This window comes from Lysinibacillus sp. RC79 (assembly GCF_041262405.1).
Classification (GTDB): domain Bacteria; phylum Bacillota; class Bacilli; order Bacillales_A; family Planococcaceae; genus Lysinibacillus.
The window spans coordinates 57672-115342 of sequence record NZ_JBGCCD010000014.1 but is presented as its reverse complement, the minus strand read 5'-3'; the positions used below and the strand labels follow the sequence as shown (position 1 = coordinate 115342).

Annotated in this window: 43 protein-coding genes and 1 other annotated feature (2 of these 44 cut by a window edge); of the genes, 13 read left to right on the top strand and 30 right to left on the bottom strand. The window is 37.7% G+C overall.

What is annotated here, in order from left to right; translation table 11 throughout:
- The 3 genes from ABH968_RS14970 to ABH968_RS14960 all read left to right on the top strand — a co-directional run.
- On the top strand, positions 1-32 hold the end of the coding sequence (locus ABH968_RS14970) for a hypothetical protein (protein WP_370045121.1). The gene continues 346 nt to the left of window position 1, outside the view; only the last 32 of its 378 coding nucleotides appear in the window; its start codon lies off the left edge, out of view; the stop codon is at positions 30-32.
- Between the two features lie 390 nt (positions 33-422).
- Positions 423-1628, top strand: coding sequence for an iron-containing alcohol dehydrogenase (locus ABH968_RS14965; RefSeq protein WP_370045119.1), 1206 nt, complete (start codon positions 423-425; stop codon positions 1626-1628).
- A 116-nt stretch (positions 1629-1744) separates the two neighbouring features.
- A complete protein-coding gene (locus ABH968_RS14960; protein WP_370045117.1) occupies positions 1745-2554 on the top strand; it encodes a cobalamin-binding protein in 810 nt (269 codons plus the stop codon).
- A 445-nt stretch (positions 2555-2999) separates the two neighbouring features.
- Here the strand turns inward: ABH968_RS14960 and tyrS are convergent, their stop codons facing one another.
- Positions 3000-4268 carry a tyrosine--tRNA ligase gene (tyrS, locus tag ABH968_RS14955; RefSeq protein ID WP_370045116.1) on the bottom strand — a complete coding sequence of 423 codons (1269 nt, stop codon included), beginning with the start codon at positions 4266-4268 and terminating at the stop codon, positions 3000-3002.
- Positions 4269-4352: 84 nt separating this feature from the next.
- Positions 4353-4557: a binding site (T-box leader), on the bottom strand.
- 102 nt (positions 4558-4659) lie between these two features.
- On the opposite strand from tyrS, the gene ABH968_RS14950 reads away from it, so the two are divergent.
- Both ABH968_RS14950 and ABH968_RS14945 read left to right on the top strand, forming a co-directional pair.
- Positions 4660-7746 carry a transglycosylase domain-containing protein gene (locus ABH968_RS14950; RefSeq protein WP_370045114.1) on the top strand — a complete coding sequence of 1029 codons (3087 nt, stop codon included), beginning with the start codon at positions 4660-4662 and terminating at the stop codon, positions 7744-7746.
- 91 nt (positions 7747-7837) lie between these two features.
- Positions 7838-8719: an NAD-dependent epimerase/dehydratase family protein gene (locus ABH968_RS14945; protein WP_370045112.1), complete on the top strand. Its 882-nt coding sequence runs from the start codon at positions 7838-7840 to the stop codon at positions 8717-8719.
- A 392-nt stretch (positions 8720-9111) separates the two neighbouring features.
- Here the strand turns inward: ABH968_RS14945 and ABH968_RS14940 are convergent, their stop codons facing one another.
- The 5 genes from ABH968_RS14940 to acsA form a co-directional block, all read right to left on the bottom strand.
- On the bottom strand, positions 9112-10242 hold the full coding sequence (locus tag ABH968_RS14940) for an acetylornithine transaminase (RefSeq protein ID WP_370045110.1): 1131 nt from the start codon (positions 10240-10242) through the stop codon (positions 9112-9114).
- A 120-nt stretch (positions 10243-10362) separates the two neighbouring features.
- On the bottom strand, positions 10363-11151 hold the full coding sequence (gene argB / locus ABH968_RS14935; protein WP_370045108.1) for an acetylglutamate kinase: 789 nt from the start codon (positions 11149-11151) through the stop codon (positions 10363-10365).
- On the bottom strand, positions 11114-12346 hold the full coding sequence (gene argJ, locus ABH968_RS14930; protein ID WP_370045106.1) for a bifunctional glutamate N-acetyltransferase/amino-acid acetyltransferase ArgJ: 1233 nt from the start codon (positions 12344-12346) through the stop codon (positions 11114-11116). Before argJ ends, argB begins: the two co-directional genes overlap by 38 nt.
- Before the next feature lie 57 nt (positions 12347-12403).
- Positions 12404-13438, bottom strand: coding sequence for an N-acetyl-gamma-glutamyl-phosphate reductase (gene argC, locus ABH968_RS14925; RefSeq protein ID WP_370045104.1), 1035 nt, complete (start codon positions 13436-13438; stop codon positions 12404-12406).
- A 249-nt stretch (positions 13439-13687) separates the two neighbouring features.
- Entirely contained in the window at positions 13688-15415 is a 1728-nt protein-coding gene (gene acsA / locus ABH968_RS14920; RefSeq protein WP_370045102.1) for an acetate--CoA ligase, read from the bottom strand.
- Between the two features lie 342 nt (positions 15416-15757).
- Here acsA and ABH968_RS14915 point away from each other — a divergent pair, with 342 nt between their 5' ends.
- From ABH968_RS14915 to ABH968_RS14905, 3 genes are read left to right on the top strand one after another with little or no spacing between them, the layout of a single operon-like run.
- Complete coding sequence (locus tag ABH968_RS14915; protein ID WP_053485122.1) at positions 15758-16390, top strand: GNAT family N-acetyltransferase; 633 nt, start codon at positions 15758-15760, stop codon at positions 16388-16390.
- A gap of 24 nt (positions 16391-16414) precedes the next feature.
- Positions 16415-17065, top strand: coding sequence for an acetoin utilization AcuB family protein (locus ABH968_RS14910; RefSeq protein WP_370045100.1), 651 nt, complete (start codon positions 16415-16417; stop codon positions 17063-17065).
- The gene (locus ABH968_RS14905) at positions 17062-18222 is read left to right on the top strand and encodes an acetoin utilization protein AcuC (RefSeq protein WP_370045098.1); all 1161 of its coding nucleotides are present in this window, start codon (positions 17062-17064) and stop codon (positions 18220-18222) included. Before ABH968_RS14910 ends, ABH968_RS14905 begins: the two co-directional genes overlap by 4 nt.
- A gap of 147 nt (positions 18223-18369) precedes the next feature.
- Here the strand turns inward: ABH968_RS14905 and ccpA are convergent, their stop codons facing one another.
- Positions 18370-19374: a catabolite control protein A gene (ccpA, locus tag ABH968_RS14900; RefSeq protein ID WP_100542405.1), complete on the bottom strand. Its 1005-nt coding sequence runs from the start codon at positions 19372-19374 to the stop codon at positions 18370-18372.
- Between the two features lie 181 nt (positions 19375-19555).
- Positions 19556-20641, bottom strand: coding sequence for a bifunctional 3-deoxy-7-phosphoheptulonate synthase/chorismate mutase (locus ABH968_RS14895; RefSeq protein ID WP_370045097.1), 1086 nt, complete (start codon positions 20639-20641; stop codon positions 19556-19558).
- Positions 20642-20814: 173 nt separating this feature from the next.
- On the opposite strand from ABH968_RS14895, the gene ABH968_RS14890 reads away from it, so the two are divergent.
- Complete coding sequence (locus ABH968_RS14890) at positions 20815-22980, top strand: cell division FtsA domain-containing protein (protein ID WP_370045095.1); 2166 nt, start codon at positions 20815-20817, stop codon at positions 22978-22980.
- A 222-nt stretch (positions 22981-23202) separates the two neighbouring features.
- Here the strand turns inward: ABH968_RS14890 and ABH968_RS14885 are convergent, their stop codons facing one another.
- The 8 genes from ABH968_RS14885 to ABH968_RS14850 form a co-directional block, all read right to left on the bottom strand.
- The gene (locus ABH968_RS14885) at positions 23203-23703 is read right to left on the bottom strand and encodes a YtxH domain-containing protein (RefSeq protein ID WP_370045094.1); all 501 of its coding nucleotides are present in this window, start codon (positions 23701-23703) and stop codon (positions 23203-23205) included.
- Positions 23704-23837: 134 nt separating this feature from the next.
- A complete protein-coding gene (locus ABH968_RS14880; RefSeq protein ID WP_370045092.1) occupies positions 23838-24344 on the bottom strand; it encodes a DUF948 domain-containing protein in 507 nt (168 codons plus the stop codon).
- Positions 24345-24454: 110 nt separating this feature from the next.
- Positions 24455-25768, bottom strand: coding sequence for a UDP-N-acetylmuramate--L-alanine ligase (gene murC / locus ABH968_RS14875; protein WP_370045090.1), 1314 nt, complete (start codon positions 25766-25768; stop codon positions 24455-24457).
- 220 nt (positions 25769-25988) lie between these two features.
- The gene (locus ABH968_RS14870) at positions 25989-29165 is read right to left on the bottom strand and encodes a DNA translocase FtsK (RefSeq protein ID WP_370045088.1); all 3177 of its coding nucleotides are present in this window, start codon (positions 29163-29165) and stop codon (positions 25989-25991) included.
- A 311-nt stretch (positions 29166-29476) separates the two neighbouring features.
- Positions 29477-30091 (bottom strand): YtpR family tRNA-binding protein, encoded by a 615-nt coding sequence (ytpR, locus tag ABH968_RS14865; protein WP_370045086.1) that lies wholly within the window; start codon positions 30089-30091, stop codon positions 29477-29479.
- A complete protein-coding gene (locus ABH968_RS14860) occupies positions 30088-30912 on the bottom strand; it encodes a DUF1444 domain-containing protein (RefSeq protein WP_370045085.1) in 825 nt (274 codons plus the stop codon). Before ABH968_RS14860 ends, ytpR begins: the two co-directional genes overlap by 4 nt.
- Positions 30913-31271: 359 nt before the next feature.
- Positions 31272-31793: a DUF84 family protein gene (locus ABH968_RS14855; protein ID WP_370045083.1), complete on the bottom strand. Its 522-nt coding sequence runs from the start codon at positions 31791-31793 to the stop codon at positions 31272-31274.
- A 72-nt stretch (positions 31794-31865) separates the two neighbouring features.
- Entirely contained in the window at positions 31866-32942 is a 1077-nt protein-coding gene (locus tag ABH968_RS14850; protein ID WP_370045081.1) for a M42 family metallopeptidase, read from the bottom strand.
- 282 nt (positions 32943-33224) lie between these two features.
- On the opposite strand from ABH968_RS14850, the gene ABH968_RS14845 reads away from it, so the two are divergent.
- On the top strand, positions 33225-33539 hold the full coding sequence (locus ABH968_RS14845; protein ID WP_370045079.1) for a hypothetical protein: 315 nt from the start codon (positions 33225-33227) through the stop codon (positions 33537-33539).
- Between the two features lie 81 nt (positions 33540-33620).
- On the opposite strand, the gene ABH968_RS14840 is transcribed toward ABH968_RS14845, so the two are convergent.
- The 7 genes from ABH968_RS14840 to pepV form a co-directional block, all read right to left on the bottom strand.
- Complete coding sequence (locus ABH968_RS14840; RefSeq protein ID WP_370045077.1) at positions 33621-34847, bottom strand: carboxylate--amine ligase; 1227 nt, start codon at positions 34845-34847, stop codon at positions 33621-33623.
- A gap of 502 nt (positions 34848-35349) precedes the next feature.
- On the bottom strand, positions 35350-36213 hold the full coding sequence (locus tag ABH968_RS14835) for a YtnP family quorum-quenching lactonase (protein ID WP_370045075.1): 864 nt from the start codon (positions 36211-36213) through the stop codon (positions 35350-35352).
- Positions 36214-36224: 11 nt separating this feature from the next.
- Positions 36225-36872: a tRNA (guanosine(46)-N7)-methyltransferase TrmB gene (trmB, locus tag ABH968_RS14830; RefSeq protein ID WP_370045073.1), complete on the bottom strand. Its 648-nt coding sequence runs from the start codon at positions 36870-36872 to the stop codon at positions 36225-36227.
- Between the two features lie 94 nt (positions 36873-36966).
- On the bottom strand, positions 36967-37917 hold the full coding sequence (locus tag ABH968_RS14825; RefSeq protein WP_370045071.1) for a diacylglycerol/lipid kinase family protein: 951 nt from the start codon (positions 37915-37917) through the stop codon (positions 36967-36969).
- A gap of 3 nt (positions 37918-37920) precedes the next feature.
- Positions 37921-38925: a nuclease-related domain-containing protein gene (locus ABH968_RS14820; RefSeq protein ID WP_370045070.1), complete on the bottom strand. Its 1005-nt coding sequence runs from the start codon at positions 38923-38925 to the stop codon at positions 37921-37923.
- 300 nt (positions 38926-39225) lie between these two features.
- A complete protein-coding gene (gene dat, locus ABH968_RS14815; protein WP_370045068.1) occupies positions 39226-40080 on the bottom strand; it encodes a D-amino-acid transaminase in 855 nt (284 codons plus the stop codon).
- 27 nt (positions 40081-40107) lie between these two features.
- Complete coding sequence (gene pepV / locus ABH968_RS14810) at positions 40108-41514, bottom strand: dipeptidase PepV (RefSeq protein ID WP_370045066.1); 1407 nt, start codon at positions 41512-41514, stop codon at positions 40108-40110.
- A gap of 353 nt (positions 41515-41867) precedes the next feature.
- Between pepV and ABH968_RS14805 the strand changes: the two genes are divergently transcribed.
- Both ABH968_RS14805 and ABH968_RS14800 read left to right on the top strand, forming a co-directional pair.
- Positions 41868-42089 carry a DeoR family transcriptional regulator gene (locus ABH968_RS14805; protein WP_036118795.1) on the top strand — a complete coding sequence of 74 codons (222 nt, stop codon included), beginning with the start codon at positions 41868-41870 and terminating at the stop codon, positions 42087-42089.
- 707 nt (positions 42090-42796) lie between these two features.
- Positions 42797-43972 (top strand): MDR family MFS transporter, encoded by a 1176-nt coding sequence (locus tag ABH968_RS14800; RefSeq protein WP_370045064.1) that lies wholly within the window; start codon positions 42797-42799, stop codon positions 43970-43972.
- 102 nt (positions 43973-44074) lie between these two features.
- Here ABH968_RS14800 and ABH968_RS14795 read toward each other — a convergent pair whose 3' ends face one another.
- From ABH968_RS14795 to asnB, 4 genes are all read right to left on the bottom strand, one after another.
- On the bottom strand, positions 44075-45604 hold the full coding sequence (locus tag ABH968_RS14795) for a GGDEF domain-containing protein (RefSeq protein WP_370045062.1): 1530 nt from the start codon (positions 45602-45604) through the stop codon (positions 44075-44077).
- Positions 45605-45778: 174 nt separating this feature from the next.
- Positions 45779-46492 carry a pseudouridine synthase gene (locus ABH968_RS14790; protein ID WP_370045061.1) on the bottom strand — a complete coding sequence of 238 codons (714 nt, stop codon included), beginning with the start codon at positions 46490-46492 and terminating at the stop codon, positions 45779-45781.
- Positions 46493-46501: 9 nt separating this feature from the next.
- On the bottom strand, positions 46502-48115 hold the full coding sequence (locus ABH968_RS14785) for a putative polysaccharide biosynthesis protein (RefSeq protein ID WP_370045059.1): 1614 nt from the start codon (positions 48113-48115) through the stop codon (positions 46502-46504).
- 502 nt (positions 48116-48617) lie between these two features.
- Complete coding sequence (asnB, locus tag ABH968_RS14780; protein WP_370045058.1) at positions 48618-50465, bottom strand: asparagine synthase (glutamine-hydrolyzing); 1848 nt, start codon at positions 50463-50465, stop codon at positions 48618-48620.
- Between the two features lie 528 nt (positions 50466-50993).
- On the opposite strand from asnB, the gene ABH968_RS14775 reads away from it, so the two are divergent.
- Positions 50994-52244 carry a BaiN/RdsA family NAD(P)/FAD-dependent oxidoreductase gene (locus ABH968_RS14775; protein ID WP_370045056.1) on the top strand — a complete coding sequence of 417 codons (1251 nt, stop codon included), beginning with the start codon at positions 50994-50996 and terminating at the stop codon, positions 52242-52244.
- A 171-nt stretch (positions 52245-52415) separates the two neighbouring features.
- Here the strand turns inward: ABH968_RS14775 and ABH968_RS14770 are convergent, their stop codons facing one another.
- From ABH968_RS14770 to leuS, 3 genes are all read right to left on the bottom strand, one after another.
- Positions 52416-53108 carry an AIM24 family protein gene (locus tag ABH968_RS14770; protein WP_053485054.1) on the bottom strand — a complete coding sequence of 231 codons (693 nt, stop codon included), beginning with the start codon at positions 53106-53108 and terminating at the stop codon, positions 52416-52418.
- 393 nt (positions 53109-53501) lie between these two features.
- The gene (locus ABH968_RS14765; RefSeq protein ID WP_370045054.1) at positions 53502-54773 is read right to left on the bottom strand and encodes an L-lactate MFS transporter; all 1272 of its coding nucleotides are present in this window, start codon (positions 54771-54773) and stop codon (positions 53502-53504) included.
- A gap of 1570 nt (positions 54774-56343) precedes the next feature.
- Positions 56344-57671, bottom strand: partial view of a leucine--tRNA ligase gene (gene leuS / locus ABH968_RS14760; protein ID WP_370045052.1) — the 3' portion only. The gene runs 1087 nt beyond the window's last position; only the last 1328 of its 2415 coding nucleotides appear in the window; its start codon lies beyond the right edge, outside the window — the gene reads right to left on this strand; it ends in the stop codon at positions 56344-56346.

Here is a 57671-nt window from a genome sequence, read left to right as displayed (position 1 = left end):
ACATTTCAAAAAGAAAGAGAGTTTATTTTTAAATATTCTGTAAATTATGACGATTTTATGTACTTTAAAATAGTAATTACACATTTAAAAAACAACATAATTACTACTATTATATTAAAAACAAATTATCAGTTATTTACTATTCAATACTTCTTTAAAATAGAACACATTTCCAAAAAATATATTTTATTTTCATAGGAAAACAATTTTCAAACCGTTTTAAAATCAATACTCCTAGACAATTCAAGCTTCCTTCAACCAAAAAACAAAGCTAACTTTTTTGTGAAATAATAACACGATTAAAATTAACAATTTTAATAAAAATACGAGTTGAACTTTCACAAAAAATAGAATACTATGAATTTCGAAAGGTGGTTCGCCATCATTCAAGCAATAACAATTATTTTAAAGGGGTTGGAAATATGTCAGACGTTCTAAAGCAATTTGTTATGCCGAAAACAAACTTATTTGGACCTGGAGCAATTCAAGAAGTTGGTAAACGCTTAAATGATTTAGAAGTGAAGAAGACATTAATCGTAACAGATGAGGGCTTACACAAACTAGGTCTCTCTGAACAAATTGCTAACATCATTATAGCTGCTGGAATTGATGTAGCAATTTTCCCGAAAGCAGAACCGAATCCAACAGATCAAAACATTGAAGACGGGATTGCAGTGTACCATGCTGAAAACTGTGATTCAATCGTTTCTCTTGGAGGAGGTAGCGCACACGATGCAGCAAAAGGTATCGGACTTATTGCTTCGAATGGTGGACGCATTCATGATTACGAGGGCGTTGACAAATCAGAAAACCCACTAGTTCCATTAATCGCTATCAATACAACTGCTGGTACAGCAAGTGAAATGACTCGCTTTACAATTATTACGGATACAACTCGTAAAGTGAAGATGGCTATCGTGGACAAACATGTTACTCCACTACTATCGATTAATGACCCAGAGCTAATGATTGGCTTACCTCCTGCTCTAACGGCGGCAACTGGTTTAGATGCATTAACACATGCAATCGAATCATTTGTGTCGACAAACGCAACTCCAATTACTGATGCATGCGCAGAAAAAGTACTTCAGCTAGTTCCTGAATATTTACCACGTGCCTATGCAAACGGTGCAGATTTAGAAGCACGCGAGCAAATGGTTTACGCACAATTTTTAGCAGGCATGGCGTTTAATAATGCATCACTTGGCTATGTACATGCAATTGCTCATCAATTAGGTGGCTTCTATAATCTACCACATGGTGTATGTAATGCTATTTTATTGCCACACGTTTGCCGCTTTAACTTAACAGCACGTACTGAGCGTTTTGCAAAAATCGCTGAATTGTTAGGCGAAAACGTTGAAGGATTAAGTAAACGTGATGCTGCTGAGAGAGCAATTGTAGCAATTGAAAATCTTTCTAGAGATTTGAACATTCCAAGTGGCTTCCGCGAATTAGGTGTGAAGGATGAGGATATTGAAATCTTAGCGAAAAATGCAATGTTAGATGTATGTGCTGCAACAAACCCACGTAAAGCAACTTTAGAAGACATTAAACAAATTATTACAAATGCGATGGGCCCTGTAGCGAAAAAAGAAGAATCACTCGAAGCTATCGCACTTTCTTAATAAGTAATCAAAAGGCATGTCTTTGCAGGCATGCCTTTTTTGTGGTCAGCATTCAGGCATTGTATATGACCTCAACACTCGCTATACTTTTCTTAAAAAGAATGGGAGATATGAAGATGCGTTTAATCTCAATTTGTCCAAGTAATACCGAGCTTGTTGCTTATTTAGGCCTGACTGATCAGCTTGTCGGTGTCGATGATTTTTCGGATTGGCCATTAGCAGTAAACGACTTACCTCAGCTTGGCCCAGATTTATCAATTAATATGGATGCATTAGAAGCATTACAGCCTGATCTTGTACTCGCATCCTTAAGTGTCCCCGGCATGGAAAAAAATATTGAAGCGTTACAAGCTAGAAATATTCCCCATATTGTTTTTAATGCTAATTCATTAGAGGAAATCGCACAGGATCTCCATACTTTGGGTAAAGCTTGTGGAGTTGAAGGGCGTGCCAAAAAAATTGCCGAGGAATATTTACAATGTATCGATCGTCTTCGCACAGTTGCTCAAACGATTCCTAAAAAACCTACTCTCTATTGGGAGTGGTGGCCAAATCCTATCTTTACGCCAGGTAAAATAAATTGGCTAACTGAAATTAGTGCCATTGCTGGTGGGGAAAATCTGTTTCAAGATGTAGAATTAGCAAGCGTGCAAACCGATTGGGCAGATGTAGTAAGGCGCGACCCAGACTATATTATGATGGCTTGGGTAGGAGTTGCCTTTGAGCGTATTCAACCGGCTAATTTATTAAAACGTTCACATGCGCAGGAGCTACAAGCCGTTAAAATGAATCAGCTTCACGTAATGGAGGAATGGCTTTATTGTCGCCCATCTCCACGCCTTATAGAGGGTGCATTAAAGCTTGCGAATATGCTTCACCCAAAAGAATATAAGCACGTAAAGCTTCCTAGTTTTTTAGATAGTTAAAAGAAATGTCAACGAAGTCTTTGTTAATATTGTGGCACTTTAAATGAGAGTGATTTCGGTTCAATGCTACTCGCTTTCGCACAGATAAAACATTGTTGCTGTCACTTCGCTTTCGCACAAAAAAAACATCTTGCTAGAGTTTCGTCTTATAACTATGACATGACAGAAGATACATGCTATGTGAAGTGGTTGATTGGAGTGGAGGCTGGGCGACTCCTCGGGGATCAGCGTCACAGATGAGACCCTGGAGCGAGCATCGCGAGTGAAGCGGCTCATCGGACGCCCCCAGGAAGCTTTGCTCTGTGCGAAAGCGAAGCGGCAGCGACAAAGCGCCCAGCCGGAACGGAAATCAACCCCTCGTTTTGCCGAGGTGCCATACTTTATTTTCAACAAAACGAAACATCCCCTCAAATATTGAGGGGATGTCTTGTTGTATAAGTCTGAATTAAACAAACTTCACCATATGGTATTTTTTCTTGCCGCGACGAACAATGCTAAATGCATCTTCTAAACGATCTTTGCCGTCGATTACATATTCTAATTCAGTGACCTTTTCACCATTCACGCTAATCGCACCATTCGTTACGTCTTCACGAGCTTGACGTTTTGAAGGTGAAATACCTGCTTCCACTAGTAAGTCCACGATGTTTTTATCTTCTTTCGCCATTTCAATAGAAGGAACATCTTTAAATGCATCCTTCATTTCATCAGCAGAAAGTGCTTTTAAGTCACCAGAGAATAAAGCAGCTGTAATGCGGATTGCTTGGTCTAATGCTTCTTGACCATGAATTAAGCGAGTCATTTCTTCAGCTAGTGCTTTTTGTGCCTTACGTAAATGTGGTTCCTCTTCTACAGATACTGCTAACGCTTCGATTTCTTCACGAGAAAGGAATGTGAAGATTTTTAAGTATTTTACAACATCAGCATCCGCAGCATTAATCCAGAATTGGTAGAACTCGTATGGAGATGTTTTCTTACTATCTAACCATACAGCACCACCTGCTGTTTTACCAAACTTCGTACCGTCTGCTTTCGTTACTAAAGGAATTGTTATGCCAAATGCTTTCGTCTCTTCCTCATGTGTTTTACGAATAACTTCTAAACCTGTTGTAATATTCCCCCACTGGTCAGAGCCACCTACTTGAATGCGACAGTTGTAATGGTTGTATAAATGATTGTAATCAATACCTTGAATTAAAGTATACGCAAACTCAGTAAATGAAATCCCTGTATCAAGGCGTGATGCAATCGTATCCTTTGCTAACATGTAGTTCACGTTAATTAATTTCCCATAATCACGTAAAAATTCGATCGTATTTATATTGCCAATCCAGTCACGGTTATTAACTAACTGAGCACCATTACCATTTTCTGCAAAATCAAAAATACGCTCTAATTGACTACGGATACCTTGAACATTTTTATCAATTTGCTCAACTGTTTGTAATTGGCGTTCTTCAGAGCGACCCGATGGATCTCCAATCATACCAGTTGCACCACCAACTAACAAAATTGGACGGTGGCCTGCTTTTTGGAATCGACGTAGCGTTAAAAGAGGCACAATATGCCCAATATGCATGGAATCCGCAGTTGGATCAACACCACAGTATAAAGATACGGATTGTTCATCTAATAATTTGGTCATACCTTCAGCATCAGTTTGTTGGTATAACAATCCGCGCCATTCTAAGTCTTGTAATAATTCGTTCGTCATTTTTATTCCTCCTAAGTGTTTAATATTTCGTGTAGGGAGAATTATTTTAAAAACAAAAAAGTCCCTACACGCAAAAACATTGCATGCAGGGACGTTAATAACTAACGCGGTACCACCCGGCTTGAAGATGTCATCCATCTTCCTCTTCATTCAATCGCCTTTATCGCAGGCGCGCACGTCTTAGCTCCAAGCACGTAATTCGTCTCTACATTATGACCAGCTTTCACCAACCGCTGGCTCTCTAAACAGGGAATGATAGACACTACTGCAAGCTCTTCATCACTAGAAAACTATAAGCATTATTCTATACGATTCTTTTTCATTGTCAATAACTATGTTCGACCTAAATCAATATGTGCTATAATAGACAAGATTTTAGGAGGTCGATACATTGAAAGATTGGATTGAGAAAATCAATGCAAAGATCGATGAATTAATTCAACAAAAATGGATGAAGAAATTACGTATTTCAGGAAGTGTTGCCTGGAACTTATTTTTACTATTTTTAGTCTTTGCATTGGTAGGTACTGTATTTGCTGGTTCAGTTGGCGCTGGCTATTTTGCGTCACTTGTAAAAGAAGAGCCACTACGCTCAAAGCAAGAATTACGAAATGAAATTTTTAACTACGATTCAACAAGTGAGATTTATTTTGCCAACGATATTTATATCGGAAAATTACGTACAGATTTGGACCGTCGAGCAACAACATTAAGCAATGTCGCACCTGATGTTCTTAATGCGGTATTAGCGACAGAGGACGAGTATTTCCGTGAACATAACGGAATAGTTCCGAAGGCCGTCATCCGAGGACTACTTCAAGACGTAACAAACTCTTCCACTCAAACTGGTGGTTCTACATTAACACAGCAGCTTATTAAAAACCAAGTATTAACAAACGAAGTATCTTATGAACGAAAAGCAAAAGAACTTTTACTTGCTATGCGTATAGAGCACTTTATGTCAAAGGAAGAAATTTTAGAGGCCTATTTAAACATAGTTCCTTATGGTCGTAACTCTTCCGGTCGAAACATTGCAGGAGTTGAAACAGCTGCTGAAGGTATTTTCAATGTAAAAGCAAAGGATTTAACGCTTCCTCAAGCAGCGTATATAGCTGGTATTCCTCAATCACCTTTTACTTACACACCTTTTACAAATACAGGTGTACTTAAAAGTAAAGAAGCACTTCAACTGGGTATTGATCGTATGAAAATTGTACTTTATCGTATGAAAGACGCAGGTTACATTAACGAAGCTCAATATAAAGAAGCACTCGCTTATGATATTACTGCTGACTTCCGTTCACCAGAGATGCGCACGGAGGATCGCTACCCATGGCTAACATATGAACTTGAAAGTCGCGCGACAGAAATTATCGCTGAAAAACTAGCAGTAGAAGATGGTATTGATCCAGAACGCTTAAAAAATGAAAAAAAATTAAAAGACAAGTATATGATCCTAGCAGATCGTGATGTCCGCTCAAAAGGTTATCGTATCTATTCAACAATTAATAAGGATATGTACGATTCGATGCAAAAAGCAGCGGAAAACTTCAAAAATTACGGTCATACTTACACCGTTAAAGACAAGGATCCTGCAACAGGTGCAGAAGTTGATGTTCAAATGCCTGTACAGGTTGGTAGTATTTTAATTGAAAATAATACTGGACGTATTTTAAGCTTTGTCGGTGGTCGTGATTTTGAACTTAAAAATTATAACTATGCAACACAAGCATATCGCTCAAATGGCTCAACAATGAAACCACTACTCGTATATGCACCTGCAATAGAATACGGTGTAATTGGTGCAGGTAGCCCGTTAGTTGACGTAAAATTCTCTGTGGGCGGATGGAGTCCGAACAACTATATTACTAGTGATGAACGAGGACTTATCCCTGCTCGTGAGGCATTAGCTGATTCACAAAACTTATCAGCTTTACGTTTATATAATGATATTCTTAACAGACGCCCTGCTGATCTTTTAGCAAAAATGGGGTTCTCAAAGTTACAGCCTGATGACTTCACAAACCTTGCAACTGGGATTGGAGCATTGAAGGAAGGAACTACTGTTGAAGAAAATACCAATGCCTTTGCAACTTTTGCAAATGGTGGACAATTCATTGACTCTTATATGATTGATAGAATTGAAGACCAAAATGGAAATATCATTTATAAACACGAAGTTAAACCTGAACAAGTATTTAGTCCTGAAACTTCTTATATCATTACTGATATGTTACGAGATGTGTTAACAAAAGGAACAGGTACAGTTGCAAAAAATTCACTTAAATTCTCTGCTGACTTTGCTGCTAAGACAGGTACTTCACAAAATTATAAAGACGTTTGGCTAGTTGGCTATAACCCGAATGTTTCTCTCGGTGTATGGATGGGTTATGATAACAATCAATCACTGTATACATTTAATAATACGTATCAGCAGCCTAGCGTGCGAATTAACAAGCTATGGGGAACATTAATGAATTCTGTGTATGATGTTGATCCACAATTAATTGCCCCTAAAACTAGATTTAAGCAACCGAAAAACGTTGTCACTGCATCATTCTGTGGTATTTCTGGTTTAGCGCCTTCTGCAGCATGTGCTAATGCTGGTCTCGTGCGCTCTGACTTGTTTAACGCGAAAGTATTTTTACCTTCACAGCCTGATGATAGCTTAGCTTCCTCAAGCGTTGTTACGATTAAAGGTAAAACCTATAATGCACTCCCTAACACACCGCCAGAATTTGTAAAACCAGGTGGTGCAGGTATTAATCAAGCATTTATTAAACGTATGCTAGGTAGACTTGGCGGTAACCCAGGCAGCCTATTACCAAAAAATTCGTCATTATCGAATTCATCGGTATCAGCTGTTGATTTCCCGGCAGATAACAATTCACCAGCAGCAGTAACTGCTTCAATTAATGGTAATACATTATCTTGGACAGGCTCTTCAAATGACGTAGTCGGTTATCGAATATATAAAGTAACAAACGGTGGTAGAACTCTTGTCGGATCCGTGCTTGAATCATCACAAAGTATGACGGTAGCAAGTGGTCAAGCCTACGTTGTTGTAGCTGTAGATATTACAGGTTTAACTTCATCGCAATCTAATGTCGTTTCTACTGGTGGTAGTGCGGATGAAAAACAACCTGAAAAAGACGATCAAGAAAAAGTTCCACCAACTACCCCACCTACTAACGGCAATGATTCGAACCATAATGGAAACGGTTCGGAAAATGGCAATGGGTCTACTGGTAGTAACGGGAACGGCTCAAACAACGGCAATGGTTCCGGAAATAACGGAAACGGCTCTAATAATGGCAATGGGTCTGGAAATAACGGAAACGGCTCTAATAACGGCAATGGTTCCGGAAATAACGGAAATGGCTCTAATAACGGCAACGGTTCCGGAAACACCGGGAATGGCTCTAATGGAGGAGACAACGGAAATACAACTCCACCGACTGATCCACCTACCCAATAATAAACAGGCAGGCATACTACAAAGTAATTGTAGTATGCCTGTTTTTTTGCCATTATAAAGGGGACTACTAATTTGAAGGGGTGGAAATAATATGAACATTTTAGTTTTAGGAGGCACTCGCTTTTTTGGTAAAAAGCTTGTTGAACTCTGTCTTCAAAATGGGCATGGCGTAACTATTTTAACACGTGGACAAAGCGGAAATCCTTTTGGTACAAAGGTGAAGCAGCTAATTGTTAATCGAGATGATGCCGATTCGTTGTCACAAGCACTATCAAGTTCAACATGGGATATTGTCTATGATAATATTTGCTACTCTCCCAATGAAGCTTATAAAATATGTGATATTTTAGAAGGTAAAACGAAAAAGCTCGTTTTTACATCTACTCTATCCACCTACGAAATAGACGGCATTGTCAAGACTGAGGAAGATTTTAATCCATATGATTATGAAGTTCGGATGGGGAACCGTGAAGATTTTTCATATGGTGAGGGGAAGCGTCAAGCAGAGGCAGTACTTTTCAAAGAGGCCACATTCCCTGTTGTCGCTGTACGTTTCCCAATTGTTATGGGTGAGAACGACTATACACGCCGTTTACATTTTCATGTTGAACGAGTTTTACAGGAACAGCCTATTTCATTACCAAATATTGAAGCAAAGATGAGCTTTATTACGGATGACGAAGCAGCTGCATTTTTATATTTTGCTGGCATTACACCAATTGAAGGACCTTATAATGCAACAGCTACAGGTGCAATTTCATTAAAAGATTTACTGGGGCTTATTGAAGAAACAACCGGAAAGCATGCAAAAATTTCTCTAGTAGGTGGCGATGAAATGTCGCAGTCACCGTATGGGGTTCCAGCAGATTGGTATATGTCAACTACAAAGGCAGAAGCTGCAGGTTTTACATTTAGTCAACTTCATGATTGGCTTCCTACTCTAGTGAAAACATTGGTAAAAGAGCTGCAATAAGATTTTACTAAATGTAAAACTTATCACCATAATGTGGGGTTGATTTCCGTTCCGGCTGGGCGCTTTGTCGCTTTCGCGCAGATAAAACATTTGTTGCTGACGCTTCGCTTTCGCACAGAGCAAAGCTTCCTGGGGGCGTCCGATGAGCCGCTTGGGCCAACACGATGTTGGTCACGAAGGCGTTATCACAGGACGTGATGGTTTTAGCCTTCGTTCCTCTATTGCTGACCCCGAGGAGTCGCCCAGCCTCCACTCCAATCAACTTATTCACATGGCATATATTTTAACAAAATGTCATCCCAAACTTCCGATGATAAGCCATTAAAAATCTGCTAGACTTCTCCAAAGAAAGTCTAGCAGATTCATTTTCATCGTATTTAATTGACCAGATACTATAACAGTATCGTTTTTAAAATCGCAACTGCTTCATCGATTTCTGCTTTTGACACGGTTAATGGTGGTAGTAGACGAATAACGTTTGGTCCTGCACCTACTAATAATAAGCCGTTTTCCTCCGCCGCAGCTATATACGAGGCTACCTCAGTATCGCCACAGCCAATGCCAAGAAGTAAGCCCTGGCCCTGTACCGTATACGTAGACGGTAGATTCGCTTTCAACTGCTTAACAAAATAAGTAGATAGCTCCTGTACATTTTGTAAAAATGCAGGTTCAAAGACATGATCAAGCACGGTTTCAGCAACACTCATCGCAAGCGGGTTCCCACCGAATGTTGTTCCATGTGTGCCAGGACTAAATGTATCATATAGTTCGGCTGTTCCAAGCATCCCACCGACTGGGAGACCACCTCCTAGCCCTTTTGCCAATGTCACGATATTTGGTTTTAAAATCGTTTGCTCATAAGCATATCTTGTTCCCGTTCGTCCAATCCCTGTTTGAACCTCATCGATAATTAGTAATATTCCTTTGTCGTCACAGGCTTTAGCTATTGCTGTTGCGAATTCTGGTGATACGCTGTTAACACCACCCTCACCTTGAATCATTTCCAGCATAATTGCTGCGACAGAATCATCAATCGTTGCTTCAAGTGCTGCCACATCATTAAAAGGAAGTATCGTAAATTTTTCAACAAGTGGTCCGAAGCCATTATGTATCTTGCCCTGACCTGTTGCAGACATCGCTCCAAAAGTTCGCCCATGAAAAGATTTCTCAAAAGTAATAATATGATTTTTCTCTGTATGCTTACGTGCAAGCTTAATGGCCGCTTCATTTGCTTCCGCACCACTATTACAGAAAAATGCATAAGAAAAATGTGTATCAGCTATTAATTTTTGTGCAACCTTCTCCTGACCAGGAATATCAAATAAATTAGAAATATGCCATAGCTTTTTACTTTGATCATGAATAGCCTCCACAATCGCAGGATGTGCATGACCAAGACTCACTACAGCAATCCCGCTTGTAAAATCTAAATATTTTTTCCCAGCAGAATCTTCTACAACAGTTCCTTGCCCTTTGACAATTTGGGCGCGGCGTTTGCCATAGTTTCCAAATAAAGCACTCATTTTATCAACTCCTACTAATTTTGACTATAACAATCATCTTCTCTAAACAACTATATTGCTTCCTCTATGCTATTAGAACGGTCACTCTTATCTATGAAGAAGTGAGGATGAAGGGAAACTTTATTCATTCGGGTTTTCTTCATCCCCGGATAAAATCGTCGTACCTACAAGCGATTCCCCAACAATTTGCACTGATGGAATACCCGCACTTAAACATTCAAGGGCTCCTTGAACTTTTGGTATCATCCCACCATAAATATGACCCTCCTCAATCCATTGATTGATGAAGGACGGTGTTACTTTCGATTGATATTCATCGTTAATGCGAATACCATTTACATCCGTTACAAGTAATAAGCTATCTGCATCTATAGCTAGTGCTATTTCACTTGCTACCGTATCCCCATTAATATTTAATGCCTGACCAAGTTCATTTGCTCCAACGCAAGCAATAACCGGTACAACCCCCACACTAATTAATGCTTCCAGCAAAGATGTATTGACGGTTTTTACTTCACCAACAAAACCGTATACATCTTTGTCTAAATAATCCGCTACAATTAATTGACCATCAAAGCCGTTTATACCAATTGCAGCAATGCCAGCTGTTGTTAATTCATGAACAAGCGCAGGATTGACCTTTCCTATTAATGTTGACTGTACAATATCAATTGCAGCTTCGCTCGTGACACGAATACCGTTTAAAGCATGTGATTCTATCCCGCGCACCGCAAGTTCATGGTTAATAGCTGGGCCACCGCCATGGGTAATAATAAGCTCTACACCGCTTTCTTGGAGTTTTTTAAAATTCTCAAAAAACGATTCATTTAAGCCTTCTAGCGTACTACCACCCAGCTTAATGACCATTCGTTTACGAGCGGTACGAGGCATTGATTTGAACATAGTCATAAGTTAGATCACATCCCCAAGCATGCCCCTTGCCTTCCCCAATACCAAGTGACACATAGATTTTCACTTCATGCATTTTTAAAATCTGAATTAACCCATCCTCTGAGAATGGAACTGGCTCACCGTTTTCAACCATTGTTACACCACCGATTTGGATCGAAAGTTTTTCTGGATCAACCGTTGCGCCACTATAGCCTACAGCGGCAATAATACGTCCCCAGTTTGCATCACAGCCAAATACTGCCGTTTTCACAAGCGGTGAACCAACTACTGTTTTAGCAATTTTACGCGCTTCTTCATCCGAAATTGCCCCTTCAACTTCAGCCTCAATCAGCTTCGTTGCACCCTCACCATCTTTGGCGATCATTTTCGCTAAGTCTTGAGCTACTGTTTTCAATGTATAGTAGAAGTTTTGCCAATCTGGATGATCAGGAGTTAAAGCTTCATTCCCTGCTAAGCCGTTTGCCATCACAACTACTGTGTCATTTGTAGATGTATCCCCATCCACTGTAATTGCATTAAAAGTCAAATTCGTTATATCAGATAATGTAGCCTGTAGGACATCTGATTCAATATTTGCATCTGTCGTTATAAAACCTAGCATCGTTGCCATATTTGGTTCAATCATACCTGAACCTTTTGCAACCCCAGCGATAATAACCTCTTTACCATCGACAATAGTGCTGTAGCTTGTGTTTTTCATAACCGTATCTGTTGTCATAATCGCTTGTGCAAAATCAATAGCACTTTCTAAACTATCCTTTGGCTCTAACTGATTAATCCCATTTGTCACAGGCTCCATATTCATAATTTCACCGATGACACCCGTTGAGCAAACACCTACTAAATTTCCCTCGATATCAAGCTTTTCTGCCACTAAGGACTGCATTGTTTGTGCATCCTTCGCCCCTTGCTTCCCTGTACATGCATTAGCATTTCCCGAGTTGACAATCATCGCCTGCATTTTCTTCGTTGTGTATACAACCTCTTTCGTTACTTTTAATGGTGCTGCCTGCACAACATTCGTTGTAAAGACACCCGCTACACTTGCTGGTACTTCACTGACTAACACAGCTAAATCTTTTTTCTTATGCTTTAAACCACAATGTAAACCCGCAGCTTTAAAGCCCTTTGGTGAAACAATATTTTTACTTGATACTTTTTTCATAATACTTGCAGATGCTATTAATGTCATAAAATCTTTCCTCCTTAGTTTTCTAAATAAAAGAAGCATACAGTTTCCTTCATGCTATTAAAGAAAGAACGGAACGACATCTAATCCTGTCGTTTGTGGTAAATCAAATTGAACGTTCATATTTTGAATGGCTTGCCCTGCAGCCCCTTTGACCAAATTATCGATGACGCCAACAATTGTGGCACGATTCGTACGGTTATCTACCTTCACGAAAATATCGCAATAGTTTGAACCTTTAACGCGGTTTGTTCCTAGACTATTTACATCTGTTGCTATCCGCACAAACGGATGCTTTTCATAGGCATTCTGTAAACAAGCTACTAGCTGTTTCTCTGTAACACCAGACATAACTGGTGCATATGAGGTAGATAAAATCCCTCTAGTCATTGGCACTAAATGAGTATTAAAAGAAATAGTTGTATCGACACCTGCAAACATTGAAATGGACTGTTCAATTTCTGGTATATGCTGATGTGTATTCGTTTTATAGATTGAAAAGCTTTCATTCGCCTCACTAAAATGCGTCGTTTGTGAAGGCTTATTTCCAGCTCCTGAAATCCCACTTTTTGCATCAATCACTAAAAAACTCGGATCAATTAATCGTTCTTTTAGCAATGGTAACAACGAAAGTAAAACCGCTGTTGGATAGCAACCTGGATTTGCGATAAGAGGAGCATGTTGAACATTTTCTGTATTCCATTCAGTTAAGCCATATACACTTTGTTGAATGATTTCCAATGGCGCCGCTTTTTTACCGTACCATGTTTCATAGCTCGCCGGATCTTTTAAACGGAAGTCACCAGACAAGTCTATTAATTTAGGACCTTTCCCTACCAATGGAGGTAATAGCTCACTTGTTACCCCTGAAGGTGTACTTGTAAAAACAACATCAAATTTCTCTAAAGCCCCATAATCAATTTTTTGTAAAGGTGTATCGGCAATATGAACGAGATGACCAAACTTAGAAGAAAAAATTACACCTTCTTCTGAAGATGTGAATAAATCAATCCGCTCCACCGCTTTATGATTATGTAAAAATCGAATAAGTTCTAAGCCACCATATCCGGTTGCACCAACAATTCCTACTTTCAATGCACTCACCTCTGAAATAAGTTAAAATTAGTATACGTCTGCATATTTATTAAGTCAACTGAATTTTTATTTATTAACGTAATTTTCTTATTTATTCTAATAGTGCAATTCATCAATATAAGTTCAAAAAAAAGAAGGCCAGGACTCTTCACTTATCGAATGAATTCCTGCCTTCTATTTATGCACTAGACGTATAAATATTTAAATATCTCATTATACATATGTTAAAATTTTATTTGAGACAAAAAATTAATCTTCCATCGTAGATAAATCACCAGTTGGTAAATTTAACTCCCACGCCTTTAACACACGACGCATAATCTTACCACTGCGTGTTTTTGGTAGCTTATCCTTAAATTCAATTTCACGTGGTGCTGCGTGTGCAGATAAGCCCTTCTTAACAAAATTACGAATGTCCTCAATCAATGCATCTGAAGGTTCAACACCCTCACGTAATGATACAAAGGCTTTAATAATTTCACCTCGTACAGGATCTGGCTTTCCGATCACCCCAGCCTCTACTATCTCAGGATGCTCTAGTAGTTTACTTTCTACCTCGAAAGGGCCTACACGCTCACCAGCTGTCATAATAACATCATCTACACGTCCTTGGAACCAGAAGTAACCCTCATCATCCATATAGGCAGAGTCCCCAGACACATACCACTCACATTTTAAGAAATAGGATTCATAACGCTCTGGATTCCCCCAAATTTGACGCATCATTGCTGGCCAACCACGTCGAACTGCTAAATTCCCCATTGTAAAAGGTGGTACTTCATTACCAGCATCATCAACAATTGTCGCATGGATGCCTGGTAATGGTTTTCCCATAGATCCTGGCTTAATATCCATAGAAGGATAGTTACAAATCATATGTGCTCCGGTTTCTGTCATCCACCACGTATCATGAATACGGTGACCTAGCTCATCAATCCCCCAACGAATTACCTCTGGATTTAACGGTTCACCAACAGATAAAATGTGGCGTAAAGAAGATAGATCATATTTCTCGAGCATACCACTACCAGCGCCCATTAACATTCTGAAAGCTGTTGGTGCACTATACCAAACTGTTACACTATAATCCTCAATTGCTTGATACCAAGCTTGCGGTGAGAATCTTCCACCAACAATTAACATTGTGGCACCATTTAACCATGGACCAAAAATACCATATGCTGTTCCTGTTACCCATCCTGGATCTGCCGTACACCAGTAAATATCATCTTCACGCAAATCTAGTACCCATTGCGTTGATTGATATTGTTGAAGCATTGCGTTATGAACATGCAATACGCCCTTTGGAGCTCCAGTTGATCCAGAAGTATAATGAAGAATCATGCCATCTTCTCTGTCCACCCATTCAATGTCAAATTGAGAAGATGCCTCTTTCAAGCGTCTATTAAAATCTAAAATTTGTGTTGTTTCCTCTATATCATCTCCTACTAAAAAGACATGCTGCAAATGTGGTAGCTTTGCTAAAGGTACTCGTTCAAGTAACTCTGGTGTTGTCACTAACACTTTAGCTTCACTATCTGCAAGTCTGTCATAAACAGCACCTTCCATAAATGCCTCGAATAATGGACCTACAATAACACCCATTTTCAAAGCGCCTAATAATGAAAAATAAAGTTCAGGTGAACGTGGCATGAAAATAAATAATCGATCACCTTTCTCTAAATTTGTTGCTGCCTTAAAAACATTTGCGGCTTTATTCGTCAGCTTTTTCATTTCATTGAAAGAATAAGCCTCTTTTCGCTTTCCATCATTAAAATAAAGTGCAACTTTGTTTTTTCGATGCGTTTCTGTATGACGATCAATTGCTTCATATGCCATATTCACAAGCCCTGTTTCATACCAACTAAATCCCTTTTCTGTCTCTGCCCAATCATGCGTTGCCGCAGCTCCCTCATAATTAGGCAAATTATATTGCTTCGGTAAAGCATTCAACTTCTCCATCATTTTCATCCCCATGAAACTACCCCTTTCTTTGCTATCGCTTCAGTACTTTAGTAAGCAAATTTCAAATCGTTATTTCTTTATTTTAACCCTTCAAAATCCGCCACCTTCTCCAAAGACAAATACGTTACGTAGCAATTGTTATACAACAGTTAATGTAGTGTAAAATTAGTGAATGCTTATTCACACTACATTCATCTGTTGAATAACAGATGCAGATAAATATATTTTACACGAATTCACCGATAATGTCTTAATATTTTCATTTTTCTAAAAACACAGGTATATTTCGTAAAAGATAGCGTTTTTTCGCAGAAATCAGCTATAATGGAATTATTAAACTCAGGTGGTGTAATCATGGAACATAAAAAAACTTTTTTTTCTGTTACAAAGGAAACTAAGCATGGTACTGTGTATGTGGAAGGACCTGTTCCTCCAGAAAAATTAGCTACATATTCATTCCACGAAGGCTTGGTTGCTTTTAGACCTCCAAAGCAACAGCAGCAAGCCATTATAGAAATTGCAGGACTTCCTGAAGGACGAATTATTATTATTCGAAATGAAAACATTATCGTTGGCTACGTCACCTATTTATACCCTGATCCACTCGAACGATGGGCGGAGGATCGAATTGATAACATGATTGAGCTAGGTGCTATTGAAGTCATTCCAGACTATCGTGGTACAGGTGCTGGTAAGGCACTACTAGCTGTGTCTTTTATGGGAGATGAAATGGAAGACTATCTTGTTATCACTACCGAATATTATTGGCATTGGGACTTAAAAGGGACTGGTTTAAATGTTTGGGATTATCGCAAAATGATGGAGAAAATGATGGGCTCTGCCAATTTCGAATATTTTGCTACAGATGACCCTGAAATTACATCACATCCTGCTAACTGCCTGATGGCACGTGAAGGAAAACGCGTGCCTCCTGAGACAATAGAAAGATTTGATAGACTTCGTTTTAGAAATCGCTTCATGTATTAAAACCAGCACAAAGGGGATGAGTATATGATCGTAGAAGAAATTATGAATGATGAGCCACACACGCTGGCTCCAACAAATACAGTGTTTGAAGCACTGAAATTAATGCGTGAGAAAAAAGTACGTCATTTGCCAGTTGTAAATGAGGAACATCACGTTCTTGGGGTTATCACTGAAAGAGATATTAAAGAGGCTTTACCTTCCTCATTACGGGATGAGCCTAATTCTCCAGTTTTTAATGCAAAAGTGGAAGAAATTATGGTTAAAAATCCACTTGTCGGTCATCCACTTGATTTTGTAGAAGAAGTTGCTCTTACTTTTTACGAATCCAAAGTAGGGTGTTTACCAATTGTCTCTGGAGGAAAACTAGTTGGAATTGTCACTACCACAGATTTACTCTATACATATATAGAGTTAACCGGTGCCACTGAACCTGGCTCTAAAATTGAAATTCGTGTATCTGATACGCCAGGAATATTATTTGAAATCACAAAAATTTTCAATGAACATCATGCAAATGTCCAAAGCGTCTTAGTTTATCCTGACTCTGAAAATACCCAAAATAAAATTTTAAGTGTCCGAGTAAAAACATTGAATCCACTAGCTATGATAGAAGATCTTCGCAAAGAAGGCTTTGATGTATTATGGCCTAATTTACCTGGTGTTTCGTTACAATGAAAAAAGCAGTATTTGTTTACTCGCCAGAACAACTCGGATATAAATTTTCAGATACCCATCCTTTCAATCATAAACGCTTGACGCTTACAATGGATTTGTTAAAGAATATTGATGCTCTTGATGATTTAGATATTGTTCCAGCTCGTGTCGCAACAGAGGATGAGCTTTTACTTGCACATGATCCAAAATATATTGAAATCGTTAAAAAAGCAGGACATGGTGAGCTTTCAGAGGCACAATGTGAAAGCTACGGCATAGGCACCGAAGATACACCTATTTTTGAAAATATGCACGAAGCAAGTGCACAGCTTGTCGGCGGAACATTAACAGCTGTCGATTATGTTATGGAAGGAAAAGCCGAGCACGCCCTCAATCTAGGTGGAGGGCTACATCATGGCTTCCGTGGCCGTGCATCAGGTTTTTGTATTTATAACGATAGTACAGTAGCTATTCGCTATTTGCAGGAAAAATATAATGCTCGTGTACTTTATATAGATACCGATGCCCATCATGGAGATGGGGTGCAATGGAGTTTTTATGAAGATCCAGATGTTTGTACATTGTCTATTCATGAAACAGGGCGCTATCTTTTCCCTGGAACTGGTAATATTACGGAACGCGGAAATGGACAGGGCTACGGCACTTCTTTTAATTTCCCAATTGATGCTTTTACAGAAGATGAGAGTTTCCTAGAAATATATGAAAAGGCTATGCGAGAAGTCTTTGAATTTTTCAAGCCGGATGTTGTGCTAACGCAAAACGGCGCAGATGCACATTATTTTGATCCATTAACACATTTATATGGAACAATGAACATTTATAGAGAAATTCCAAAGCTTGCGCATAAATTAGCACATGAATATTGTGGGGGGAAATGGATTGCTGTTGGCGGTGGAGGCTACGATATTTGGCGTGTTGTGCCTCGCGCATGGTCTATGCTATGGCTTGAAATGACAGATCAGCAATTACCAACAGGCCCCCTACCTCAAGCATGGTTAGATCGTTGGCAGCCTGAAGCACCAGTGCCTTTTATTCCAACTTGGGAGGATCCAAATCCATTGTATGAGCCAATCCCTCGAAAGGCTGAGATTGAAGAAAAAAACGCGCAAATGCTAACCAAAGCGCTTCATATTATTCGCAATGAAAAACACGTTTAACACTATGCCTCACGACAATCGTGAGGCCTTTTATTTTTACCTTAGCCCTCTATCAGTCACTCTTGGCATTCTATCCGTCACTTTCGTGTTTCTATTCGACTATAAAAAAACACGCAAATCCATTATCAGATTTACGTGTTATAACTGTTATTTACTTTTGACAGATTGTCGATGTTCAATACGATGAGGTAAAATAACCGCTTCGTCCTCAACAGGCTCTTTGTTCATCAATTTTGTCAGCAAGCGCATTGCGACAGCTCCGATATCGTACAGTGGTAACGCGACACTTGTTAGCTGTGGACGAACCATACGTGCTAATTTTGAATTTTCAAAGCTGATCACTTCGATATCCTCAGGTACATCTTTGCCTGCATCCTGTGCACCATGAATCAATCCAATTGCTAATTCATCACTACCTGCAAAATAAGCAGTTGGAGGATTTTCAAGTGAGGATAATGTTTCCCACGCCTCTAAGCCCATATCATAGCTCGATTCCTCTGCAGCGATTAGTGATTCATCTATAGGTAAACCTGCGTCTTGTAAGGCTTTTTTATAAGCTTCAAGTTTGAATTTTCCATTAATAGTATACGAAAGCGGACCTGTTACGAAAGCGATTCTCTTATGACCATTTTGAATAAGTAATGTAATCGCCTCATAAGCTGCTTGATAATAATCTATATTAACAGTCGCAATTGTTTGCGATTCATCTACTGAACCTGCAAGTACAATTGGCACAGGAGAATGATCCATAGTTTGTTGCATTTTTTCAGTTACTTCATCACTCATCATAACAATACCGTCAACCTGTTTTCCAAGCATTGTATCCAGTAGCTGAAGCTCTTTATCTTCATGTTGGTCTGAGTTGGCTAAAATAATATTGTAACGATACATTGTTGCAATATCCTCTACACCACGTGCCAGCTCCGCATAAACATTGTTTGCAATATCCGGGATAATCACGCCAACTGTTGTTGTTTTCTTACTTGCTAATCCACGCGCTACTGCGTTTGGACGATACTCTAATCGTTCAATTACTTCTAATACTTTTTTTCGTGTTGCCGGTTTTACGTTTTGATTACCATTGACTACACGAGAGACCGTTGCCATAGAAACATTTGCTTCTCTTGCAACATCATAAATTGTAACAGTCATCGTACGTGCCTCCCTTTTTTCCTTTTATAGCCTTATCATACGATAATTTTCATATTCTTTTCAAGAAGCAGTATGTACATGAAAAGAAAAACCAAGTACAAATAGTACTTTTCTAGTCATTATTTTGTCACTATATAGTAAACACCGCCTGCCGATTAAAGCAAGCGGTGTTTATCAACAATTAAGCATTGATTTCATGATTCTTCATGAAAGTTTGTAGTGTTTGGTAGAAAGCATCAAATGTTGGAATATCCATTTGTTGTTGTGAATCAGAAAGTGCTACAGATGGATCTGGATGCACCTCTGCCATAACGCCATCAGCTCCAATAGCAATTGCTGCCTTAGCACATGGTAATAGTAAATCACGACGACCTGTTGAATGCGTTACGTCTACAAATACTGGTAAATGCGTTTCTTGTTTTAAAATTGGTACAGCAGAAATATCTAATGTGTTACGAGTTGCTTTTTCGTAAGTACGAATACCACGCTCACAAAGAATGATGTTCTCATTTCCTTTAGACATAATGTATTCTGCTGCGTGAATGAATTCATCAATTGTCGCTGCTAAGCCTCGTTTTAAAAGGACAGGTTTATTTGTTGCACCCGCTGCTTTTAATAATTCGAAGTTTTGCATATTACGTGCACCAATTTGGATAACATCGATGTAATCTAATGCTTCCTCTAAATGACCTGGTGTAACAATTTCCGTAATAACGCCTAAACCGAATTCCTCTGACACACGTTTTAAAATTTTAAGCCCTTCTAATCCAAGACCTTGGAAGTCATATGGAGAAGTACGTGGTTTATAAGCACCGCCACGAATTAACTTTTCACCTTTTGCTTTAATAGATGCCGCCACTGCTGCTACTTGCTCGTATGATTCTACAGCGCAAGGTCCAAATACGAAAGATGGTTTTCCTTGGCCAATCAGTTCACCATTCACATTAATGACAGTATCTTCTGATTTCTTCTTACGTGATACAAGTAACTCTTTTTTCTTATCTGCTTCTAGTTGTTTTAAAGCTGTTTTAAAGATTTGCTTAAATATATAATCAACCGTCATTTGGTTTAATGGACCTTGATTGTGTTCTTTAATAAGATCAAGCATATGTCGTTCACGCAATGGATCATAGCGATTCACACCTTGTTTTTCTTTAATCTTACCGATTTCATCAACTACTGCTGCACGTTCGTTAATTAGACGAAGAATTTCTAAGTTTAAACCGTCAATTTGACTACGTAAGCTTTCTAAATCTTTTTGGCTCATGCTTTCTTGCTCCTCTCCTCATGACAGACACTTTCAGAACTCTGAAATGTATGTTACATTTTTAGATATTAGCAACATTATAATCAATGTTGCGCAGAATGTCACGCATTTTTAATTTAGCGCTTCAACTCGCTAAATTATAATAACATATAACTAGGAAGGAAGCGAGTACATTGAATTCAAAATTATTTGCACTTGATATCGGTACACGTTCTGTAGTAGGCATTATTTTAGCTGAAGATAATGACCGCTTTCACGTGGAAGACATCTTAGTAAAAGAACATAAAGAACGCGCCATGGTTGATGGTCAAATACATAATGTCATGTATGTGGCAGATTTAATCAATGAAATTAAACATGAACTTGAAGAGAAGCATGGTCCGTTAACAAAAGTGAGTGTCGCTGCGGCTGGTCGCTCATTAAAAACAGAACAAGCAAGCGTGACGATTAATATACGTAATCGACCAATCTTTACAGAAGAAGATATAAGTCGTTTAGAACTACAAGCTGTTCAACAGGCTCAGCAACAGCTCCTTCAACACAAAGAAGATGCTAAAATAAGCCACTATTATTGTGTTGGTTATTCAGTTTTATACTATCGTTTAGATGGTGAAGAAATTGGTAGCCTACTCGATCAGCAAGGTGATGAAGCACAAATTGAAGTGATTGCTACGTTCTTGCCACGAGTTGTCGTAGAATCACTTATTGCGGCTCTTAAACGCGCGGATTTAGAAATGGATGCACTAACATTAGAACCTATTGCAGCCATTAATGTGCTTATCCCCCCAACAATGCGTCGTTTAAATGTGGCGCTTGTTGACATTGGTGCTGGTACATCTGATATTGCCATTACCGATAAAAGTACTGTTGTCGCATATGGCATGGTACCAACAGCTGGTGATGAAATAACAGAGGCTTTAAGTGACCACTACTTACTCGACTTTCCAGTTGCCGAAAAAGCGAAACGTCAACTGCAAACAGAAGAAGAAATTTTAATTCAGGATATTTTAGGCTTTGATCAATATTATCCGAAAGAAGAAGTTCTTCAAGCAATTGATCCTGCAGTTAAGCAACTTGCAAAAGCCATTGGGGAAGAAATTTTGCGTCTTAATAATCGCATAGCTCCTAAAGCAGTAATGCTTGTTGGTGGAGGTAGCTTAACACCAAATCTTACAACCGAACTTGGACTAGTACTAGATTTACCTGCCAATCGCATTGCCGTTCGAGGGATTGACGCCATTCAAAACTTAACGAAGGAAGATCATATTAAAGCATCTCCTGAATTGGTGACCCCAATCGGTATCGCCATCGCAGCAAAAAAAATGCCTATTCAATATATGAGTCTAACTGTCAATGAACAAGTAGTTCGCCTTTTTGAATTAAAGGAAATGACCGTTGCCGATGCATTTTTAGCAGCCAATATTCGAGCAAAGCAGTTATATGGAAAACCAGGACATGGATTATCAGTGAATGTAAATGGACAAGATATTTTCATCCCTGGTGGTCACGGTCAACCGGCGGAAATTTTAGTGAATGGTCATCAGGCATCCACAAAAACAATGATTAAAACAAGCGATGCCATCCAGTTAATTGAAGGCCAAGATGGTCAGGCAGCTAATGCTACAGTGAGAGATATTGTAGATGATGCTTCGATTAAAACCGTTACAATTCAACATACAAAATATGTAATTGAACCACAAATAACTGTTAATGGTTCCCCTGCATCACTCGATAGTGCATTAAATGATCGAGATGTTGTGATGTTTGAAATAGCCGAAACAGTCGAGGATGTATTTAAGCTCACAAATAATTGGGAGTTATTAAAACAATTTGAGTCATTTTATATTCAAGTGGACGGAAAGCCACTTTATTTACCAGAGTTTTCTGCCCATTTAATGATTAATGGTAAACCATCAAAATTGTCATATGCTGTACAAGATGGTGATGTTATTTCGTTTCAGCAACAATCATTTCCTACTGTTCAACGGATTGCTGACCAAATGAATGTTTTACTTGAGGATAAAATCATCATACACTTTCAAAATGAAGTGTTAGACCTAAAGAAGATGGCCAATGAAGTTCTCGTTAATCATATAGTAGTTTCACCTCTTTCAACCGTTCCAAATGGAGCAACAATTTCATTTAAAGAAAAAGACCGAAGTCGTTGGATATATCAAGATGTGTTCCGCTTCTCTAATTGGCAACTACCTACTACATTTAAAGGTAATTTTACGATTTTACGAAATGGTCAATCAGCAAGCTTCGATATGGAGATTTTCGGCGGGGATAAATTAGAGATTTTACTAGAAAAAGCGCCTATATCTGAACAAATGCGCTAAAGCGCTCGTTTACATCCGACAAGCGCTGGAGAGCCCGAAGCAAAAGTAAACGCTCCACCACTTTTGCCCGAGGGATCGAAGCGACCTCGAGGATGTAGCGTTTTAGCCTAGACGACGACTTTGCTCTAGTTTATCCACAGTCAAAAAATCCATAGTTTCCTTAACAATAAAAAAGGGATACGTTACATCTATGATAAGATGTAGCGTATCCCTTTGATCTTTTTATGCGCGAACTTCTTCACTTTTTTCTTCAGCTTGTTCTTTTTTTTCACTAGCATCCTCTGCTTTAGGTTCTTCACTAGGAATAAAATCCTCCAGTGGCTCTTCGCCCTCAAAAGAAACAGTACCATCGTCAAAAACAGTTGGTGCTTTTGCTGATTTTAATATTTTTACTTTCTCTACTAATTGTGTAGATTGTTCTTGAATTTGTTTAGATAATTGAACCGTTTTATCTTTTGCAGTTGTCGAGAAATCTGCACTTTTATCTTTTAAGTTAACAGCTTGTACTGCTACATCGCTACGTAAATCTTTCCCTGATTTTGGAGCTAGTAATAAGCCTGCTGCTGCACCTACTATACCCCCAACTAATGCGCCAATAACAAAATCCTTCATGTTCACTCGCTCCTCTTCATAGATCAATTCTTGCGGTTGATAAAGCTGTGGCAATGAACTTTCAAGTTGTTGTTCCTTCACTTCATTAAAATTTGGTTTTTGAGTTGTCATGCAACAATTCCTCCCCATCTTATTATCTAATTTGCTTAGATTGGTTGTCCATCTGCTTTCGCGGATGCATTCTTCAACATATGCCTAAGACTTTATTTTTATTCCGTTGACATTTAATGTCTACCGAATAATAATTATTTTTTTCGGCCCCATTTTCTTTTCGACTTTTCCGACTGCTCGGATTCAGAAGAATAAACATCTTCTTGAATCACCTCATTGGCCTGATCGATAATTTTGCGTTTCTTCCACTTATCTGCAATGCCTATTGCGACATTGCTCCATTGTACAACTTGTGCAATTTTTTCTTCATTTTGTTCCACACTATTAGAAATTGAAGAAGTAATTTGCTGTACAGATGTATTTAAACCATTTACAGAGTCACCAATTCCTTTAACTGCATGAACAACAGAATTTAACTGTTCGGATTTTTCTTGAATATCCTCTGCCAAGCTATTTGTTTTGGATAGTAAGGAAGTCGTTTCACGTGTAATACCTTCCATTTGTCCTTCAATACCTGATAATGTTCCAGCTAAACTGTTAAGGATTGGTTTGAGCGAAAATAATGTCATTCCAACGCTCACACAAAAAATTAAAAAACCGATTGCTGCAATGATTGCTGCAATATACAAAATAATTTCCATAACTAGACCTCCTACAAGTAAAAATTCTCTTTACTATTACTTTCCTTATTTTCGACAAAAAAAACTGAATTCCTTCTCATTTTGAGAAAAAACAGCTTATCCCTTGCGGATTAAGCTGTTTCGTTGTTCTTTAGCACGTCTTCAAAAGCATCTTGGAATTTATGAACATCGCCTGCGCCCATAAATAAAAATACTGCGCCCTTATGCTTTGTTAACACTTCAATTCCTTCAGTGGTAATCACTGCACTGCCTTCAATTAAAGACGCCAAATCTTGGATTGAAAGTGCGCCTTGTGTTTCCCTTGCAGAACCAAAAATATCACATAAGTATGCTGTATCTGCAAGACTTAGACTATCTGCAAAATCCTGTAAAAAAGCTTGTGTACGTGTAAATGTATGTGGTTGGAAAATAGCTACTAACTCACGATCCGGAAATTTTTGTCGCGCCGATTGAATCGTTGCACGGATTTCAGTTGGATGGTGTGCATAGTCATCTATTAAAACATTATTCCCAATATCCGTTTCTGTAAAACGTCTTTTTACACCTTTGTATGTGTTTAAACGTTCTTGAACGATGTCTGGTGAAATACCTTCATATTGGCAAAGTGTAATAACAGCTAAAGTATTTAATACCGCATGATCTCCAAACAATGGGATAAAGAAAGTACTATAAAATTCATTGCGGACAAATACATCAAATTTTGTACCCTTTGTTGTTTTTTCAACATTACGAGCCTCAAAATCATTTTCAGCTCCAAATCCATAATAAACAACAGGTACTTTCGCTTGAATACGTTGTAGATGTTCATCATCTCCGCAAGCAATAATTGCTTTTTTAACCTGTAATGCTAATGATTGAAAGGCTGAATAAACATCCTCTATGTTTGCAAAGTAGTCTGGATGGTCAAAATCAATATTAGTCATTACCGCGTAATCAGGATTGTAAGCTAAAAAGTGTCGACGGTATTCACATGCTTCCATCACAAAGAAGTCAGCACTTTCATGTCCAGCTCCTGTTCCATCTCCGATTAAATAAGAAGTTGGTTTATAACCTCCTACAACATGAGCCATTAAGCCTGTCGTAGATGTTTTACCATGTGCACCCGTAATAGCAATCGACGTATAATTACCGATATATTCACCTAAAAACTTATGGTAGCGAATAACTTCTACACCGATTTGACGAGCACGCTCTAATTCAGGATGGTCATCAGGAAATGCGTTCCCTGCAATAACTGTCATACCTTCTTTAATATTATCTGCATTAAATGTAAAAATCGGAATATTACGTTCACGTAACGGCTGTTCCGTGAAGAAATATTTATCAACATCTGAGCCCTGTACTTGTTCACCAGCATCAAATAAGATTTGTGCAAGTGAACTCATGCCAGAACCTTTAATGCCTGTGAAATGAAAAACTGTCATTAATTAAACCCCCCGGGAATTCAATATCCCTTCTATCATCTATTAGGTGTATCGTATTTTTATTAGGTATTAATACCTTTGTAAGTACTAAAAAAATACGTACTAATCATCACATCTTGTCTATTATAGCACTATTTATGCACAAGGATAAATGTGTAACTTTTCTAAAAAAACTAATTTCGGCGTAAATAAGATAATCTAAACGAAAATAATGCATTTCTTATTCAAACATGGCAATTAAATCTTCTTCTGTAATGTAACTTTCTCGTGGTTTACTGCCTCTTGCCTCAGACACAAAGCCATGCGATTCCAACATATCGATTAATCGAGCAGCACGATTATAACCAATATGGTATTTACGCTGCACCAAGGAAGTAGAAGCTCCTCCCTGCTCATAAACAAATCGACATACATCCTCAAACAGATCATCTTGCTCAGCGGAAACCTCCGTCTTCTTTAAAAGTTCCTCTTGATCGAATATATAATCAGGCTCTCCTTGCTCACGAACATGCTCAATAATCCCTTCAATTTCATCATCTGTCACGAATGTACCCTGCAAACGCACAGGAGCAGACATACCATTACCCAAATATAACATATCGCCTCGTCCAAGTAATCTTTCTGCACCTTGCCCATCTAAAATAGTACGCGAATCGATTTGTGAAGATACCGCAAAAGCAATACGTGTAGGAATATTAGATTTAATAAGCCCTGTAATAACGTCAACAGACGGTCTTTGAGTTGCAACAATTAAATGGATACCACAAGCACGTGCCTTTTGCGCAATACGACAAATCGCCTCCTCTACATCTGCAGGAGACATCATCATTAAATCTGCCAATTCATCAATGACAATTAAAATATACGGTAATTTTAAGCTATGTTCATTATTTTTATCCGCAATTGCATTATAACGTGTAATATCACGTGCACCTGCATGCGCAAATAACTGATAACGACGCTCCATTTCCTCCACTGCCCATTTCAGTGCGGCTGTAGCAGCCTTCACATCTGTAATGACTGGGCTAACTAAATGTGGAATATGATTAAACGGTGCTAATTCTACCATTTTAGGATCGATAAGCATCAGCTTTAATTCATGTGGTGCAGCTTTATATAATAAACTAACCAAAATCGAATTGATACAAACCGATTTACCAGAACCTGTAGCTCCGGCAATTAAGCCATGTGGCATTTTTCGTAAATCAATGGTCACTGGCTTCCCTGTTAAATCCAGACCCAATGCTGCTTCTAACGGTGAATCTGACTCGAGGAAAGAAGGACTATTTGTCACTTCTGATAATCGAACAGCGCGAGATACACGGTTCGGTATCTCAATGCCAATTGAGCTCTTCCCAGGAATCGGAGCTTGGATGCGAATGTCTTTCGCTGCCAGCGCAAGTTTCAAATCATCTGATAGATTGCGGATTTTGCTAACCTTCGTACCATGACTCACTGTTATTTCAAATTGTGTCACGGCAGGTCCTTGCATAATGGATTCTATTTGAGCTGAGACTTGGAAATAAGACAAAGCTTCGACCAATGTATCTCCCTGTTGCTCCATCCATTCAGTATCCTGTGTTTTTTCCTCAGGTGGCTCTAAAAACTCATCATCTGGCTTTTGATACACATGAACAGGTTTTCGAGGTGTTTCCATTACTTGATCTTCCACTAATGTTTCATCTAATACGGAAGATTGCTCTGGATATTCTCCTGTATCCACAGAATTCTCCTCGGGAATAACTACATTTTCGTTTTCGGTAGTAAGTTCCAATTCAGTAGTTGTTTCTACTTCCATTTTGGTAATAAGTTCCTGTTCAGTAGTTGTTTCTACTTCCATTTCGGTAGTTGCTGAAATTTCGTCGAAGCTCTCGATATCAATCACTGTCTTTTCTAATGTCGCAACGTTTGACATCGATGTTACTGGTGCCATTGTAATGACTGATATACTCTCTGTTGCAGCATTGAATGGAGCAAGATTTTGATTAGAAACCTCGTTTTCCTCCGTCGATTGTGGTGCTATTTTATTATCCGTCTCTAACTCACTAATCTCTAAATCTATAGAATGTTGAAATTCTTTATCGGATTGCACTAATTGATGGTCTGCCTCCAAATTAATAAGCTCCGAAGAAGGCTCCTGTTCCTCTTGGCTCTCCTGTTCCTCTTGGCCTTTTTCAACAATTGTTGGTGTCGGCTTCGTATTTTTAAATTGCTTTTGTTGGATTCTCCATTTTTCTTTATCTGTTTTTAGCATTAAAACATTAAATGGAATGCCACTTTTTTCTTTCTTTTCTATAGATTGCTCTTCTAAAGATTGTTCTTTCAATACATCTTGCACATCGTCTTCATTCATTGAAGGCTGGATTACTGTAACTTCACCAATGTGGATGGTAGAATTTTCAATTTGCAATTGTTCTACAACTACTTCTTTTACACGGATTTCTGATTGATCAGCTGAAAGTTGTTCAACATTCAGCTCATGCTGAACGGCTTCTTTCACTTGGTCTTCAAATTCTACGGCAAAAGAAGTTGTTTGCAGCACAGGTAATTCCGACTTCGTTTTATCACTAGGATGATTTGTTTCGTCTATTAATTGATCATCAAAAGTAATCGGTTGCTTTGCTGGTGCTTTAATTGATTCAGGGATTTCAAACTGTTCAAGTCCATCTTTCTGAACTGCGCAAATAGGCTCTCTTTCTTCTAGTATATTTTCAATAGCCTCATTTGTTGTCGCTTCTTTTAAAGACTTAGATGCTGTAGGTATTTCTAATTCTTTTTTGTCATGCTCTTCCTTCCGTTTCTCCAATAACTGCTCAATTGGGCTCGGCTTAGAAAAACCATAGACTGGTGACGGAACATCACTTGGTACAAAACGCTTGCGATTTTCAGGTAAACCAATTTCATCTGTCTTTTCTACTTGATAATTCGAATCTTTATGCGAAGTCGGTAGCTCATTTTGCGCATCTCGAAAAACAAGACTTGCTTTTGAACGATTCTCCTGTTCAGGCTGACTTCGTGTAATCGTCGTTCTACCGGTTCTCTTCGTTCGATTTGCTAATAGTTCTCGAATGCCTGAAACCTCAATATCATAAACACTCGAATCCACAATATGATTATTTAAATGCCTCGGTAGCGATAAATCTTCAATTTGTCCGGAGTATGCATCGTCCATTTGATTGAATCCTTCTTTTGATGATGGTGTTGATGGTGGAACTGAATATTCCTCATCCTCAATTAACGGAAAACGAAAGGTTTTTTGCTTTGCTACAGTTGTTTCTTTAAATGAATGCAGCTGCTCAGATTGTTCTTCTTCATAGTCTTCATAAAACTCTTCATATTCGTAATCATTGTCATCTTTATTTATAAATTTATTCATTTGTTTTTTTAACCAATTCACATTGTTCACTCATTTCTCTTACACTTCATTTATAGCATTGTCTTTGTTCAATAAAAAACTACAATGTCTATAACAAAAAGCATACCATAAAAATGTTATAGAAACTTGCATTTAGAGGCTCATTCTAGACAAAAAAATCGTTATGTTACTAGCATATTAGTAGCATAACGATTTTAAGTACATATAATCAATTTTGTCTTGGCGTTAATTGTGCTATCGCACAGAAAACACTTGTTGCTGTCGCTGCGCTTTCGCTACAGAAAACATTTGTCGCTTCGCTTTCACACAGCTAAAGAGTGCTTCCGAAGGCTTTATCTAGCTGGCGTTTCAAACGCACTACCAGTTATCGCATCTTCTGATAACACTAAAATCCCTTTTTCAGAAGGTGCATTTGGTATTGCTAATTCGCGTGCTGAACATAGCATACCGTAGGATTCAACACCTCGCAAATTACCCTCTTTAATAAGCATTCCAGAAGGCATTACTGCACCAATTTTGGCTACGACAACCTTTTGACCTGTTTCCACATTCGGTGCGCCACATACAATTTGTAATGTTTCTTCACCTACGTTTACAGAACAAATGTTTAGTTTATCAGCATTTGGATGCTTGTCCTTTGTTTCTACATAGCCTACGACAAATTTTGGAGAAAAATCTACATCAAGGCTGATTACAGCTCCATTTTTTGCAATAGCTGCCTCTAGCTGTGCTACTAATTCTGGAGTAACTTCAACTAGACCTTTTGCATCAGTTTGAATATAGTTGCTAGCATTAAATAAATTAAATGCTTTAATTTCTCCTGTTTGTGCTTCCTTTAAAATAGCGATATCACCTGCAAGTTCTACCTCTGTTTTCACGATTGATTCTGTTGCTAATTGTACTAGCAATACATCTCCTACATGCTCTTTGTTGTAAAATACATTCATTGTTTCTCTTGCTCCTTTTTAACTCTGTTTTTTGCTAATATAAAGATTGGTTCTAGCTCCCCATCTTCATAAATAAAAGATAATGACGTAATCGGTACTGTACCGACAGCGAAGAAATGCATCGTCATCTGCGCTAATACATCATACCCTGTTTCATTACGAATATCACCTACTATTAATACATCCTGATGTGGCACAGATAACGTCATGTCACCCTCAATGTTAGTTTGCATTTCTTTCAAAAAGCTTTCATTTAAAATGCGACTTGCATCGTAGCCATCATTAGCATTAACAAAATAGAAAGTATTCCCTGAAACTTCATCTTTCTTATAAACAGTTGGCAGTTGCTTAACAGAAAATCGTGCCATTTCACGAATTTGCTCTACTGTTAATTGTAGTACCTCTAACATGGATTCATCAATAAAACGATAGGTTTTTCCTAAATCAAGCGCATAAAATATACGAGTTTCAGCTGTATGTTCAGTAGTGATGAATGCATGTCCCTCCTTCGAGGCTTGAGGGTAGGATGTTGCGCGAATAACTGGATAAATTTGAGTAGTCGTTTGGAATCCTTGTTCCACCTCTTGCTCCATAGCATTAAAGGTTTGCTCGATTGTATAAACGACTTCATCGATTGCAGCGCCTTGCTTATCATTATATTTTGTTAAAATGCCTGGTAGAGATAGCTCCATCCCTTTACCAATTTTTTTATGGTTTAAGCGTAATTTATCGTGCTTTTTATCAAATTCAAAATCAAACTTATCTTCATTCAATCGTTGTTTTAATAGGGTCACAAGTTGTTCTGATTTAATTTGTTTCACCTAGCTCATACCCTTTCTTCTAAATTAATTTATATTTTTGGCGTAATTACCGCTGTCGCGCAGAAATAAATTATCACAGGTTGTGACGTTTATAAACTGGGTACCCTTCAAAAGGAATTATACCTTTATTCAGCTCATCAACAATAGAGGTAGAAGTCTAATGTAGCTTAATATTTGTTAAATGAGAGAAAACGGCTCACATGTTTGTGAACCGTTCTGTTCAAAACTATCCAATTACTTAATCTTAACCGAATGAACGACTTTCGTCATCTCGTATAAATTATCTTATATTTTTCTATTTTTAAAAAATTATTTTAAAGTTGCATCTTCGCCATTCCATTATCACTAATCAAAAGAAACTAGTCATGTGCTAATGTGAATAAATATTGGCCAATAAGAAGCGAAACTATATGCTCAAACATCATCTGACGACTTACTAACCCTTGTGTGAAAACACCTACAGCTCCCGCACCTTGTCGGATATCTCGGCGTTGTGTATAGTGCTCCATTACAGGCCCAAGTTCCTTCCCAGCTCTTATTTCCTGGGCAATTTCTTCTGGTAATATAATTTGTGCGCCAGCAGCTGTATAGGTTGTGCCATTTGATACTGTAAGTGCTCCCCAGTTACAAACGTACATAACACCATCAATTTCAGTCACTCCACCCTCTAGTCCAAACGATAATTGCGCATCCGTGTTATTGATGGCGTTTTTCGAACGGTTAATTGCTCCCAATCGTGTTTCTTCATGAGTCATCGGTTGATCAGATACTTGTGAAGCAGCCTTAACATAGGTGAAATTTGGTTTATCAAAATATTTTCTAGCTATAACTTCAACTGCCTCTGTTTTTGCTTTGTTTTTTGTACCAATAGTTATGTTCATTTTCTTAATCCCTCTTTCTTCGCATAGAAAAAGATGCCCCTAAAGGCATCTTTTAATTTCTGTGGAATCACTTTACACATTAGCGCGAATCGTTGCTAATGTCGAACGATCTGCTTTCTTCACTAGTTCCACAATTAAAGCTTTTGCAGCTGCATAGTCATCAATATGAATAATTGACGCAGACGTATGAATATAGCGTGAGCAAACACCAATTACTGCACTAGGAACACCGTCATTTGCCGTGTGCACACGTCCTGCATCCGTACCACCTTGTGATACAAAATATTGATAAGGGATATTATTCGTTTCCGCAGTATCTAAGATGAATTCACGCATGCCTCTATGTGTAACCATCGTACGGTCAAGAATACGTAATAATGTCCCTTTTCCAAGCTGACCAAATTGATTTTTTTCTCCTGACATATCATTTGCAGGTGAAGCATCTAGAGCAAAAAATAAATCTGGTTTAATCATATTTGCGGACACTTGAGCACCTCGCAAACCAACTTCCTCCATAACATTCGCACCTGAATATAAATGTGAGGCTAGCTTTTCATCCTTAACTTCTTTCATCAATTCAATTGCCAATCCACAGCCATAGCGGTTATCCCAAGCTTTGGCCATAATTTTCTTCGGATTGGCCATTGGTGTAAATGGGCAGACAGGGATAATTGATTGACCTGGACGAACACCAAGTGCAATAGCATCTTCTTTATTGTCTGCACCAACATCTATAAGCATATTTTTAATATCCATCGGTTTAGAACGTTCAGCATCGGTTAATAAATGTGGTGGTATGGATGAAATCACACCTGGAATCGCGCCATTTTTGGTAAATACCTCAACGCGTTGCGCTAGCATTACCTGATTCCACCAACCACCTAATGTTTGAAAGCGGATCATCCCGTTATCGGTAATAGAAGTAACCATGAATGCCACTTCATCCATATGACCAGCAACCAACACTTTTGGTGCATCAGCAACTTCACTACGCTTCACACCGAAAATACCCCCTAAATTATCCTGAACGATCTCATCCGAGTACTTTTCCAACTCAGACCGCATGAATGCACGTACCGCATGTTCATTACCCGGTGCGCCTGGTAATTCTGTTAGTGTTTTAAATAATTGTAATGTTTCTTCATTCATGATGACTCTCTCTCCCCACGAAGTAGAATATTCTTCCTTGCCATTGTAACATATTTATCTATATTCATCAGAAAACTCCCATTTTTCAATGAGTAGCAAGATAAATGAAAGTGTAGTTATCTTTAAAGTTTATCCCAAATTTGCTCAGTGCAAAAGCGAAGTATCCGGGCAATTACCAAGTTCGAAATATTGATACATTTCCTAAAAAGTGCTAAAGTGTGAACGTGCATTCACTCTGTATGCTATGTTAAAATGGAGCTATAGAAAAAGGAGGAAAAAAGCATGAAATTACGTGATTTTTTAATTGGTGTTGCTACTGGCCTAGCCGCCGCAGTCATTGTTAAAGAAGCAAGTGAAAAGGTTTCTCCGTATGTACCTGCAGGACAAGTACTTGAAAACATAAAAAAGGAATTTAAAAAGGATTCACCGATTGACGGTTCTTGGATTTTTATGAAAACAGACAATTTCTCAAACGGCATTATGACTATTCCGGTATACCGTGGAGGTATCTCTCGTTTGCATGAAGGCGAAATGCAAACATTTGAATTTGCTGCTGACGCTCGCTCAGGTGTTGTAGTAGAACTCATAGAAGTATAACGTTACTCAACAATACACGAACAAAAATTATAGAACCCCACAAAAGAAGCCATCTCATTTATTGGAGATGGCTTCTTTGTTTTACTCAGACAATCCTTTATTGTTGAAGTATTTTTTATATTTTCGATAATAATTTAAATTATTTAACGTTAGTTTCACCCAACGTTTCGCATTCATATCTTGATTAAAGTAAAGAGAGTTTGTATATTTCCCTTCACGAATTAGTTTTTTAGCTTCTAGTTTAAGCTTTTCATTTGATGCATATTTGAATAGTACACCCTTAGGAATGATCATCCATAAATGCTTGTCCTGAACATAAGTTACTTCCTGTTCAATATTTAACATATGGTCATCAGCTACATACTTCATTAAATTATGACCACTTGCTGTTACATAATAGCTAGAGCGGCCATTACGTAAGTTAATTTCAAACAACTTATACTGTTTGTCACGCATATCGTATTTCATATCGAAGTTAGCAAAGCCTGTATAACCGATATCCTCTAAGAAGACGCGTACTTGGTCCATTAACTCATTATCGTATGTTGTAATAATGGCTGCATAACTACCGATCCCTTCAGGTGAGTGCTCCTCTAAGATTGGGTTTCCTAGACACATTAGCTTCACTTTGCCATCTTTCCCTACATACGCATTTAATACACGCATATAAGAATCATCACCTGGAATGAATTCTTGAATAATCATTGTATCCTGATAAGTTGAGCTATAGATTGCTTTTAAAATAGCTGTTTTTTCTGCTTCATCATGTGCAACGAATACTTTTTTCTTACCTGGGAATTTACATGCCCAGTATTCCACCGAGTTAGATGCTTTTAAAATAATTGGGTAATCAAATGGTGGTGTAAAGTTTTCGTAATTGTCTGCTGTTACAGTCGTCGTACCTGGATATTTAAAATCGTACTTATCACACATTTTATAGAAATTTTCTTTTAATAAAATTTCATCCATAAGTGATTCATCAATGTATGGTACTGTAAAATGTTCCTGCAATGCTGGTTTATTTTTGATAATAAGCTTTGCATAATCATCTCCACAAGCTAACAACAGTAGTTTTTTATCCGTATATTTTTTTGCGACCTTTGCAAGTGCAGGTGCAAATACATCCTGTTCATTTAAGCGATCAATCTCTTGGAAATTTATAATATGACTATCTTGCGTTGCCGTTAAATGTGAACGCCCTAATACAAGTGGTTTAATACCATATGCCTCATAAAATGCACGTGCCATACCATATGCATTCATATCTGATCCTAGTAATACTGGTAAAAATGGTTGCTCAGTTGCCATGTAATTTCAACTCTCTTTTGTGTTTTAGTATAGCTTTTAGTGTATCATATTTTCCAAGATGTTCACGAAAAAAGTGTCAAAAAAATGGAGTATAGATAAATAAGCTCTTCACCATAACGTGTGGTTGATTTCCGTTCCGGCTGGACGCTTTCCTGGGGGCGTCCAGCCTCCACTCCAATCAACCTTTTCACATAGAATGTATCTATGGCTTGTCACTCTAATTTATAGTAATAAAGCAAAACTTCAGCAAGATGTTTTTTGTGCGAAAGCGAAGCGACAGCAACAAGATGTTTTTTGTGCGAAAGCGAAGCGACAGCAACAAGATGTTTTTTGTGCGAAAGCAAAGCGACAGCAACAATTGCTTTTATATACGAAAACATAGTGATAGTAAAGGAAGCGGCTCGAAGCCCCCCCACATTAATTACCTTAATTTTATTGACACAATAGTTTTCAACACTATGAAAAAAACGTGCGAACACAAAAGGTTCACACGTTCTATTTATTAGAATGTAATAACAGCTTGTCTGCTGCGTTCTAGTTTATCTACAATTTCTTTACCTGTTTCATCCCATTTAATCATGCGGTAATACGCATCATGGTAGAAGATAAAGCCGTAGCCATTCGCAAGTGCTTCTTTCATTATACGTTCCTTCGCAAAGACACTCGCCATTGGATAATCGTCATACGCTAAAACCCATAATGGATTTTGATGTGCATGCGTCGGCATAATATCTGCCATATGCAATAATACCTCGCCATTTTGAGTTAATTTTATAATGGCATGTCCATCACTATGACCACCAGTATGGATCATTTCAATACCCGGAGCTACCTCTAACGCACCTTCATACGTTTCTACTAAGTGCTGAACTGGCTCCCAGTTTTCTTTCCAATACGTATTTTTCGAGCGAATATTTGGCTCACGCATTTCATCCCACTCGATTTTCGTTACAAAGATTTTTGCATTCGGGAATGTTGGTACAAGTACATCATCTTCCCATTGCGTTAGACCGCCAGCATGGTCAAAATGTAAATGCGTCATTAATACTGCATCAATATCAGCTGTTGTTAATCCTAGCTCCTGTAAGCTAGCCGCTAATGTTGATTCCTCAGTAACCCCAAAGTTACGTAGCTGTTTTTCATTTAATTTGTTAAAGCCAACGCCTGTATCAACAATATAGTTTTTACCTTCATACTGAATTAATATTGGTTCAGTTGGTAACTCGATTTGATTTTTTTCGTTGACTGGATATTTGCGTGACCAAAGTGGTTTTGGTACAACACCAAACATTGCACCGCCATCAAGGCAAGTGACACCCCCGTTTAGCCATGATAATGACATTTTGTGAAACTTTAACTCATCCATCCATACTCCCCCTATTTAGTAAAGAATTGCGATTCTAGACGATAAATTGGCTGTCCTTTAGCAGAAAATTTCTCCTCATATTCAGTCATAACATTATCCTCAGGCATATTCGCATGTAGGTCGAGTGATACATACTTTAGTAACATACCATATTCAGACATACTCATTAATGAATACTCAAACAAACCACGGTTGTCCGTTTTAAAATGGATTTCCCCCTCATCCACTAAAATCGACTCATATAATTTCAAAAAATCCCCGTGCATTAAACGTCGCTTAGCATGGCGCGTTTTCGGCCAAGGATCTGAGAAATTCAGATACACACGCTCTACATCATTTTTTCCAAAATATTTATATAAATCTGCGCCATTTACTTTTAATAATCGTAAATTCGCTGGAGATTTAGCCTCTAAAATTTTTTCTAATGCACAAACAATTACACTGTCATAAAGCTCGATGCCAATATAATTTATATCCGGATTTTGTAAGGCCATACCTGTGACAAATTGACCTTTCCCAGTACCTACTTCAATATGTAATGGGTTGTCATTTCCGAAAACAGCCTGCCAATTTCCTTTAAAGTCTTCAGGATTTGGAACAATCACCTCTGGATGATTCGTAAGCATTTCCTCCGCCCAAGGCTTATTTCTTAATCTCAATTTTTTTCCTCATTTCTTTCTCGTGAAATTATTAATTTTTTATAGTATAACGTATAACTATAAAATTCGCATGAAATTATTGCGAAATGATATTTTAGTGATGGGCCATTTTTTTATGTTCCTTTGATATAACCTGCCAAGCATTACGTTGCACTGTACAATGAATATTCGTTCCGTCTCTAATTTCCCCTATATAGTTACCATCTGTATGACAATCAACGTCATTTCCGTGCACGAAAATGTTAAATTGATTGCCTTGCAAAAAAGTAATCTCTTTAAATTTTGTATGTTTTTCAAAAAACACAGTAACAAATACTAGCAGCAATTTAAGTCGTGAAATACCATGAACGATTGTTATTTCGATTAGTCCATCATCAGGTTTCGAAGAAGGAGAAATTTTCATACCCCCTCCGAAATAAGGTTGATTGCTCATCGCAACAAACCATGCCTGCTGAAATCGCCATTCTTTATTGTCAGTACGAATAGTTACATCAAAGCGTCTAAAGCTAAATAGCCCTCTTACAACAGCCGCAGCATAGGATAGCTTGCCGAGCCCTATTTTATTGAGGTAAAACTTTAAACGGGATTTATTAATACGTTTTGTAACAAATGCATCAAAGCCCACTCCAGCATTATTGACAAATAACTCGTGCTGTGGATCTCCAAACTGAACGGCACCAACGTCCATTGGGAGGTTAGCCATTTCTGTTTGTATATAGCTTTCAATTTGAAAAGCATTTTGAAATGTAGTAAAGTATCGTGCGAAATCATTTCCAGAGCCCGCACGGACTACACCAATCACTATAAATTTATTATGTACAACACCACTAACAACCTCATGTATTGTGCCGTCACCGCCAACAATAACAATTAATTTTTTTGTTTGAACATCTTGCGCCCAATTTTTTGCAAGTTCCTGTCCATGTCCCTCATATTCTGTAAAGGCGACTTCATAGTTCATTGTTAAATGCTGTTGAAGGTGATGCCAAATTTTCTTACCTTTGCCGTGCCCTGCTGCTTCGTTCACAATAAATAATACTTGCATTCACTAATCCCCGACTGGTTGAGAAGATTGCTGCCAAATATCTCGATTAAAGGATGTTGTTTGTACGTTGTTTAAAATCGTTTGAGAAGCACGAATTTGCATATGCTTCATAGGAGAGGATACTTTCCTTAAATGCTCCATCCACTCTCCATAATTTCGACGATCAACAAATTGAATTCCGTAAGGTGACCCTGGATAATCGAAATAGCCATTCTGTGTTAAAATAACCTTGCGAATTGGCATGTTTATATCGTCCTGTTTAAATAATTGAGTTAATACAGATTCCATACGATTTAAACTTATCATCGGATTAAGGACTTTTGAATCCTTCGTTCCTACTTTTTTTATCCAGAATCGCTCACTGCCTCCCACATAAACTGCTTGATTTTCCGCTTCTAGCACTGTTATACAAATACATTCTGTCGGTGACATTAGCACGACATCAAGCTCTATGGGTGCTTTTCTAATTTGTAAAATAGGATAATAAAAAAGCAAATAATTATCCGGTAATTTTTGTAACAAATTTCGTAGTAAGGGGTCGCGCGTAAAACGAGGATCTACATACGACTTTTCACGTAATGTTGAACTTGCCCATTTCATTTGGAAATGGAAAAATTGATCGATAAACATTCGTTTTAATTCATGAACAGATTGAGGTGCATAGACAATTTTTGGTTCAAACGTTAAAGTCGTTTCTTCTTCTGGTATGCTATCTTCATCACTCACTAGTTCATTCGTTATTTCTATTTGTTCAATGTCCTCATTTTCTTCCTTCTGACGACCTGCAAATATCTTTTTGAATAAAGAGAATCTCTCTTTTTCTGCGAAAGAATCATTTTCTGAATCGTCGTCGGTATGTTGCCACTCACTAATTTCTTCTCCTAACTCCCACTGTCGCTTAACACGCTCCCATTGACTTTTCTTTAAGCGTACAAATTGTGTTGGATATCTTGCTAAATCAATTTGATAGCGTGAAGTATAATCTTGTATTTTCACCAATTGTGCCATGTTAAGGTCACTCCAATCTTACTCGCTCTATATCTAATTTGCTAATTTCCCACTATTGCTTGGAAGGTAAACCAATTACAATCTCAATTTCACCTTATAGCTTTCGCGTTGCTGACTATAGATAAATAGACATTTGCATTCATTACATCGACATTTGCTCTTTGACTTTAAATCCCGATAGTAATTATTCTGTAGTTATCTTTTTTATTTTACATGACGTTTCATGAGAAAACATCCATAATTTGTTCTATAGAAAAAGAGAACTACCCAAGTTTTAGGTAGCTCTCTTAGAAGATTCATTTATTTCGCATCAATAGAAAGCGGTAATTTTGCCTCGAAAGCTTGCTGTAATTTACGAGTCCATTCACCTGGAACTCCAGCACCGATTTTGTTTCCATCAACATCGATAACAGGTGTTACTTCAGAAGATACAGATGACACAATTACTTCATCCATTGTTAATAAATCAGCCTTTGTCATTGGTTCTTCAATAACAGATAAATTAATTTCCTCAGCACATTTCAAAATAACTTGGCGTGTAATACCGTTTAAAATGAAGTTATTTGCAGGGTGTGTATAAAGCTTACCATCTTTAATGCCGTAAACATTTGCTGATGAACATTCTGTTACGATGTCACCGCGATGTAAAATAGCTTCATAGCAACCTTTTTCAGATGCTTCCTGTTTTGCCAGTAAAGCACCTAATAAGTTTAAAGATTTAATATCACAACGTAACCAACGAATATCCTCTACAAAGGTAGCCTTAACACCTTTTTCAAAATTTTCATATGAACGCTCGCCAACTTTAACATTCCCTGTTAATACAGCCGGAACACTTGCATCTGGGAAAATGTGATTACGAGAAGTTGTACCACGTGTGATTTGGAAGTAAACATGACCCGTTTCCAAATTATTTTTTTCGATAAGTTCATGTAATAATTTGTGTAATACGTCTTTAGTATAAGGAATGACAAGACGAATTTTTTCGGCACTCGCATAGAAACGATCAATGTGTTCTTGTGCTGTGAACATATTTCCGTTATAAACTTTAATTACTTCATAAATGCCGTCACCAAATTGGTAACCTCTGTCTTCTGGAGATACTGCAATAGATCCTTCTTCAACGATTTGATCATTCCATAATGAATATGCCATGTTTCATTCATCCTTTTCATCTTTAAGTTATTTGTTTCCTGCAAGTTCAACAATTGCTTCAGCATAAATAGCTGTTGCTTTTATGAGATTTTCAATGACAACAAACTCATCCGCACGATGCGCAACGTCAGGTTCACCTGGGAATAGCATGCCAAATGCCACACCTTTTTTCATCACACGTGCATACGTACCACCACCTGTAGAAAGTAAAGGCGTTTCATAATCTCCTGTTTGACGTCTATAAATACCTGCTAAAGTCTGGATAAATGCATCGTCCTCGCTTACATAATGAGGTTTTGAGTCATCTTGAATATCCAATGAAAATCCTTTTGCCACAGCTAAACGCTGTGCTTCCGTAATTTTTTCATCAAACGGATATGTGACAGAATAACGCATGCTAATTACCATACTGCCACCTTTAGCCACATCATAGGTTACAATGCCTGGATTTAATGTAGTTTTACCAGACATTTCGTCCTCAAATTGTAAATCAAGCTTGTTACCATAATGATCTTGATAAAAAACATCTGCGGTAAAGTCGACAAATTGTTTACTTGCCTCTGTCGTCAACTCTTGTTGTAAAAATGCTGTAAGATAAACAGCTGCATTGACACCTTTTTCCGGCTCCATTGCATGGGCTGCTTTACCTTTGATAGTTATTATATAGTGAGAACCCTCGATTAATAAAGAGCCTTCTAGCTGATTTTTGCTTAAAAATGTGTGAAAATTCTGTTCGAACTGTGGGGAAACAAACTGCACCGTTGCTTTTGCAAAATCAGGTACCATATTTGGTCGCTTTCCAGCATTAAATAATAATAGCTGTTCTTTCGAAGCATCACCTGTTTTATTTTGAGAGAACACTAGCTCTGCAATGCCTTTTTCAGCATTGATGAGTGGGAAATCCGCATCTGGTGCAAATCCAATCGCCGGCATTTCCTCATGTTTAAAATAGTGGTCGACACAGCGGAAGCCTGTTTCTTCATCCGTACCGATAATCATCCGTACTCTTTTATTAAGCTTAATGCCTGCATCTTTGACAAGTTTCATGGCCATCCATGCCGCAATTGTTGGGCCTTTATCATCTATTGCACCACGAGCAAATAGCTTACCATCTGCTACAGTGCCGCTAAAAGGTGGGTATGTCCAATTAGATTCATCACCAACCGGTACTACGTCAACATGACATAAAATACCTAATAAATCATCACCTTCACCCATCTGTATGTGACCTGCATAATTATCGATATTTTTCGTTTGCAGTCCTTCAACTTGGCCCTTTGCTAATAACCATTCAAGAGCCTTTAGTGGACCATCACCAAAAGGTACTTCAGTAGTAATCGTATTCTCATCGAGAACACTATTAATTTGCACAAGCTCCTGTAACTCTTGTATCAATTCATCTTGCCTTTCCTTTGCAGCTTGTAACCAATCCATTTGATGTACCTCCCTCAATGTATTAACATTATTCTACTCTTTACAACGTAAATTACAATCATCTTTCTGACAACTTTTCTAAATCTTACTTTGAACGCTACCACATATAGCACGTTTTTCACTTATTCCCACAAAATACAGTATAAATTTTATGTCTTAATTGTAAATTTCCCTTGCATTCACTAGAAAATTGACTAGCTTTTCTATATAATGAAGTTATCAGAATAATTCTGACCTATAAAATTAGAAAAGGGGATGTCTAAGGCAGCTACTTATTAGCCTAAGTGCACTCCGCACATATTGTCGTCCGCTAGTCTTTGCCAAGAGAATTAAGATGAAGGAGTGGTTCATTTATGAAACCAACTACTGATCGAATGCTTAATCGTATTAAAGACGTGTACATGTTTATTTTAGACAAAGGAACCGTGTCTACACAGGATTTAGTCGAAGAGTTTAGTATCACTCCTCGCACTGTTCAAAGAGATTTGAACGTGTTAGCCTTTAACGATTTGGTGATGAGTCCAAGTCGAGGCAAATGGACAACGACGAAGAAAAAAGTAAAAATGACGTCTTAGTTTTTACGTGTAACACGTAAAGCATTTTGTATGGGAAAAGAATGACCTTTCGTCGTGGTCATTCTTTTTTTGTTTTCTACTCTTTTTTGATTCCCCACAATTTCTCAAGCTTCCAAGTAAATTACCTCTCAAAAGATTGCGATTACTTTTAGTGAAATTTCCACTAATCATGAAATTCATTATTTATGGTATTCATCATCAAAAGTTGAGGATAACATTATTTTAAAAGTATGCCATGTATATAAGTTGATTGGAGTGGAGACTGGGCGACTCCTTGGGGATCAGCAATCAGAGGAACGAAGGCTAAAACCATCACGTCCTGTGATAACGCCTTCGTGACCAACATCGTGTTGGCCCAAGCGGCTCATCGGACGCCCCCAGGAAGCTTTGCTCTGTGCGAAAGCGAAGCGGCAGCAACAAAAATGTTTTATCTGCGCGAAAGCGAAGCGTCAGCGACAAATGTTTTATCTGCGCGAAAGCGAAGCGTCAGCGAAGCGTCAGCGACAAAGCGCCCAGTCGGAACGGAAATCAACAACACGTTATGGTGATGAACCTTATTTATGCAAAGCACTATATTTGCTAAAAATTCATGTATTTTTATTACAATTCGTTTTCTCAGCGTTATCTTTTAAATGTTTTTTGACTATTTACAATTGATTAATAATCCGTTAAAATCGAAACATTCTACATTTTGAGAGGAGGATTCTATGAAACTTCCCAAACTGTTTCATCCACTTGTTTGGATTATTTTAGGGGGAACTATTTTCACACGCATTGCAAGTTTTATGGCAATGCCCTTTTTAGCAATTTACTTACATAATGAAATTGAAGCATCCCCTTTACAAATAGGCTTGACGATTGGTATTGCACCGCTAATCTCCACTGTAGGCGGATTCTTTGGTGGTTATTTAACTGACCGATTTGGTAGAAAAAACGTCATTTTGCTTACGATTATTGTTTGGAGCATGGTGTTCTTTGGCTTTGCAACAGCACAAACGATTTGGTTCTTTGTAGCATTGAACGCCCTTAATGGCTTATGTCGCTCCTTCTTTGAACCCTCGACACAGGCATTAATGATTGATTTTACTCCTGCTGACAAACGAAAAAGATTGTTTTCGTTTCGTTACACAGCCATTAACATAGCCGCTGTTATCGGTCCTATTATTGGTGTTTATATTTCTCAATTGTCCAGCCCAAGTATTCCATTCATGCTGACAGGGACTATGTATATTATTTATGCCGTATTTTTATTTTTCGTTTTAAATCGCTATGAAATGCAACAACCAAAAGCTTCAACACCAACGAAAATACTGCAAACCTTTACGATTCTATTAACAAATCGTGTACTACTAAGCTTTATTTTTGGGGCAATTTTAATAAATATTGGTTACTCTCAATTTGATTCAACATTGCCACAAATCATTGAACTTAAAATTGAAGATGGTGCCAAGCTCTATTCTCTACTAATCTCGCTAAATGCAGCAGTTGTGTTATTACTACAATTACCGATTAGTATACTTTCAGAACGTTTTTCATCGACAGCTACTCTATTAGTAGGGATTCTGTTCTTCGCGTTTGGTCTTTTATTATTTGGCTTCTCAAATAACTATCCGTTATATATTATCGCTATGATTATATTCACGATTGGTGAAATTTTCGCCTTTCCGACTATGAATGTCATGATTGATGAAATTGCGCCTGATACACAAAAGGGAACCTATTTAGGAGCAGCTCAATTTAAAAATTTAGGGGGCTTTCTTGGACCAATTCTTGGTGGGTGGCTGTTAACACATTATATGAACGCACTGTTTGCGATCATTGCTGCGCTTGTTTTATGCAGTTGTCTATTTTATAGATCAAAGCTTAAGCCGCAACAGGAATAAGACTTTAGACAAAAAATCGCTCCAGTTCTATAACCGAATCCTAGGCATTCGAAATACTTGCTTGGACTCACTGTAATAGTAATGGAGCGAATGATTATAAAATTATTTAAAGTGGCTTTTGCTTCCTTCATCGGCAGCAGCTTCTTTATAACTTGTGTATTGGTCTTTACCAGCATTTTTCGATTGATATAATGCCTTATCTGCACGCTCAAATAAGCTTCTTTCTGACTCCTCAGGATGAATGCAAATTGCACCGCCCATACTGACTGAAAGTACAGACCATCTATCAACAGAAACTTTATCCGCATACTTCAAGAGACGAATTTTCTCCAAAATTGAACTTGCTAATTTTTCCATATTTTCATCTTTCGTATCATATAAAACAATGGCAAATTCATCTCCACCAAATCTAACAACAAAGCCGTTATTCCCTACTTCTTGTTTTAAAGTTCTTGCTGTTTCAATCAGAATTTTATCACCTTCGACATGTCCAAATCGATCATTTACTTGTTTAAAATTATCTAAATCTAACAGCAATAAACCAGGTTGATTTGTCTTCCTTTTTCTTAATAAATTATCCATTTTTCTAATATAGGTAGCACGATTATAAACATTTGTTAATGGATCATATGTTGCGAGATGAATCGTTTTGGAAAGGAGTTTGTTGATGACTAATAGCATGATGAAAGAAGTTACTAAGGCAATACAAAGCAAAATCCGAAACTGCTTTGTATTTTTAGTTAGCGCTCTTATTTCTGTTAAATTCCCATATTTTACATACACAACTCTTTGAGAGGCTTCTCCCCGATCCGTTTCTGCTTTATATGGTAAAAAACGGTATGTCTCGATATAGCCATTTTTAAACTCCTTTTGATATTCCGTTGGCTCCATCGTTTTTTTTGCTAGCTTAAAATGCTCTTGAAACATTTTCGATTGATCACTTACAGTTATTTTACGGGATTTAGAATTATCAAAGAAAACCCCTCCCGCATTTATCGTTTGTACTTCTAACAAATCAGCATATTTATCAATTAGATAGTTTGCAGTCTTTTCGAAGTTAAAGGTTTGAAATACAGGATCATCAAGTAAGTCTATTCCTACCTCAAATAAATATTTTTTGTCGGGTGTTGCTAAATAGGCAAATTTCCGATATCCCCCAGTGGTTGTTGAAATATCTATACCATCATTGTAGTATTCCCCGCTTGCTCGACGTTCGTCTAGTAAAGTGGAAAAACGTGTGCAGCATTGCGAAAAATCTAAACCTTTATCTTTTTCAAAAGTTGTATAAATTACGGTATTTGATTTGTCGAGTACGTACACATCCATTCCATGTTCGTTTTTTATTTTCTGCAAATCCCACTTTGCTATATGTGGGTTTTCTTCATAAAACGTAATTAGTTCACGTAGTACTTCTTCCATTTTGCCAGAGATATCTTTATCAAAATAAAAATGTGCATTATCTACAGTTTCCATATCTGTCAGAATATGATTTTCAATTAATGTTCTATTCAAAACTTCTTGTTTTTCTATGTCCGCCGTAAGTATTTGCCTATTGAAATAAAAAATTACAGCCACCAGTATTAATGCAAAGGTAATTAAAGATATTAATAATTTCATTCTTAGGTTTTTCATGAACTTACCCTCTACTTATTTTCACCATCATTTTTTCTGAAACATTTAGAGATTTATTAGTACGATAGACTAAATGGCTTTTCACTAAAAGTTATATTAATTATATTATTACTGGTATAAGTATGTATATAAAAAATACCTCGACACTAATCGTCGTTAGCATCGAGGAATTCTTTAATCCCTATTTTGTAAGCAGGCTAGCTCTTCAGCGGTTAATTCTCGATATTCACCTAAAGCTAGACTATCATCTAGCTTTAGGCTTCCCATCGATAGGCGTTTTAAATACGTTACACGTTTACCAACAGCTTCAAACATACGCTTCACCTGATGAAACTTACCTTCTTGGATCGTTAACTCAATTTCTGATTGCTGAGCAGATTTTAATATGATGAGCTCTCCTGGTTTTGTTACATAACCATCGTCTAGCTCAACACCTTGAGCAAATTTCTCACAGTCTTCCTCAGTCACAATTCCTTCTATTTGTGCATAGTAAACCTTCGGCACATGTTTTTTAGGAGACAATAAATTATGTGCTAATATGCCATCATTTGTTATCAGCAATAATCCCTCTGTATCTTTATCTAGGCGACCTACTGGGAAAGGCTGGAAATGTTGATGTAAAGGCTCTAACAACTCGATGACAGTTTCATCTCGTAAATCTTCCGTTGCAGAAATAACTCCAGGAGGCTTATTCATCATAAAGTATACAAATTCTGTATATATAACACGTTCACCAAATACGGAGACCTCCTGCTTTTCAGGGTCAACTTGTAATGCTGCATCTTTCACATATGCCCCATCCACAGTCACTGCTTTTTGCTTTAGAAGCTGCTTAACTTCCTTGCGTGACCCGTAACCCATATTCGATAGTAATTTATCTAATCGCATTAGTACCTCCTATTTAAATCCCAGTTTGTTCGTAATTCTTGTCAATCGTTCACCGAGAAGTTTTTGTGCTAAGCCTAGGCGTAAAGAAAGATAGCCATATACTGCTACACCTACTCCAGCACAAATAACAGAATAAACTAATGCAGAGAATTTACCACTTACTGGTCCCATTAATAACACTAAAAGTTTATGAACGATTAGTACACTTACCGCCATTGCCGCTGTCAAAAGAGAAATGAGCATGACACGACGAATAACCATTTCTGATTTGTAGTTCAGTGCCTTTCGTAGCACAAGCATATTAATGATAATTGAAACACTATAGCCAATAGCTGTAGCAAGAAGTGCGCCATCTGCCTCCATCCAACGAATTAACGGAATGTTAATCGCTAGCTTGACGAAAATTCCAGTTAATAAGCTAAAGACAATCCACTTTTGGAAGTCAATGCCCTGTAAAAGAGCGGCTGTTACTTGGAATAATGCAAATAAAATAGCAACAGGTGCATAATGGGCTAAAATCATAGCCCCCATCTCACTTTCAGTATAAAGCATAAAGTATATTTCATTCGATAACAATGAAATTCCAACTACCGCAGGCAATGTAATAAAAATTAATATTTGATATGTTTTATCCATTGCATGTCGGAGCGATAAATATTCACCTTGAGTAAAGTATTTTGTAATCGTCGGTACTAGTGCCGACGAAAAACCTGTAGCTAACATTACTGGGATAATGACAACCTTTTGTGTTGTAAAGTTAATCATTGATAAATACTTATCCGTTACTTCCGCTAAGCCTATAGATATCATAGCTCCATTAAATGTTAGCATATCTACTAATTGGAATAATGGATTAGCTACGCCTACAAACACCATTGGAATCGAATACGTAATTACTTCTTTATATATGTTGGACATTGGTAGCTGCGTAGACGTCACACTTTGACTGCGCAGCAAATCAAATTCAGGTTGATATTTCTTCCAATAATAATAAAGTACTAGCAACCCACCAATTGCCCCAATAAAGGCAGCAAATACTGCAAAGGAAACAGCCGTTTCTGGTTTCCCATTGAAAACTACCACAACTAAGAATGAACCACCCAGTAACACAACAATACGAACAATTTGCTCCACTAACTGAGAAACCGCTGTAGGCTCCATTTTGTCATAGCCTTGGAAAAATCCACGCCAAAGGCTCATAAATGGCACGACAATTAACGCAAAGCTAACCCAACGAATAACCGAAGCAATTTGCTCTACCGTAAATGCCTGTTCATCACTTTTTATAACAAGACCCGCTATTGGCGTAGCTAACATAAAGAGAACAATAAATGCCGCTAACCCCGTACACATCATTATAAGTATGCCTGATTTCATAAGCTTGCGTCCTGATTGGTAATCACCCATTGCATTGTATTTAGAAACAAACTTGGATACAGCAATTGGCGCACCTGAGATGGCTATTGCTAGCATTATCGAATAGGGAATATATGCATATTGATAGAGGGCAACATTTTCCTCACCCACAATCGCATAAAAAGGAAAAATATAAATTAATCCGAGCACCTTTGATAAAAACATTCCCATTGTTAATATCGCGGTACCTTTCATTAAATTGGACATCGTACCCATCCATTCATCGTAAAATCAATATTTTCATTATCGTAACACTTATAAAATATTTGCTGTTAAATATGCTTATTTCAGCACAAGTAGAGCAGGCGTTTTTCAAAAAATTCGAGGTTTAACCTGCTTCTTGAGAGCTCTTTCTGCTACCCGAGCACTTTTACTGGGTACCTGAGCACTTTCTTCTGCTACCCGAGCACTTTTACAGGATTGTTTCAAATGCAGTCATATAAAAATAGCTTTCTTTACTGTTCAAACCTTAATACTACCGTCAATAAAAAATTCAGCAAAACAACTAGAAAGCACATAATCGCAAAGTATTAAATAAGTAAACCAACTGTAATCTTAACATATTTATAGGTATACAGACGCAGAAATACATTAAAAAGTTCTAGAAGCTCCATAAAAAATAGAGACTGGTCCTCCCTACTAAAAGTAGAAGGCTCAAAATAATCGGTGGAGATTACGAAAACCCCCACCGATTAAAGCTACTTCTCTATTACATATCTACGAAAAATTGTTTATACCATACTAAGAACACATAAGCTGTCCAAATATAACGTCCACGATTTGCTTTTCCTTCATAGTGCTCATCTAGATAGCCTACTAATTGTTTTGTATCAAAGAATTCATTGGCAAAGTCAGTTGTAAACATTTCTTTTACCATCTTATAATACTTTTCTTCACGTAGCCAGTGACGAATTGGCACTGGGAAGCCAAGCTTTGGACGTTTTGCCCATTCTTCAGGTAATTCCTGATGCGCAGCTTGACGAAGAACATATTTCGTATCAATGTCATTTACACGATATTTTGATGGAATGTTTTTCGCTAATTCCATCACTTCTTTATCTAAAAATGGTACACGTAATTCTATAGAATGAGCCATACTCATTTTATCTGCTTTTAATAAAATATCGCCTGGCATCCAAAGATTTAAGTCAAGATACTGCATTTTAGTAACATCATCATCACCTGGAACTTCATCGTAAATACGTTTTGTAATCGATTTTACAGATGGACCATTTTTATAGTCTGGCTTCAATACATTTAATGCATCTTCTTCGTCCCATACAACCGCTTCCCCAATGAAGCGTTCTTCTACTGTTTGACCACCTTTAACAAGGAAGTTCGAATATTGATTTTTAGGTAACGCCTCTGCTATACCACGTAACGCTTTACGAATACCAAATGGGATTTTCTCATATTTTTGCATTTTACCAGAGTTTTGGTACCATGAGTAGCCACCAAAAATTTCATCCGCACCTTCACCTGAAAGTACTACTGTTACATCCTTCGACGCTAACTCCGAAAGGAAATAAAGCGGTACAGAAGATGGGTTCGATTGTGGCTCGTCCATATGCCACTGAATTTTTGGTAATGCTTCAAAACACTCATCTGCCGAAATATATTTACGCTCATTTTGAATATTTAATGTGTCAGATAAATCTTTTGCTAAATTTGTTTCATTAAACATATCCTCGTAGTCAGAGAAACCGACTGAGAAGGATTTATCAGGGCGTAATAATGAAGTAATATAACTTGAATCAATACCACCTGATAAGAAAGAACCAACCTTTACATCACTTATTTGATGCGCGTCTACTGATTCACTTACAGTCGTACGAATGTCTTCTACATATTTTTCAATTGGAGCTTCTTTTGCATGGAATTTTTTATCCCAATACTGCACAATTTGCTTTTGTCCATTTTGAATAAGCATATAGTGTGCTGGTTGTAATTTGTACACACCCTTAAAGAACGTTTCGTCCATTGAAGAATATTGGAACGTCAAATAAGGACGTAGCGCATTTTTATTTAATTCTTTAATAAATGCTGGGTGTAGTAAAAATGATTTTATTTCTGAACCGAAAATAAAAGTACCATCTGTTGTGTTTTCTGTATAATACAGCGGCTTAATACCAAAGCCATCACGAGCGATGAATTGTAAATCATTCTTTTTATCCCAAATACAGAATGCGAACATTCCGCGAAGCTTTTTGACAAATTCTACTCCGTATTCAACATAACCATAAATAATAACTTCACTATCAGAGTGTGTTTTAAAGTTGTGACCTTTTTCAATCAAATCAGCACGTAGCTCTTGGAAGTTAAATATCTCTCCATTAAATACGAGAACGATGTTACCATCCGCACTGTACAATGGCTGATTTGCCACGTCTGATAAGTCGATAATACTTAATCGACGGAATCCTAACGTTACTTTATCATCACTGTGAATCCCACCGCTGTCTGGTCCACGGTGAATAATTGTATTCATCATATTTTCGATCGTTTGATGATGATCGATCACATTTGTTCCATTAATATAGCCTATAAATCCGCACATTCTATTTTTCACCTCATAATTTAGTGCATAACCTTTACCATAATAGCATGAAAAGACATTCATTTCATGCAGACAATACAGATAAAGCAAAACTTTCATCAGTGAGGTTATTCTACACCGATTATTCGTTCAACCCTGAGCACTTTATCTCACTTAAAAACACTTTAATTTTCCATCTAAACTTACAGTGTAAGCTCTTCACCATAACGTGGGGTTGATTTCCGTTCCGACTGGGCGCTTTCCTGGGGGCGTCCGATGAGCCGCTTCACTCGCGTTGCTCGCTCCAGGGTCTCATCTGTGACGCTGATCCCCAAGGAGTCGCCCAGTCTCCACTACAATCAACTTATATATATAGCAAAAGTTTTAATTTATGTCATTCCCAACTTTTGGTGACGAGCTACTTAAAGTAGAAGATAAGAAATTATAAAATACTTTTGTTTTATTTTCAATGTGAAAGAAGCCCCTCTATATAGACTTCATGTATAATAGGAAAGATTCCTAATTTGAAGAGAAAGTGAGTTTATATATATGTACGATGTTATCGTTATCGGTGGTGGCCCATCTGGTTTAATGGCCGCTGTCGCTGCTGGAGAGCGTAAAAAGAAAGTATTATTACTAGAAAAAGGGACAAAGCTCGGCAAAAAATTGGCCATTTCAGGCGGTGGTCGCTGTAATGTCACAAATCGTTTGTCCGTTGAAGAAATAGTCAAGCACATACCTGGAAATGGTCGTTTTCTTTACAGCCCATTCACGGTTTACAATAACGAAGATATTATCGCATTTTTCGAAGGACTTGGTGTGGCATTAAAAGAGGAGGATCATGGGCGTATGTTCCCTGTATCTAATCGCGCGCAAGATGTTGTAGATGCACTTATTCGTCAGCTTCAGAGGCTACATGTTGAAGTACGCTTAAACACACCCGTTAATAAGCTTCTAATGGATGAGGACAAAATTCTCGGTGTACGCCTTACAGATGGCACAGAAATTCGTAGTGAGACAGTCGTCGTTGCCGTTGGTGGGAAAGCTGTTCCACAAACAGGCTCAACAGGAGATGGTTATCCATGGGCAGAGCGTGCTGGCCATACAATTACAACTCTTTTCCCTACTGAGGTTCCTGTTCTATCAAAAGAGGATTTTATTCAAGCTCGTGAGCTACAGGGGCTTGCGTTACGAGATGTTGCGGTCTCTGTATTAAACAAAAAGGGCAAGGTGCTCGTAACACATCAAATGGACATGCTCTTTACGCATTTCGGATTAAGCGGTCCTGCTGTTTTACGCTGTAGTCAATTTGTCGTAAAAGAATTAATGAAAACAGGTTACGAGCCTGTGACAATGCGTATTCAAACTCTTGTTGATTATAATGAAGAAACGTGCCTACAATATTTAAACAGACTCATTAAAGAAGATCCAAAAAAAGCGGTGAAAAATGTTTGGAAAGGAATTACACCTGAACGCTGGCTTCTATTTTTATGTGAACGTGCAGACATTGATGTACAATTGACAGGTGCTGAATTATCACAGGAAAAAATCCGCAATTTAGCTAAACTACTCGTTAATTTCACAATGACAGTTAGTGGTACGCAATCCCTTGAAAAAGCATTCGTCACTGGAGGTGGCGTCTCTGTAAAAGAGATTGAACCAAAGACAATGGCTTCGAAGAAAAAGGCTGGTTTATTTTTCTGCGGAGAAATCCTTGATATTCATGGCTACACGGGTGGCTATAATATAACGTCTGCGCTCGTTACTGGACGTATTGCAGGGATGAACGCAGGACTGTAATATACTCGGGTATCTCGGACCTCTATCAGCGATTTTTCGGGAGTTATCGGCGATTTCTAGTCTTTTATCAGCGATATTCAACGACTTATCAGCGATTCTAAATCTTTTATCAGCGATTAGAGTACTTCTTATCATATAAAAAGCGTGTCCTGAAAATGCGGACACGCTTTTTTAACTATCTTTAGACATATATACTTCCTCAAATGGTTGAATGATGACAAATCCTTCACCTGAAAACGCCATTTGAATGGATTCACCACTACCACGACCGATAAATGTTCGGAAGCTAATATCTGTTTTAAACTCTGGTGCCAGATTACCTGACCATGCTACTGTGGCATGCGGGTCAGTATAGACCGTTTCACCAGGCTTCACTAACAATGTTAACGGTTCGAAATGAGTTGTGATAGCTACCTTCCCTCTTCCTTGTAAGGTTACATTAAACAACCCACCTGACATGACACCTGCCATTTTACGCATTAAATGAATATCCCAATCAATACTTGGCTCAAAGGCAAGTAAATCATTGCCGTTTACACAAATACTTTCATCCTTTAAATCGAAGACCGTTATTTTTTTCCCTTGATCGGCTAAATAAAGTCGCCCCTTACCTTTCGCTTTCATAAGTTGTGTACCTTCGCCGGTTAATGCTTTTTTAAACATTTTACCGAGGCCATGCTCCAGCACACGCTCACGCTCAAATTTTATATCTCCTATATAAGAAATCATCGCGCCCATTTTCGACCAAACCTCGCCATTTAGGTTGACCTCTAATACACGCTCAGTTTCTAACTCGAAATATTCATTTTCGTTGTCGTCTTGCTGTGTTTTATTGATAAATTCATTTAAAGAAAATTTCCCCATATCACATTGCCTCCTTATTTATTTTATATACGTTTTAACATATGAAAAGATTCAATCGAATTAAAGAAGTGATAAAAACGAACAATTGAATTATTAGGTGACTCTTCTATTCATTAAAAAACTAGCTTTTAGAGAGAGTGACAAAAAACCAGTTTTAGGTCGCTCTCTTGAAAATGAACCTCTCATTTGCTTTCCGTTACAAAATTTCTCTTTTGGTAGCGAAATCACTTTATTTACCATAATGATATTGACATCAGACATCGACTGTTATACATTAAACAGAGATTAATAAAGTGTTATATAACAATAGCTACAAAAAAAGACCATACAAGCGTCATGTGCGAAATGACACTCATATGGCCAATACCTTCAAGTGCGAATTGAAAGTATAATTTATTGTGTAGCGGAGACGTCTCCAACCTTTTGAGAAGCTTCTTTTAATGCTGTTCGTTTACGTACATCTGCACGTAAAGTTAATGAAATAATTAATGAAACTGCAATTAAACCTGTAAACACATAGAATACTGGAATATAACTTCCATAAGAGTTTTTAATTGTGCTCACTAAAAGCGGGCCGAAAATACCACCTAATGACCAAGTCGTTAATAAATAACCATGAATAACCCCAAGTTGTTTCGTACCGAATAAATCACTTGCAAATGCAGGTAGATTCGAGAAACCTCCACCATAGCAACTAACAACTAAGAAAATAAGTGCTTGGAAAATAATAACGTTTGTTGTATGTGGTAAGACGATAAATGTAACTAGCTGTGCGATAAAGAAAATTACAAAGACGTTCGAACGACCAATATAGTCAGACACAGCAGCCCATATTAAACGACCACCACCATTAAATAATCCCATTATTCCTACCATTGCTGCGGCTCCCGCAACTGATAATCCTACAATTTCTTGAGCCATTGGAGATGCAACAGAAATCATCATAATACCTGCTGTTACGTTTACTAAATGCATCGACCAAAGCATCCAGAAATGCTTAGTTTTCACAGCTTCACGTGCTGACATGACAGCTAAATCTTTTTTCACTACTTCTTTACCATTATTTGCAGCAGCCTTCATATTCGCTGGCATATAACCAGGTGCAGGCGGTGCTATATATGAAGCCCCTAAAATCATTAACGTGAAATAACTTGCCCCTAAAATAAAGTACGTTGTAGAAATACCCACAGCCTCCATTAAGTTAGCTGCGACTGGCGCTGTAATAAGTGCCCCTGAACCAAATCCAAGTACAGCCATACCTGTTGCTAAACCGCGGCGATCCGGGAACCATTTTACTAATGTCGATACAGGCGCAATATAACCAATACCCATACCCAATCCACTTAGTAAACCATATGTTAACCAGTACAATGTTACGGAATCCATTGAAATCGCTACACCCGCACCAGCTTGTCCTGCCCCAAATAGAACAGCTGCTATCATTGCAGATTTACGTGGCCCCATTTTTTCTACTAAGTTACCAAATAACGCTGCTGAAAAACCAGCAAGCCCCATCATTATTGTGAAAGCAACCGTTACGTTTGTTTCACTCCATCCCATTTCTGTGACAATCGGTAGCTTGTATACACTGTATGCATATGCTCCACCGATCGAAAGGTGAATAGCGATTGCGGATAATGCAATTAACCATCTATTTTTATTCATAATTTCTCTTTTCTCCCCTCTTTTGCTACCTGTGAAAGTTTTATGAACGTCCATGTAAAACAATTTAACACTTAGAATTATTCAAATGCAAGATGTTTTTTAAAAAAATATTATTTCTCCAAAAAGTATTTTATTTTTCACCCTAGTATTCTTATAGCGAAAACCCTACAGCCTCTAAGTAAATAGATGTTTATTAAACAAAAACCACAACATTTTTTAGCTAAAATTATTTTTCCACTCTATTATTCAACTTCGCATAAATTATCTTGATATAATTAATTTTGTGCATATCTTCACATACATTCAATGTATATTCCAGTTTTTCTAACTTTCAAAATTTCTTTGGATTTCTCTAAAAGAACTGAAACAAACATTCATTATGTAGAATTTTTTAGAATAGAAGAGAATTTCAAGACTTAAATTAATGAATTTCTTTCATGTAAAAAGGAACTAAAAAACAATATCACAAGACACACCTTACTTTTAATGGGTATCCAATTAAATAAACCCAATACATATTGTGCATATTTCAAAACGAATAATCATTACCTACTCATTTTTATTATTCAAATATATATTTTTTTATTTAAAATGAATCCTGCACATTTTTTTAGACTATGGCTAGTAATGCTTTTTAAACTTAAAAGCAACTAAACCAATAAGTTATAACAAAAACATTTACTATAGCACACAAGTAAAAAAGTACTTTTAGCCACTATTGTTGATAGAACAAAATACCATTATAGGTTTATTCATGTAAATACCAACACAGTCTTTATATAATTTTAATTTTATTATTTGTTGTTTTAACATCTCAATCATCACTTTGGTCCCTATTATAAAGACATGTATTTAATTAAAGACCGCCAATGTTAGACGATTGTCATTGTTACAATTTCTCTTCTTAATTACATATTTCAAAACAAAGTTCTCAATTAATCTAGTCATATATTAAAAAGAAATGCTCTGGAATAATTCGAGCATCTCTTTCCTTTTTTATAAAAAATAAATAAAATATACAATAATTATTGGCACTAGTGCAATAAATGAACCAATTGATATATAATGTCTATTTTCTTCATGCCCATAATAATAGTCAATCACAATAGAACTCATCATGAAGACAGCTAAAAACACACATATTGCAGCTGTACGATCTGGCGCTGCTAACAGATTTTTTTGCGCGAAAGCGTAGTGCTAACGTAGCGACAGCGACACGATGTTAGTCACGAAAGCGTTATCGCAGGACGTGATGCTTTTAGCCTTCGTCCCCCTACTCGCTTGCGCTCCAGAGTCTCGGGCCAACACGATGTTGGCCACGAAGGCGTTATCACAGGATGTGATGGTTTTAGCCTTCGTTCCTCTATTGCTGATCCTCAAGGAGCGCCCATTCTCCACTCCGCGACTAATAAACATCGATAAAATTGAAAAAAGACAGAACCAAAATTGATTCTGTCTTTCATCATATTGTGAAATGATCCAACCACCTAGAGTGCTTCCGTTAAGACTCCAGTTCTGTAACAAGTAATCTTAACTTTTATAGAAGCATGTAAATGTTTGTTTCCTTCATTTATTTAACGACGATATTAACAAGCTTACCTGGAATGACAATAATTTTTACTAAGTTTTTGCCTGCCATATACTCTTGTACTTTGTCATCTGCAAGTGCTACTTTTTCGATTTCTTCTTTTGAAGCATCTTTCGCTACGATGATTTTTGCACGTACTTTGCCGGCAACCTGAACTGCGATTTCCACTTCATCATCAACAAGTTTAGACTCATCATATGTTGGCCATTGCGCATATGAAAGTGTTTCGCCATGACCTAATATCTGCCATAACTCTTCAGCAACGTGTGGAACCATTGGAGCTAGTATCTTTACAAAACCTTCAGCGTAAGCCGTTGGAATAACATCCACTTTGTAGCAATCATTGATGAATACCATCATTTGTGAAATAGCTGTATTGAAGCGAATACCTTCATAATCCTCTGTCACTTTTTTCACAGTTTGATGATATGATTTTTCAAGTGTTTTGTCATCAGAAGCTTGAATTTTCGTAGAGATTGTTCCATCTTCATTGACAAATAGACGCCAAATACGATCTAAGAAGCGACGTGCCCCATCCAAGCCATTTGTTGACCATGCAACAGATGCTTCAAGTGGACCCATAAACATCTCATATAGACGTAAAGTATCAGCACCGTGTGAAGAAATAATTTCATCAGGGTTAACGACATTGCCTTTTGATTTAGACATTTTTTCATTACCTTCACCAAGAATCATCCCTTGGTTAAATAATTTGTGGAATGGCTCTTTCGTGTGAACAACACCTAAATCGTATAATACTTTGTGCCAGAAGCGAGCGTATAGTAAGTGTAATACTGCATGCTCTGCCCCACCGATATAAATATCAACTGGTAACCAGCGTTTCAGTAACTCAGGATCTGCAATTGCTTCTTTATTTGTTGAGTCAATATAACGTATGAAGTACCAGCTAGAACCTGCCCACTGTGGCATTGTGTTCGTTTCGCGTCGACCTTTTTTGCCTGTTTCAGGATCAACAACATTTACCCACTCAGAGATATTCGCTAATGGCGATTCACCAGTGCCTGAAGGACGAATATTATCTGTTTTTGGAAGCATTAATGGTAATTCTGATTCCGGTACTGGCGTCGTTGTACCATCTTCCCAATGAATCATTGGGATTGGCTCACCCCAGTAACGTTGACGAGAGAATAACCAATCGCGAAGACGGTAAGAGATTTTCTTCTCCCCTACGCCTTTTTCCTCAAGCCATTCAATAGCCTTAGCAATACCGTCCTCTTTGTTTAAGTCATCAAGGAAGTCAGAGTTAATGTGCTTACCATCTCCTGTGAATGCTTCTTTACTAATGTCTC

Bases quoted from the DNA above. Each gene is read 5' to 3' on its own strand.
- ABH968_RS14905 (WP_370045098.1), top strand. From the start codon at position 17,062: ATGAAAAAAGCAGTATTTGTTTACTCGCCAGAACAACTCGGATATAAA.
- ABH968_RS14785 (WP_370045059.1), bottom strand. From the start codon at position 48,115: ATGTCCAATTTAATGAAAGGTACCGCGATATTAACAATGGGAATGTTT.
- ABH968_RS14790 (WP_370045061.1), bottom strand. From the start codon at position 46,492: ATGCGATTAGATAAATTACTATCGAATATGGGTTACGGGTCACGCAAG.
- ABH968_RS14765 (WP_370045054.1), bottom strand. From the start codon at position 54,773: ATGAATAAAAATAGATGGTTAATTGCATTATCCGCAATCGCTATTCAC.
- ABH968_RS14840 (WP_370045077.1), bottom strand. From the start codon at position 34,847: ATGGCAACTGAGCAACCATTTTTACCAGTATTACTAGGATCAGATATG.
- ABH968_RS14965 (WP_370045119.1), top strand. From the start codon at position 423: ATGTCAGACGTTCTAAAGCAATTTGTTATGCCGAAAACAAACTTATTT.
- tyrS (WP_370045116.1), bottom strand. From the start codon at position 4,268: ATGACGAACGAATTATTACAAGACTTAGAATGGCGCGGATTGTTATAC.
- ABH968_RS14895 (WP_370045097.1), bottom strand. From the start codon at position 20,641: ATGAGCCAAAAAGATTTAGAAAGCTTACGTAGTCAAATTGACGGTTTA.
- ABH968_RS14940 (WP_370045110.1), bottom strand. From the start codon at position 10,242: ATGAGTGCTTTATTTGGAAACTATGGCAAACGCCGCGCCCAAATTGTC.
- argJ (WP_370045106.1), bottom strand. From the start codon at position 12,346: ATGACATTAATAGCATCTGCAAGTATTATGAAAAAAGTATCAAGTAAA.
- ABH968_RS14880 (WP_370045092.1), bottom strand. From the start codon at position 24,344: ATGGAAATTATTTTGTATATTGCAGCAATCATTGCAGCAATCGGTTTT.
- ABH968_RS14770 (WP_053485054.1), bottom strand. From the start codon at position 53,108: ATGGGGAAATTTTCTTTAAATGAATTTATCAATAAAACACAGCAAGAC.
- pepV (WP_370045066.1), bottom strand. From the start codon at position 41,514: ATGGATTGGTTACAAGCTGCAAAGGAAAGGCAAGATGAATTGATACAA.
- ccpA (WP_100542405.1), bottom strand. From the start codon at position 19,374: ATGACTGTTACAATTTATGATGTTGCAAGAGAAGCAAATGTTTCTATG.
- ABH968_RS14960 (WP_370045117.1), top strand. From the start codon at position 1,745: ATGCGTTTAATCTCAATTTGTCCAAGTAATACCGAGCTTGTTGCTTAT.
- dat (WP_370045068.1), bottom strand. From the start codon at position 40,080: ATGGCATATTCATTATGGAATGATCAAATCGTTGAAGAAGGATCTATT.
- ABH968_RS14855 (WP_370045083.1), bottom strand. From the start codon at position 31,793: ATGAACATAACTATTGGTACAAAAAACAAAGCAAAAACAGAGGCAGTT.
- ABH968_RS14845 (WP_370045079.1), top strand. From the start codon at position 33,225: ATGAAATTACGTGATTTTTTAATTGGTGTTGCTACTGGCCTAGCCGCC.
- ABH968_RS14945 (WP_370045112.1), top strand. From the start codon at position 7,838: ATGAACATTTTAGTTTTAGGAGGCACTCGCTTTTTTGGTAAAAAGCTT.
- ABH968_RS14910 (WP_370045100.1), top strand. From the start codon at position 16,415: ATGATCGTAGAAGAAATTATGAATGATGAGCCACACACGCTGGCTCCA.
- asnB (WP_370045058.1), bottom strand. From the start codon at position 50,465: ATGTGCGGATTTATAGGCTATATTAATGGAACAAATGTGATCGATCAT.
- murC (WP_370045090.1), bottom strand. From the start codon at position 25,768: ATGACAGTTTTTCATTTCACAGGCATTAAAGGTTCTGGCATGAGTTCA.
- ABH968_RS14805 (WP_036118795.1), top strand. From the start codon at position 41,868: ATGAAACCAACTACTGATCGAATGCTTAATCGTATTAAAGACGTGTAC.
- ytpR (WP_370045086.1), bottom strand. From the start codon at position 30,091: ATGAATGTATTTTACAACAAAGAGCATGTAGGAGATGTATTGCTAGTA.
- ABH968_RS14820 (WP_370045070.1), bottom strand. From the start codon at position 38,925: ATGGCACAATTGGTGAAAATACAAGATTATACTTCACGCTATCAAATT.
- ABH968_RS14825 (WP_370045071.1), bottom strand. From the start codon at position 37,917: ATGCAAGTATTATTTATTGTGAACGAAGCAGCAGGGCACGGCAAAGGT.
- acsA (WP_370045102.1), bottom strand. From the start codon at position 15,415: ATGGGGATGAAAATGATGGAGAAGTTGAATGCTTTACCGAAGCAATAT.
- ABH968_RS14885 (WP_370045094.1), bottom strand. From the start codon at position 23,703: ATGACAACTCAAAAACCAAATTTTAATGAAGTGAAGGAACAACAACTT.
- argB (WP_370045108.1), bottom strand. From the start codon at position 11,151: ATGACTATGTTCAAATCAATGCCTCGTACCGCTCGTAAACGAATGGTC.
- ABH968_RS14915 (WP_053485122.1), top strand. From the start codon at position 15,758: ATGGAACATAAAAAAACTTTTTTTTCTGTTACAAAGGAAACTAAGCAT.
- ABH968_RS14775 (WP_370045056.1), top strand. From the start codon at position 50,994: ATGTACGATGTTATCGTTATCGGTGGTGGCCCATCTGGTTTAATGGCC.
- ABH968_RS14795 (WP_370045062.1), bottom strand. From the start codon at position 45,604: ATGAAAAACCTAAGAATGAAATTATTAATATCTTTAATTACCTTTGCA.
- ABH968_RS14800 (WP_370045064.1), top strand. From the start codon at position 42,797: ATGAAACTTCCCAAACTGTTTCATCCACTTGTTTGGATTATTTTAGGG.
- ABH968_RS14850 (WP_370045081.1), bottom strand. From the start codon at position 32,942: ATGAATGAAGAAACATTACAATTATTTAAAACACTAACAGAATTACCA.
- ABH968_RS14835 (WP_370045075.1), bottom strand. From the start codon at position 36,213: ATGGATGAGTTAAAGTTTCACAAAATGTCATTATCATGGCTAAACGGG.